This is a genomic window from Roseitalea sp. (genome assembly GCF_984466335.1).
Genome location: NZ_CFIFWG010000001.1, coordinates 1 through 40,411, shown reverse-complemented (window position 1 = coordinate 40,411; position 40,411 = coordinate 1). Strand labels below are relative to the sequence as shown.

The following is a 40,411-nucleotide window of genomic DNA, read 5'->3' as shown; positions in this document are numbered from 1 at the left end:
GGGCGAAGCCGGACACACGATCCGTCGTTCAGCCAGCGCCGCCCCTTGTTCGGTTGTTTCATTGGCACTTTCAGCCCCTCCCGCCGCCAAAGCCTTTCCACACGCTTGTCGTTGATCTGCCAGCCAGCATCTCTCAGCATGGCCGCGATCCGTCGATAACCGTATCGGCCATATTGCCGGGCCAGTTCAATCATGTCGGCGACCAATCGCTCCTCGTCTGGACGTCCAAGCGGGGCTTTGCGTTGTGTGGATCGGTGCTGTCTCAGAACACGACAAGCCCGCCGCTCCGAGTTCATTGCGAACACGGTCAATGCAAGCACGGCGACGGGCGAGGCTTAGAAGTTTCCCTTTGCAGCTTCGGCCAGGATCAGCTTGTCGAGCGTCAAATCGGACACGGCTTTGCGCAACCGTTCGTTCTCCTTCTGAAGACGCTTCAGTTCCTTCGATTGGTCTGTGCCCATTCCACCGTACTTCTTCTTCCCACTGCCCGGCAGATGATGCGCAGCATCATCGAAAGGAGGCGATGGAACGTCTGTTCAGTCACGCCAATCTGTCAGATCGCATCCAGGCGCGGCATTCCTTGACCCATCAGGACCTCAACCTGCCGCAATTTCGTGACAATCTCTTCTGGCTTCGGTCGCTTGTTGGACATGGGTTTCCTCCGTTTTCCTAAACATAGCGGAGGACCACTTCATTGGGGCAGGATCAATCGTCAAAATCCGGAACGGCTTTTCGTCGAACAGCCGATCCGACATGAAGCCATTGCCCAGATGTCGTTTATGCCATCAGCTTCGGACCTGCCGCATCGATACCGGCACACGCCGCGTGGTCAACGAAGCTGCAAGGCCCAACCCGTCTGCGATGATGAGCCCTGTTATAGCTGTACCCGTCGTCCTTGCTCGCGTGCTTCGCGCATCGCTGACAGGAATTGGGCGACTTCGCCAAGCGTGTTGTAGTGGCTGACGGAGACGCGGACGCACGATGTCAGGCCCAGCGGTGTGAGTATGTTGCCGCTATAGTGATCATCCTTGCGGATATGAGCGCGAATGCCGTTGGCGCGCAGATGTTCAACCAGATCCGCCGCTTCCACCCCATCCAGCGTCAGGGACACAACACCTTCGCGATGTGCGTTGTCGGCGCCGCCGATCACGGTCACACCTTCGATAGCGGCAAGGCCGGGCAGGTTACCCGTGCCGTGCATCACCGCCTGCATCAAGTCGTCTTCATAGGCGCAAAGCGCTTCGGCGCCCACAACGATCCTTGCGCGTCGATCGGTGTCGTCGGTGAAGTGGGCGCCCAGCCATTCCATATAGGCGACAACGTTGGAAAAGGTGGCATAGCTGCCGGTATCGCGGGTACCCAGCTCCCAATTGTCGGCGGGACCGCCGGCAAGGCTCTCCTTGGGCTGCGCGGTCAGGCGATCGGACGCCCAGCCGAGCCCGTAGCCATGGCGTGAAAACACCTTGTAGGGCGAGATCGCATAACCGTCGACGTCGTAGGCGGCCAGATCGATGTGGCCGTGACTGGCATGCTGAATGCCGTCGACGACGATGTAACAGTCCGGCGCGACCGCACGAATGGCGGCAGCGACCGCCGGCACATCGACCGCGATACCGGTCACCGGTGAGGTCTGGATAATCGTCGCAACGCGAACGTCGGGCGTCAGATGCTGCTTATAGGCCTCGGCATCGACGGTGCCGGCGGCGTCATCGTGAGGCACCAGAACATGCGGTCGGCCAGTGACTTCTGCCCAGCGGGCCATCGCGCTGCGCGAAGCGGGGTGTTCGAGCGTGCTGCCAAGCATCACGCCGCCCGGTTGCGCGCCAAACGCTGCGGTCCGGATCAGACGAAACAGGATCTCAGTGCCGCTTTCGCCGACAAAGACCTGGCCCCCCGGCGCATTGAGAAAGAGCCGCGCATCCGACTTGCCCTTGTCGATGGCCGCCATCAGCCCTTTTGATGCTGAATTGGCCCGGCCCTGATTGTCGGGATAGCCGGCATAGGTGGCCGAGGTTTCAACGACGGACTTGAGGGTCAAGGCACCGCCGGCGCTTTCAAAAAAGATGCGCGGACCTTCGAACGGGCACGTGTCGACATGGGCAAAGCGTGCGCGCACATCGTCGATAAGGCCCGGAACTTGGTTGAACATTGCAAACTTCCGTTAGAGTTGGATGGGGCAGCCGGCGTTGGCGGGGCCGGCCATCGGGATGATGGTTCTATGCGGTGGTCGCCACGTCGATACGGTCTCCGTCGCGCGCGGCAGACAAGGCGATCGCTTCCATCGCTGCAACGCCAGCGAGCGCTTCCGATGCGGTAACCGGATATGTCGTCAGCCCGCGAATATGGTCGGCAAAGGCGGTCAGTTCCATGGCCAGCGTGTTGGTCGGATCAAAGGCTTGTCTTTGAGGTTCACCTTCCAGACGCCTTGTTTCAAGCGTCTCCTGATCGGGCATCATCGACCAACCTGATGACCCGAACATGTGAAGCCGCCAATGGTCCGGTGTTGCCATGAGCGATGCGAGCGCGCCGGTGGTGCCGTTTCGGAACTCAAGCTGGACCGATGTTGTATCATCGATATTGGCTTCGAGCACGCGGCGCTTGCTGATCGTTGAGACCCGATGCACGGGACCACACAAGTGGATCATCGCGTCCAGCACGTGAATGCCCATCGCCGCCATGCCGCCGGCCGGGTTTTCGGCCGCCGAGCCGCGCCACATACCATCACTGTAGCCGTAGCCGAACGGACCGGAGAAGTTGCCCTCGACATGCAGTGCTGTGCCGAGCACACCCGATACCAACGCTCGCCCCATCGCCTGGTAAGCCGGCAGGAAGCGGCGGTTGAAACCCACGGCAAGCATGATCCCGTAACGCTCACTGGCCTCAACGGCGGCGCGTGCCTCCTGCAAGGTGAGCGTGAAGGGCTTTTCGACAAACACGTGCTTGCCAGAGGCTGCTGCTTGGCAGATTTGCGCACAATGCTGGCTGTGCGGCGTCGCCAGCACAACGGCCTCAATGTCAGGATCGGCGAGGATTGCGGCAAAGTCACTGGTAAGTGGTAATGCATGGTCGCGGCAGAAGTTGGCCGCTCTGGCGGGCGTTCGTGTCATGGCGCGAGTGAACCGCAGCGACGTGTCAGCGTCGTTGGAAACGGCGGTGACGAGTTTCTGGCCCCAGCGGCCCAGGCCGACGATCGCCGCATTGACCGATGTTGCGCTGCTCACAGTTTGGCTCCTCCATCGATCACGACGGCGCTCCCGGTCATGAAGGCCGACAGATCGCTTGCCAGATAGACAGCCAGCTCGGCGATCTCATCAGGCGTCGCCATCCGACCCACCGGCTGGCGCGAGGAGAACGCGGCCCGAGCGGCATCGGGGTCGTCCACCGCTTCGATGCGCGCCGTCATCGAAGGCGTTTCAACGCCCGATGGGCAAATCGCATTGCAGCGGATACCGTCGGCGGCGAAGTCTTTTGCAATCGATTTGGTCATGCCGATCACTGCGGCCTTGCTTGCGCCATAGGCGAAGCGGTCCGGCGCGCCACCGATCGAGGAGATCACCGACGCCATATTGATGATGGAGCCTGTGCGGGCCGCGCGCATATGGGGTAGGGTGCCCCGGCATGTGTGGAACAGCGCGGTGACATTGATATCGAGCGATCGCGCCCAATCCTCGTCGCTGCAGTCGACCAAGCTGCCGACGGCGACGATGCCGGCGCAATTGAAAAGAACGTCGATACGGTCTTGTTGGGCAAAGAAATCCTGCACCGCCGCCGCATCAGTCACATCGATCCGCTGCGTGCCGATGTCGGGACAGTCATGGGCGAGTTGGCTCAGCGCCGCCGCATCGTGGTCGAGCGCGATCACCTGTGCGCCCTCGCGATGGTAGGCGATGGCGGTGGCGTAGCCGATGCCGGCCCCGGCGCCGGTGACGATACAGGCCTTTGATTGCAGTCTTTTCATCGCATTAGTCGTACAGGACGCCCGGCAACCAAAGGGCGATTTCTGGGAAGATGGTCAGCAAGACTGCGCCTACGCACATCAGGATGAAGAATGGTGCGGCCGCCAGCGCCACGCGCATGATCGGCGATCCCGTCAGGCCCTGAATGATGAACAGGTTAAAGCCGACCGGCGGTGTGATTTGCGCCAGTTCCACCATCACCACCAGGAAAACGCCGAACCAGATTGGATCGAAGCCGGCTGCCACGGCCAGCGGAAGTGTGATCGGCAGGCTCATGACGGTGATGGAGATGCCTTCGAGGAACATGCCCAATATGATGTAGAAGACCGCCAAGATCGCGATCAGCGCATAGGGCGACAGATCGAGCGCGCTGATCGCGTTGGCAACGTCCTGCGGCACATGCAGGAAGGCCATGGCCGTCGACAGAAACGCCGCAGCAATCAGGATGACAGCGATCATGCAGCTTGTTTGCACAGCCGAGATCAGCGACCCAAAGAAGATCTTGGGATTGAGCTGCCGAGTTGCCAGGGCCATGAACAGCGTCGCAACCACGCCCACAGCGGCCGCTTCAGACGGCGTGGCGATGCCACTATAAATCGAGCCGAGCACAATGAAGATCAGAATCGCGATGGGGATCAGGTCGATCATCCCGCGCACCGCGTCTCGAAATCCGGGCTTATCGCGATCGGGCGGGGCGACCTCAGGGTTTATCATGCTGACGATCATGACATAGCCGGCATAGATCGATGCGATCATGATGCCGGGTAGAACGCCGGCCGCAAAAAGGCGTGAGATCGAGACCTCAGCCAGAACGCCATAGACGATCATCACGATCGAGGGCGGGATGAGAAGCCCTAAGCTGCCGGCGCCCGCCAGCGAGCCGTAGGTGAGCGATTTGCTGTAGCCGCGCGACTTCAACTCACCGATAGTGATCTTGCCGACGGTCGCCGTGGTGGCGGCGCTTGATCCACTGATCGCCGCAAAAAGCGCCGAGCCGGCAATGTTGGTGTGCAGCAGCCGCCCAGGCAGATGATAGGTCAGTGGTGACAGGCCACGGAACAGGCGGTCGGACATGTCAGTTCGCAACATGATCTCGCCCATCCATATGAACATCGGGATTGCCGCCACCTCCCAAGAGGTTGCGCTGCGGATCACCAGAGGGGCCATGATTGTGCCGATGCGATGCAGCGGCATATCGATCATGAAGACAAGGCCAGTCGTGCTGACAAGCAGGAGACCGGCAAACACCCAAACGCCAAGCCCCAGGAAGAACATGACGAGCAACAGGATGATGAAAGCGACGAACAGACTTTCCATCACTCGGCCTCGACGTCTTCCGCCACGCCCTCGGTGATCGCTAGATAGGCGCTCGCCAGAAGTTGCGACATAAACAAGACCAGACCGACGAAGATGGCCGTATCGATCCACCAGATCGGTGTTTCTGTAAGAGTCGGACTAACCGTCCCGCGCATGAAGTCCCGTTCCAGCGTTCGCCAGACATAGCGGGCCAGAAACAGCGTGATGGCAAAGGTGAATGCGATGCAGAGCAGTTCGACCGCGATGGCGACGCGCCCGCGCACGAACGATTTCAATATGCTGACCCGGATATGTTTGCGATGCCGAAACGTATGCGCCAGCGACAGGAAGGTCATCGAACCGATAGCGTAGCCAACGAACTCGTCCATCGAGAAGGTCGACGTCGAAAAAACGCCGCGCGCGATGATCTCGACCGAGATGTGGCAGACGATGTAGACCAGAAGGCCTGCCGATATCCAGGTCGCCAGGTTGCCGGCAAAGTCGTTCACCCTGAGCAGTGTTCTGGCCAACATTCTCGGTCCCCTAACCAGGCCATGTTGCGGGCACGAAACGCTCGTGCCCGCATGCCGTGCGTGTTGGTCAGTAGCCGCGCTTTGCGCGATAATCGTCAAGGATCTCCTGTCCAATTGGGCCGACCTTTTCCAGCCAATCATCGTAGACGGCAGTGCCGGCCTCCGACAGAGCGGTCAGGAATTCGGCCGGAATGTCATCGATCACGGTGATCCCGTTGGCTTCCATTTCGGCGAAGTTCTCGGCCACGCGTGTCGCCAGCGCGCCCCAGGCCGCTTCGCTTGCGGCATCGGCGGCGGTGTGAAGCGCTCGGCGCTGCTCATCGGTCAGCGCATCATAGGCGTCCTTGTTGAGGTGCGTCATGTTCAGCGACATCGAATAGTTGATCGCCGAAAAATGCGATAGATGCTCCCAGAACTTGGAGTTGGTGCCGCCCTCGGCCGAGGTCAGAACGCCATCGATGCCGCCCGCGGCAAGCTGTGGCACCACATCGGCCCAGCTCATCTGAATTGCGGCGGCGCCGGCATTGATCAGCGTGCTGGTGCCGCTTGCGTCCCAGGCACGGATCTTGACGCCCGCCAGTTCATCGGTCGAGGTGATCGGCTTTTTGGCCCACACACCTGCCGGCGGCCAGGGCGACGCATAGAGCAGCACCTGGTTGTTGCGCGCGAAAGCCTCTTCATAGGCCGGCCGGGCGGCTTCCCAGAGCTTTTGGGAATCCTCGGCCGATCCGACAAGGAACGGCATCGAGGACAAAAGGAAGATCGGCTCGATACCAGCGACCTGGCCCATCGAGGTGTTGGCGATGGGCAATGCGCCATCGGCGACCGCATCAAAATGCTCTTTCGACTTGTAACCGATCGAACCGCCGAAATGGTGGGTGATGACGATCGTGCCGCCGGAGGCCTCATTGGCGACTTCGCCGAACACCTTTTGGGCTTCGCCGTGAATGGATGTGTCGGCATATTCGTTGGCCATGTCCCATTTGACTTCCTGCGCCGATACGGCCCCGGTCGCCACCAAGGTCGCAAGCGCAACGGCGCTCGCCATAGATGCAAATCTCATTTCAGAACTCCCTAGTTTAGGACCCGCTTTTGCGCAGATCGGTTGAAGTCGAGTAATGCTGCTTCAGATATGCATCGGAAAATTTGCCCGACTGGCGATCCTGTTCAAGCGCCTCGGCCGATCGCAGGTTAGGTGAGCCATAGCCACCGGCGCCCGGAGTCTCGATGACTGCTGCGCTGTCGCGCATCAGTTGGACGCCGGTGGCTTTGGGAGGCAGGGGGATCTCGCCGCCATCGTCGCGACGGATAAAGAAACGGCCATGGGCGCCCAGCTCGCCACCATGCACGCCCCATGGCTTGTTGCGGAAGCGTTCGCCGACACCATTGAACTCGCAATCATGGCCAATCGGCCGGATGGTACGGCGAATGCCCATGCCGCCGCGATACTGGCCCGCACCGCCCGAATCCTCGACCAGCGCATACTCTTCGACGCGCAGCGGATACTCCATTTCGATGGCTTCAACCGGCAGGTTGGAGGTGTTTGTGATGTGCACCTGCACCCCATCCTTGCCGTCTTTCGTCGCTCGGGCGCCCATGCCGCCGCCTAGCGTTTCCAGATAGACATATTGCTTGCCCGTTGCTGGATCATTGCCGGCGAAAACGGCGCTGGTGTTGGCCCCGTTCGCAGCGCCCGTCACCTGTTGCGGCAGCGCATCGACCAAAGCCCCGATCACGATGTCAACGACCCGTTGGGACGTGTTGGCGCGCAGAGCCACTGCCGCCGGCGCAACGCAATTGACGACGGACCCGAGCGGCGCTTTGATTTCGATGGCATCAAAGATGCCCTGATTGTTTGGCACATCGGGGTCCAGCAGCGCCTTGAGGGCGAAACACACCGCCGATTGCGTTGCGTTGAGTGTCAGATTGAAGTTTCCTGGCACCTGGGCGTCTGACCCGTCAAAGTCGAATGTGATCCGGTCATCGTGCTTAGTGATGTTCAGATTGATCCGATAATCCCTAGTGCCAAGGCCATCATCGTCCATCACATCGCAGAAACTGTAGGTGCCATCTGGCAATTTCTGGATGGCGGCCTTCATCCGCCGGTTTGTGCGCACCACGATATCGTCAAAGACCGCCAGCAGATAGTTGGAACCATGGGCCTCGGCAAACTCCTCCAACCGCCGGCAGCCCAGCTTGGCTGCCGCGATCTGCGCGTTCAGATCGCCTTTGCGTTCTTCGGGCAGCCGCATGTTCAAAAGCAGCAGCCGCATCATGTCGTCGACCAGTTCTCCGCGCCGATAAAGCCGTACGATCGGAATGCGCAGACCTTCCTTGTAGATTTCGTCCAGCCCGCCCGACATGGAGCCCACCGCCGCGCCTCCCACATCGGCATGGTGCACGATATTGGCGACAAAGCCGACCAGCTGATCGCCGTGGAAGACGGGCATGGCCAGATTAATGTCTGGCAGGTGCGTGCCACCACCGACATGGGGATCGTTGCCGATGAAAATGTCGCCTGGGGCGATCGTGTCGCCATAGACATCCAGAATGTAACGCATCAGGCCCGACATCGAGGCTAGATGGATTGGCAGCGCGTTTTCGGCTTGCACGATCAGCCTGCCATCGGCGTCGGCAATGGCCGTTGAATGGTCGTGCCGTTCCTTGATGTTGGTCGAAAACGCGCTGCGCATGATTGTCAGAAAGCACTCATCGGCGATCGATTTGAGCCCGTTCCAACTGATCTCCAGCGCGATCGGATCGATTGTATGCGTGTCCGTCATCATCCGATCTCCACGGCGAGGTTGAGGGCGGTGTCGACCGTAGCGGTGGTCCCTGGCGGAATGACGGTGGTCGTATCGAACTGCGCGATGATCGCCGGCCCCTCGATCATGGTTCCGGCGGGCAGGCTGTCGCGCTCGTAAATGGGCGTCGAGACCTTTGCGTCTTCGGCAAACCAGACATCGTGCTTGCCAGTCATGACGGCCGGACCGGTGGGCATGGCCATGTTGCCGACGGTTTGACCCAGCGGGCTTTCAGTTTTCAGGCGCACATTCATGATCTCGATCGGTGCATCGCGATCGACATGGCCGTAGCTGCGCTGATGCTCGACGAAGAACATTTCCTTAAGCCCACCAGCGCCCGGCAAGTCCCGCGCTCCGTCACCGGTGTCGAGGCTGACCGGCAGTTCATAATTCTGGCCGATATAGCGCATGTCATAGGTGACCGACCGACGCACCGTTGCGCCGGCGTCCAGTTCGGCGGCGATCCAGGCATCTGCCTTGTCGTTGAGTGAACCAAGCGCCGCCTCGACCGCATCGAGCGGCCCGTCAAGCGGTATGCGGCAGGTGACGACGAAGTTCTCCTGAAGGTCCGAGACGATCAGACCGTCAGCACATAATATGCCGGGCGCGAGGGGAACGATGATCCTGGAGATGCCCAGCGAGTCGGCAACATCGGTGACATGCAGACCACCGGCTCCACCAAACGGCATCAAGGTGAAGGCGCGCGGGTCATGGCCTTTCTCGGTCGAGACCGCGCGGATCGCGCGGGTCATGTTCGAGTTGACGATGCCGACAATGCCGAGCGCTGCCTTGATAACCGAAATCCCCATTGGCTCGGCGATCCTGCGCACTGCTTCTTCCGCCTTGTCGCGGTTCAGCATCAGACCGCCGCCTGCAAGCGAGGTGGGCAGTCTGCCCAGGACAACATTCGCGTCCGATACGGTGGGTTCGGCGCCGCCCCTGTCATAGCAGGCCGGCCCCGGTACGGCTCCGGCGCTCTCGGGCCCTACCTTGAGCAGCCCGTCCGTGCCGATATGAGCGATCGATCCACCGCCCGCGCCGACCGTGTGAATGTCCACCATGGGCAAACGAATGCGAAAGCCTGCGATCTCGCGCACATTTGCGATCTCGGTCTTGCCGTCACGGATCAAGCAGACGTCTGTGCTGGTGCCGCCCATGTCAAGCGTGATGATTGAGCCGATGTCCGACAATGCGCCCGCGGCTGCCGCGCCAACCGCGCCGGCGGCCGGGCCGGAAAGTGCCGTGCGAACCGGAAAAGCCGATGCGCGGTCGGCTGACATGAGCCCGCCGCTTGATTGGAAGATGCCGAACTTGGCATGCGGCGCTACCGCCGCCGCCGCCGTCTTCAGGCGCCCGATATAACGGCCGACCTCCGGCTGAAGAAATGCATTGATCAGCGTGGTTGAGAACCGCTCATACTCGCGGAACTCGGGCTGCACATCGCTGGACACCGAAACGAAAAGGTCCGGCCGCGCCTTTTTGATTGCCTTGGCGATCTTTTGCTCATGGTCGGGATTGAGGAACGAGAACAGAAGACAGACGGCAATGCTCTCGACATCGTCGAGCGCTTGGAGTTCAGACACAAGCCTGTCGATGTCCTCGTCATCAAGTTCAGAAATGACCTCGCCGCGCGGGCCGATCCTCTCGTCGACTTCAAGCCGGCTTTCCCGCGCCGCCAGCGGCCGCGATGCATCGGCTTGCAGATCGTAGATCTTGGGGCGCACCTGACGCCCGATCTCGAGCAGATCACGGAACCCCTTGGTGGTGGCGACAGCCACCTTGCCGCCGCGCCGTTGCAACAGCGCATTGGTCGCAACGGTCGTTCCATGGGCCAACCGGGCGATCTCTACGCCGGCTATGCCGGCCTTTTGCGACAGCTCGCTCAGACCTTCCAGAATCGCTCGCGACGGATCGTTGGGCGTTGATGGGCGTTTGTGGATGTGAGCCTCGCCGGTTGCAGCATTACGCGCCGAGAAGTCGGTGAAAGTGCCGCCCACGTCGACGCCGATGATCCATTCGGCCATGTCATCTCCCCGCTGGTCGCTATTGCTCTGCAAGGGCAGGCTCATTCCAGCTTTGTAGTTCAGCATCCATTTTGTATACTGAAATTGCAAGCGAAAAATTTCGAATGCCAAAAGCGCTAGTTTCGCATAGAGAACAACTCAGCAAAGGCAGGGCTCGATGTGGTCGAAAGAGATGGTGTCAAGGTTGCGCGGCGGCTGCGGGATTCGATCCTGCGGCTGGAGTTGCGACCCAGTCAGATGCTTGATGAAGCCGAGCTGTCTGAAACGCTGGGTGTTTCCAGAACGCCGATACGCGAGGCCATCATTCAACTGATCGCCGATGGGCTTGTGGTGCGCGACGGGCGCAAGGCCAAGGTGGCGCCGTTCGATTTTGATGACATGCCGAAACTCTACGACGCGCTGCTGATCTCCAGTCGCATGATCCACCGATTGGCGGCGGAAAACCGGACGCGGGGTGATCTGGATGCGATCGAGCGCGACATGCTGCGTTTTGAGACGGCCACCGATTCAAGCAATGGTGTTGAGCGTTCCGAAGCAAATCTTGCGTTTCACAATGCCATCGCCGATGCGGCGCGCAACCGTTATTTTGCCGCCTTCTACAATCAGGCTCTGATCGGAACGATCCGGCTTGCGCGCGCCTGTTTTGCCAACACGCCGAACACCAGAGGCGATGACAGGCTCGCCAGCCATCTCAAGGAGACGATCCGTCAGCATCGGGCCATCTATGCGGCCATCGAGGCGCAGGATGTTGAAGCGGCCGACAGCCTGGCGACCTTGCATTATGAATTGACGAAGGCGCGCGTGCAGACCGTCCTGTTTTCCGAGCCGGCCGTGTTCAGCGGCGGGCTCAGCCTGTCACTTGGCGGTGACGCTCCCGAACTCTCCTGACAGCCAGTCTTTGAACAAGCGCACGGTGGCGGTTTCGCGCCGCTGCGGATTGGCGATCAGCGTGTGGACCAGCGACACGGGCTCATCGGGTGGCACGGGCGCAACCAGTCGACCATCGGTGATGAAGGCTGCGCAATGGCGCCGATAGGTGACAGCCAATCCACCCGAGCGGGACGCGATTTCGAGCGCGAGGCTGGCATTGTCCACCTTGATTGCCGCGACGGTTGGCGCCAGCACAATACCTTTGGCAGTGGCCCAGCGCTGCCAAAGCTGATGCTTGCCCTGAACATGGATCAGCTGGGACGTGTTGATCCACTCCGACAGATCGGTTGCGGCCAGACCGTCAGCCTCGCCGGTACGGCACACGAGTGTAATTTGGTCGGAGCCAAGCGGCACCATGGCCGAGCTGATCTGCGCCGCATCCATCACGACCACGCTGAGGTCGGCCAGATCAACATTGGGATCAGTCCAGATAGTGCTGTTGATGCGCACCTCAATGTCGGGGTGAAGGACCTGAAAAGCAGACAGCTTCGGCGCGACGCAGGCAGTGGCGAATGAGATCGGCGCCGACAGTGTGACGGTTTGGTTGGTCCGTGTGCCGATCAGCCCCTGGGTTGCAGCTTCGGCCATATCGAGCGCCTCGCTTATGCCGGGCAGATAGGCTTGGCCCAGTGGCGTCAGCTCCAGCCCGTTGCTGCGGCGCTCAAACAACGGGCGTGACAGGAATTGCTCCAACGCGCGGACACGCTGGCTGATCGCGGCCTGGGTGCAATTGAGTTCGGCGGCGGCCTTAGTGAAGCTGCGGTGGCGGGCGGCGGCCTCAAATGCCTGCAGATACACCAGGTGGGGCAGATGGCGCATTTCAACTCCAATTGCATTATGCGGACATAAGAGATTTTATGTCAGTGGGCCAGGATTGATTGCTTGCTCGCAAGGGCAAATAAGCGACGCTTGCCGGCAAGACCCACGTGAGCCCGCCATGCCGTTTTCTCTTCTCCAATACGGGTTGCGCTTAAAACACCGTCCCTTTGGCGATATCCCGCCGACATCGGACCTCAAGAAGAGCTACGATGTGGTCATCATCGGCGGCGGTGGCCACGGGCTGGCAGCGGCTTACTATCTGGCCAACACCCACAATATCACCGATGTCGCGGTTCTGGAAAAAGGCTATCTGGCCGGCGGCAATACGGCCCGCAACACGACGACCGTTCGCTCGAACTATCTGACGGCCGCCTCGATCCGGTTCTATCGCGAAGGTGTCTCGCTGTTTGAAACCATGTCGAACGATCTGGGTTTCAACGTCATGTTTTCGCAGCGCGGCCAACTCACGCTCGCCCACTCCGAGGCGACGCTGCGCAGCTTCCATCTGCGCGCTGCGATGGGGCAACACATGGGTGCGCGGATCGAGGTCGTTGATGTCAAGACGGTGCGCGAACTGTGTCCGCATCTGAACCTTGATATTGGCGGGCAGCATGAGGTTATAGGCGGTCTGTGGCATGCCGACGGCGGCACAGCACGCCATGATGCGGTGGCCTGGGGCTACGCCAAACGCGCCTCCGAAAAGGGCGTCGAAATCCATCAACGGACCGAGGTCCAGGCGATCGCGACCACGGGCGACCGCGTAACTCATATCGACACCAACCGTGGTCGCATCCACGCCGGGCAAGTGTTGCAGGCGGCCGGGGGGCTCAACGGCCAGATCGCCGCAATGGCGGGCATCAATCTGCCGATCCGTTGTTTTCCATTGCAGGCCATGGTCACCCAGCCTGTCAAACCGTTCCTGGATACACTGGTGTCCTCGGCGAACCTGCACACCTATCTGGTACAATCCTCACGTGGCGAGATCGTCATCGGTGGCGGCTCCGATCCCTATCAGCTTGCATCGACCCGCTCGACACTCGACCAGAAGGAGCATCTGGCCGAAGGTGCGATCCATCTGTTTCCGTTTTTGCACACCATCAAGGTGCTGCGCCAATGGGCCGGAATCACTGATATGACGCCCGATTACAGCCCGATCATTGGTGCGTCACCGCTGAACAATTATTGGCTCGATTGCGGTTGGGGCACCTGGGGGTTCAAGGCCACACCCGTCGCGGGAAAGCGCATGGCCGAGACCATCGCCACCGGTAAGGTGCCTGACATTCTGCACCCATTCGATCTGACCCGGTTCGAGAATTTCGCGCTGCTCAACGAGATGGGTGCCACCGCCGCAAGCCATTGAGGATCAACCAATGAAACTGCTGACATGCCCGGTCAATGGCGCGCGTAACATCACCGAGTTCGAATATCTCAGGCCGGTGCGCAACACCGATGACGGCGATCAAGAGCGCCTGATCGCGCATCTGTTTTTCGCGCCCAATCCGCTTGGCGTAATGCCCGAATGGTGGCGGCATACGCCGTCCAACACCGTGTTTGTCGCGGAGCGTCACACCCAAACCGATGCGATCATCAAGACCTATCTGCCCGGTGGCGGCGATGACTGAGGATGCCCAGATGACGATGCGGCTTGATGCGCCCTGGGGCACGCGGATCGACCGCGATCGGCCGGTCAGCTTCAGCTTTGAGGGCCGACTATACACCGGCTTTGCCGGCGACTGCATCGCCAGCGCGCTAGCCGCCAATGATCAATGGTTGTTGTCGCGTTCGTTCAAGTATCACCGGCCGCGTGGCGTGCTGACCATGGCTGGCCAGGACGCCAACACGCTCGTTCAGCTTGAAGATGAACCCAATGTGCGTGCCGATTTGCGGCCGATCGAACAGGGCATGGCCGTTACCGCGCAAAATGTGACCGGCAGCTTGGACAGGGATCGGTTCGCTTTGCTCGACAGGCTGGGCCGCTTTCTGCCGGTTGGCTTCTATTATCGCAGTTTCTTCGGTCCCGGTCACAAGAGCTGGTTGAAGCTGTGGGAACCGATCATCCGCAAGGCCGCCGGCCTTGGAACGATCTCGCTTGAGCCCAGGCCGGTCGCGTACCGAAAGGCCAACCTGCATTGCGATGTTCTGGTCGTTGGTGCCGGGGCGGCCGGCTTGTCGGCCGCGCTCATGGCATCGGAAGCCGGAGCAAGCGTTGTAATTGTAGAACAAGGCAAGGAGACCGGCGGCGCGCTCACCTATGCGCGCTTTGACGCTGAAGGCACAAGTCGCGCCGATCGACAGCTTGATACCCTGCGCGATGATCTGGACCAACGGGACACAGTCCATGTCATGACCGGTGCGACCTGCAATGGCTGGTTTGCCGACAATTGGCTGCCGGTTATCAAGGACGAGACGCTCTATCGGGTGCGTGCCCGCGAGGTCGTCATCGCCACCGGTTCGCATGAGCAGCCGCTGGTGTTCCGCAACAATGACCTGCCGGGCATCATGGTCAGTTCCGCCGCGCAGCGCCTGATGCGGCATTATGGCGTCCTGCCGGGGCGGCGCGCGGTGGTGTATGCAGGTCACGGCGACGGGGCGCTTGCCGCGCTTGATCTCATTGACGCCGGTGTCGCCGTCGAGGCGATTCTGGCGCCAGCGGGCCATCCTATGGACACGCCCCTGATCGATGCTGTCGCCGCTCGCGGCGTCCGTATCCTGACGGATGCGACGGTCATTGAAGCAACAGGTGGCGCCGGAAACCGGCATATCAGGTCCGTGCGTGTCTCTCATGCGGGCAGCGAGGCGATGCTGCCATGCGACCTTCTGGTGACGGCGGCCGGTTATACGCCCGGCTATCAGTTGCCGCTGCACGCCGGGGTCCGGCTGACCCATGATGAACGCACGCAAAGCTTCGCCCTGACCGAACTGCCCGCTCACATGCACCTGGCCGGCGCTGTCGGGGGGCATTTCGACCTTGATGCAGTGATGGCGAGCGGCCGGCTCGCCGGCGCGCGGGCTGCGAAAGGCGCAGGATATGCCGTCGACATGCCCGAAGAGGTTCCCGCAACGCCATTTGAAGCTGGTCCGCCCACACCCTTGGAGCCCCATCCCAAGGGGCGCGATTTCGTCGACTTCGATGAAGACTTGCAGGTCAAGGACATCCGCAACGCCATCGCCGATGGCTATCGCGAACTGGAACTGGTCAAGCGCTATTCGACCGTGGGCATGGGACCTTCGCAGGGACGTCACTCGGCGCTGCCGACCGCGCGCATCGTTGCCGGGCAAACCGGCCGCGCGGTGGCGGAGATCGGCATCACCACGGCACGGCCGCCGTTTGGGCCCGAAAGACTGGGCGTACTCGCCGGACCGGCCCACACGCACCATCGATACTCACCCATGCACCATCAGCATCGCCAGGTTGGCGCTCAGATGATGCCGGTGGGCGCCTGGTGGCGTCCGGCCTATTATGGCGATACTGCACGGCGCGACGATGCAATTGCGGCCGAGGTGGACATGGTGCGCCAGAGCGTCGGCATGCTCGACGTATCGACCTTGGGCAAATTGCTCATACGTGGCACCGATGCGGCCGCTTTTGTCGACCGCATCTACACCATGGCCCACGCCAAACAGCCGGTCGGGCGGGTGCGCTACTGTCTGATGCTCAGCGAGATGGGCTCGGTGATCGATGACGGGGTTGCGTTCAGGTTCTCCGACGATGAGTTCTACGTTACCGCGACGACGGCCGCAGTGGGTCGAGTCTTCTCCGAAATGGTACTGTTGAACGCGCAGTGGCGCATGGAAGTCGACATCCAGAACGTTACCGGCGCCTTTGCCGCCATCAATCTGACCGGTCCCAAGGCTCGCGCCGTGCTCGACGGCCTGACAAGCGACATCGATTTCGGCCGTGACGGTTTCGGTTTTCTAGAAGGACGAACCGGGCACGTTGCCGGTTGCCCGGTTCATGCCATGCGGATCGGCTTCACTGGCGAGTTGAGCTTTGAATTGCATACACCGCAATCCTATGGCGCAGCACTTTGGTCGGCGCTTGAAAAGGCCGGAAAGGCACTGAGATTGCGCCCTTACGGGGTGGAGGCATCGCGCATCCTGCGGCTGGAAAAGGGACACATTATCATCGGCCAGGACACTGACGCGCTGACGACGCCGCATGAACTGGGCATGGAGTGGGCGCTGTCGAAGAAAAAGCGCTACCATCTCGGCCGGACCTCCACGATGCGACGCAAGGAGCTTGGCCTCAAACGCAAGCTGTGTGGTTTCCAATTGCCCGCCGACCCCAGTGCCGAGATCGGCGAATCCTCCCTCGTACTACATGCAGGCGAACCGGTCGGTTTCGTCACCTCGATTGCGGTCTCGCCGACCTTGAACAAGACCATTGGCCTTGCCTATGCCCATCCCGATGACAGCACGCCAGGCTCGCAGATTCGATTGCGCGGCCGGTGTGGGGCGGACATCGACGCGCCGGTGGTCTCGCCGCATTTCTTCGATCCCGAAAACACCCGGCAGGATATCTGACATGCATGCCGATCAATCGCTGCGGTCGACGCCGCTGTCTTCGCGCCTGCCGATCGTCGTTCCGCCCGCTGCCGGTGAGGGAAACTGGATTGTCGACTGCTCGGCCGGCGATCGGTTTGGCCTGCGTGGCCCCGGCACGTGGCAATGGTTGGGGCGGCAGTCATTGGCTGTCCCGGACGATATCAACGCAGCGCTGTCCCTCGATTGTGGGACGATCGTTGTCCGGCTGGGCGGGGAAGAGGTGTTGATCCTCGATGATCCGATCGCACCCACCAAAACGATCAGCGCGCTCGAAAAGCTTTGGTTGGATGACATCAGCACATCGCGCAAAGGTTATAACGCATATCGTGACGAGTGCTGGGCGTGGTTTCACCTGTCGGGCCCCGCTGTGCATGACGCAATGCAAAGGCTGACCGCCATCGACACCCGCCCTGATCGTTTCGATCGATTGGCGGTTGCGCAAACCCGCTGTGCACATCTGGATGCCGTGCTGCTGCGTAGCGACCGTTTCGGCGCGCCGGGTTTCGATGTCTTCGTCGACATTGCCTCCTCGGACTTCGCGTTGGACGTTATCGCCGACGCCTTTGAGGGTGCGCAATGTGGCAGAATCACTTGAATACTATCAGACGGTAGTATCTGAAGAAACATGCCTTGATTGTGGCCGGGGTGGTTTTTTAAGGTCATGTTGACAAGCTGGATTCCCCAATCAGTTTCGATCTGCTTCAAGGTAGCTTTTGCGGAGGCTACCGTGGCGCGTTTGCTGATGGCAGACGCCGAGTGGGCGTTCTTTGAGCCCTTTCTGGTTGCTGTTCGTGGTCGCGGTGGCAGGCCTGGTTCCGATCATCGGCTTGTATTGGATGCGGTCTTCTGATCGCCCGAACCGGTTCACCTTGGCGCGATCTGCCGGAGGAGTTCGTCAAATGGTCATCGGTTTACCGGCAGTTCCGGCGCTGGACGTTGGCAGGCCTGTGGGAGCTGGTTGTGGATGCGCTCAATGACAGCGGGGCAAGTCCCGGCCAGGTCCAGATGATCGACGTCCAGATGATCGACAACACCATACATCCGTGCGCATCACTTGGCAGCCGGCGCAAAAGGGGGGCTCAGAAGGAAGGTTTTGGCCGCTCAAAGGGTGGCTTCACGACCAAGATCCACCTCATTGCCAACGCTCACGGATTGCCTGTCCGGGCGGAGATAAGCGGCGGCGAAGTCTCAGATTTCAAAGGCTTCGATGCGCTGGGCGACGACGATCTTCCCGAAGCCAAAGTGGTCATTGCCGACCGTGGCTACGACAGCGACCACATCCGCCGTGTCATCGAAAAGCGCGGCGGCACGCCCGTCATCCACGGCAAAGTCACCCGCAGGGAACCAATTCCCGTCAATGCCATCACATAGGCCCTGCGGAACCGGGGCGAGCGCTGCTTCAACAAACTCAAATGCTCCCGCCGGTTGGCGACACGCTACGACAAAACAGCCGCCAGCTATCTCGGCTTCATTCAAATCGCTGCGGCACGCCTATGGGCGCGCAGTTTGTCAACATGACCTAGATCGTCTATGAATGCCTCCTCGGAAACCTGCCCGTGCTTCTGAAGTCGGTGCAGGTCTTCGGGTTTGAGGTTGGTGTAGCGTCGGAGCATCTTCCAGTCGCGATGGCCAGTGACGAGGGCGACGCGTTCGATCGATAAGCCTGCTTCAAAAAGACGGCTGGTCGCCTCGTGCCGCAAGTCATGAAACTTGAGGTCATCGATATCCGGATGCTTACGGGCGCGCCGAAACGCGGTGCCGACGGATTGCGGGTGATAGGGAAAGCATCGACCTTTGCCGCCTGTCAGAAGCTTTTGCTCGAGTAGCAACCGCCAGGCGTCAAAACCTGTAAGGTTTAGGAGTGGCACCTTCTGATTGTTTCCGTCCTTGCGGCGTGGATCTTTCCTGTCACGGACCGTGACGATCCTCTTCGTCAAATCGACATCGCGCCACTCGATTTTGCATATTTCCTCCTGACGCATTGCGGTGGCGATCGCAAAGCGCACGATCCGGCCCATGGGGATGATCATGTTGGTCTTGGCATCGAAGTATTCGAGCAGGGCACCGATTTCGTCTTCGGTTGGTCGACGGTCGCGCTCCATGGATCGGCCGACCAGGCCAAGGCGGGCGAGGGCGGTTCTCGCAAGACGGACACTTTCTGTGTCCACGTTGATGCCGTGGACTGCTGCTGCATGGGTCAAGATCGTGTTGAGATAAGAGAGATCGACCGACAGGGTGACAGGTTCCGCGCCTTGTTTGGCGCGCTGCTTGCCGTATCGGATGATCCTGGCGCGATCGAACTGGCTCAGTCGCGTAGCGCCCAAATCGCATTTCAGCGCTCGCAACACTGCATGTTTCGACCGCCTTAGAGGCCGTCCCACTTCTTGAAGGTCGCTCACGTGGAGGTCGACAAGGTCTGCCACGGTTCTCGGCGTGCCTTGCCGCCGCTTCGAGGGCTCGCCGCCCAGGTCGATCAGTCTCTCCGTTTCGACAACCCACGCGTCGGCCAGCGTCTTGAGCTTGAAGGTCTGCGAAGCATATTTACCCTTGCGTCTGACTTGGGCCCGCCAGGTACCTTCCTTGGTCCTAATGATCGTTCCCATCGACCCGTGCAGTCCTTCCAATCCGTGCAAATAGCGTGCACTCAGCGATCAAACGGGGTACAAAAGCGTGCAATTTCGTCCATTTCTGTGCGCGCCGTTCACGAATTGATCTCATTGAAATGTATCATAAATTACTGAAAAACAAAGAGAAAACTCTGGCCATCGCGCCGATGATGGACTGGACGGACCGGCATTGCCGACTGTTTCACCGGCAGCTCACGCGCAATGGGCTGCTCTATACGGAGATGGTCGTCGCCGACGCGGTGATCCATGGCGACCGCGCACGGCTGCTGCGGTTCGATCCGGCCGAGCATCCGCTCGCCGTCCAGTTGGGCGGCAGCGACCCCGAAAAGCTGGCCGAGGCGGCCCGTGTCTGCACCGATCATGGCTTTGACGAGATCAACCTGAACGTTGGCTGCCCGTCAGACCGGGTGCAGTCGGGCACGTTCGGCGCCTGCCTGATGCGCGAGCCGGCGCTGGTCTCCCGCTGCGTCGAGGCGATGAAGCGGGCGGCGGGCGGCGTCCCGGTGACCGTGAAGTGCCGCATCGGCGTTGACGATCAGGAGCCGCGCCAGGCGCTCTGGGCGCTGGCCGAACAGGTGTTCGACGCCGGCGCCGATGCGCTGTGGGTGCATGCGCGCAAGGCCTGGCTGCGGGGCCTCAGCCCGAAGGAAAATCGCGACGTGCCGCCGCTCGACCATGCGCTCGTCCACGCGCTCAAGCGCGACGGCCCGAACCGTTTCATCGGAATCAATGGCGGCATCGAGACGCTCGACCAGGCCGTCGCCCATCTGGGCACCATGGACGGCGCCATGATCGGGCGCGCCGCCTACCGGACGCCGGCGCTGCTCGCAGATGTCGACCGGCGCATTTTCGGCCGGCGGGCGCCGACGCCCGATCCGGCCGGGACCGTCGAGACGATGGCCGCCCATGCCGACCGCCATGTCGCCGAGGGCGGGCGGGTCGGCCATGTCGCCCGCCACATGGTCGGCCTGTTCCACGGCCGGCCGGGCGCGCGCGCCTGGCGGCACCACCTGTCCGAGCATGCCCCGCGGCCCGGCGCGTCGGGAGACGTTCTGCGCGACGGGCTGCGGCTGGTGGCGGCCGAAGGGGCGCTTGCCGCCTAGGGCTTGTGGAGGTTCAGGTTTCGGGCCTGGCGCGGCCGGCGCGCGCCGAACCGATCCGCCCATTTTCGGGCTTGCCCGCGCGCCCGTTTGCGGCGATGAGCGAGTCGATCCGAAATCGTTTCCCGCATCGCCTTGACCGAACTTGCCGACATCCTCCCGCTGATCGCGTCGCTGGCCGCCGCCGGCGCCCTTGCGGGGTTTCTGGCGGGCATTTTCGGCATTGGCGGTGGCGCCGTCCTGGTGCCTGTCTTCTTCCAGATCTTCGGCTTTCTGGGGATCGACGATGCCGTGCGCATGCACCTGTCGGTGGGCACGTCGCTTGCGATCATCGTGCCGACATCCCTGCGCTCGTTCGCTTCGCACCGGGCGCGGGGCGCGGTCGACACGGATCTTTTGCGCAGCTATCTTATCGCCGTGCCGGCGGGCGTGGTGCTGGCGACGCTCGTCTTCGCGTCGATCTCAAGCGCGCAATTGCGGCTGATCTTCGCGGCGCTGACCCTGCTCGTCGGCCTCAAGCTGATCTTCGGCCGGGACGACTGGCGCCTCGCATCGACGCTTCCCGGCATTGCGGGCCGGTTCGCGGCCGGCACCGTGATCGGCTTTTTCTCCACGCTGATGGGCATTGGCGGGGGCATTCTCAACAACACGTTCATGACGCTGTTCGGGCGCCCGATCCATCAGGCCGTGGCAACGTCCTCGGGCGTAGGGGTTCTGATCTCGCTGCCCGGCGTCGTCGGCGCCATCTGGGCCGGGTGGGGCGCGGACGGGCTGCCGTTCCTGTCGTCCGGCTATGTCAACTGGATCGCCGTCGCGATCATAATTCCGGTCACGCTGGCCGCAGCGCCGCTTGGCGTTCGGGTCGCGCACCGGCTCGAAAAACGCCAGCTCGAACTGGGCTTCGGCCTGTTCATGCTGGTCGTGGCCGGCCGGTTCGCATGGAGCGTGTGGACCGGCTGACGGTCATTCGCGCAGGGTGAGCCTGTCGCCGGACACGTCGAACCCGCTCAGCGTGTCGAGGAAGTTCATGCCAAGAAGATTCTCGAACAATTGGCCCTCCTGGGCGACGAGCGCGGAAATGCCGGTGCGGGCGATCCCGCCCACGCGCATCTCCTCAAGGCGCACGGGCGCCGCGCGCGCCATGCCGTTGGCCGTCATCACGGGCACCACGTAACGCAGGTCGGCGGTGTCGAACCCGATCCGCTCTGCATCGGCACGGGTCAGCACCACCGAGGAGGCGCCGGTATCGACGATGAACCGCAGCGGCGTGCCGTTGACATCGGCACGGGTCGCGAAATGGCGCTGGTTGCGGGTGATGGTCACGGTCCGGCGCCCCGCATCGTCGGTCGCCGACACCGGCGCGCCGGGCACCACGCCGGACGTCACCCGGCTCGCCATCCGCTGAAGATCGAAGCGATACTCATAGCCGACGACGAGCACCAGGATGATGGCGCCCCAGATCGCCATCTGCCGCAGCAGGCTGCCCAGCCGCTGGCGGCCGGCCACGATGCTGGCGGCGAGCGTCGTGCCGATCAGCCCCAGAAAGACCAGGCGCGCGAACTGGTCGCCGCTCATGCCGGCAATGGCGGCCCCCTCGCCGGCCAGAAAGAGGATGGCCAGCGCGGCGGCGATGACGGTCAGCACGATGAAGAACATGGCGCGCTACCGTTCGCCCCCGGCCCTCTGCCGCGCCAGCCGCCGGCGCCTGGTCTGGCGGCGTGGCTTCTTCTCGATGGTGTCGAGCCGGGCGGGCAGCGTGTCCATGATCGTCCGGCGCTCGGTGGGCGAGAGCGCGGTCCATGCGCCGATTTCCTCGCGCGTGCGCCCGCACCCATGGCAATAGCCCGTTGCCATGTCGATCGAACAGATCAGGATGCAGGGCGATTCGATGGCGTCGGACATCACGGCACTCGGTTGCGTCAGGCTATGATCTGGGCGTTCAGACGGCCATTGCAAGGCCGATCAATATCACGGTCTCGCCCACCTGTTCGGACGCACCGATTGTGTCGCCGGTATGGCCGCCGACCATGCGGCGGCAAAGGCGGGCGAAGGCAAGGGCCGTTCCGGCGGCGAGAACGGCGGCCACGGCGCCCGCGAAAAGGCCCGCCGCCGGCAGCAGCGCGAGCACGAACGCCGCCGCCGCGCCCAGGAGCGCCGCTTTCACGGCCGCCGCCGCCGGCTGTCCGGCGGCGGCGGCCACGCCGTCCGGCCGGGCCTGGGGAAGGTGAGACCAGTGCCAGACCATCACCGCGCGGGCCAGCGCATGGGCGGCGACGAAGGCAAGGGCGGCCATTGTCGGCGATACCGCCTCGGCGAGGCCGGCGAGCGCGGCGGCGCGCAAAAGCAGTGCCCCGGCGACCGCGATGACGCCATAGGCGCCAACGGTCGAATCCTTCATGATCGCAAGGCGCCGTTCGGGGCTGGCGCCGCCGCCGAACCCGTCGGCCGTGTCGGCAAGGCCGTCCTCGTGCAGCGCGCCGGTCAGCGCCACGGTGGCCAGAACGGCGATCGAGGCGGCCAGCAGGGCCGATGCGCCGGACGCGGCGACCGCAACGAGCAAAATAGCTCCGGGCAGGGCGACGATGATGCCGGCGATCGGGTAGGCGCCCGCATCGGCGGACGCCGGCCGGTGCTCGTCACCGAAAAAGCGCGCGGGCACCGGTATGCGGCTCAAAAAGCCCAGCGCGCGCATGATCGCGGCCGGCTCGAAGGCGCGCATGCGCCCCAATGCGTCATCGTCGTTCATTTTCATCGCTTTACATGGCGCGCAGAGGCAGGCAAGTGCTGTGCGCCAGACATGGGAGACGCCATTGACCACCGCATTGCCGTTCGATGATTTTCGCACGCTGATCGCCGATCTGCCCGGACCCGACCCGAAGGCGGCAGAGGCAGTGCGCGCGCGCGAGGCGACACTGACCAAACCGGCCGGATCGCTGGGAAGGCTTGAGGAGATCGCCTGCTGGCTCGCGGCCTGGACCGGCCGCCCGCCGGCGGTCACGCGGCCGCTCGTTGCGGTCTTCGCCGGCAACCATGGCGTGACCGCCAGGGGCGTTTCGCCGTTTCCGCCCTCGGTCACGGCGCAGATGGTCGAGAACTTCGCGGCGGGCGGGGCGGCCATCAACCAGATATGCATCGCCAACGATCTTGGCCTCAAGGTCTTTGATCTGGCCCTCGACATGCCCACGGGCGACATCGCCGAGCAGGCCGCGCTCGACGAGCGGGCGTGCGCGGCGACCATGGCGTTCGGCATGGAGGCGATCGCCGGCGGCACGGACCTTTTGTGCGTCGGCGAGATGGGCATCGGCAACACGACGATCGCGGCGGCGATCTGCCATGGCCTTTACGGGGGCGAGGCGGCCGACTGGGTGGGGCCTGGCACCGGGGCGGACGCGGCCGGCATGGCGCGCAAGATCGCGGCCGTCGAGCGGGCGGTGACGCTGCACAAGGCGCATCTGGGCGATCCGCTGGAGGTGCTGCGCCGGCTCGGCGGCCGGGAGATCGCGGCGATGGCGGGCGCGATCCTGGCCGCGCGAATCGAGCGCATTCCGGTGATCGTGGACGGCTATGTGTCGACCAGCGCGGCGGCGATCCTGCACGCTGCCAATCCCGCCGCGCTCGATCATTGCCTGATCGGCCACGTTTCTGCCGAACCGGGCCACCGCGCGCTCGTCGACAAGCTCGGCAAGGCGCCGCTGCTCGATCTGGGCATGCGGCTGGGCGAGGGGACGGGCGCGGCGCTCGCCGCCGGCATCGTCAAGGCGGCCGCGCACTGCCATGCGGGCATGGCGACGTTCGAGCAGGCCGGCGTCAGCGGCAAGGACACAGGCTGACCGGCAGGCGCTACGCCGCCGCGCGCCGGCGCATCCTGCGTGCCGGCGGGGCGACCGGTTCGGCCGGCAGGGCCTCCATAACCCGCGCGGCGGGGAACATGGCGGTTGCCTCGGTGCCCTCGCGCAGCTTGGATTTGAGCGTGAACGAGCCGCCATGCATGGCCAGCAGCGCCTGAACGATGGGCAGGCCCAGGCCGGTGCCCTGTTCGGCGCTCTTGATCGCGATCGTCCCCTGGCCGAAGGCCGAAAGCACGATCGGGATTTCGTCCTCGGCTATTCCGGGCCCATCGTCCTTGACGGCGACATACTGGCCGCCCGAGGCGGTCCAGCCCACCTTCAGTTCGATCATCCCGCCATTGGGCGTGAACTTGATGGCGTTGGACAGCATGTTCAGCACGATCTGCCGCACGGCCTTTTCATCGGCGAACAGGCGCGGCAGGCCCTCCTGGAAGACGGGCGTGATCGCGATCGTCTTCTGGGCGGCGCGCATGCGCACGAGCGCCATGCAGTCCTCGGCGACATGGGTCAGGCGCAGCGGCTCTTCGCGCAACGCATACTTGCCGGCCTCGATCCGGCTCAGATCGAGGATTTCGTTGATCAGGTTGAGCAGGTGCTTGCCCGAGGCGTGGATGTCGCCGATATAGCCCTTGTAGCTTTCATTGCCGATCGGCCCCAGCATCTCGCCGATCATCGCCTCCGAAAAGCCCAGAATCGCGTTCAGCGGCGTGCGCAGTTCGTGGCTCATGGAGGCCAGAAAGCGCGATTTGGCGAGATTTGCGTCCTCGGCGCGGCGGCGCGCCTCGTCGGAGATCGACTTGGCCACCTCCAGTTCGGCGATCAGGGCCACGTTCTCGGCCCTGTAGGTGATCGAGGCGATCGATGACTTCAACAGCCGCTCGGCGACGAAGGCAAAGAACAGAAGCGCGCAGACGACCATGACGATCGCCAGCAGGGTGTTGGGCGCGGTGTCGAAATTGGCGGTGGCGAACAGGGCGACCGGGGCCGTGAAGGCGGCCAGGACCGAGTGGCGGATGCCGTAGCAGATCGTCGCCGTGGCGGCGATCGCGATCAGCAGCACGGATGCCTTGAAGAACAGGGCCGTGTCCGGCCCGCACGCGGCGCAGGGCGCGATCGCGAAATAGGTCCATGAAAAGCCGGCGATGCCATGGGCGAGCAGCATGCCGAGGCGCCATGATTTGGGGTCGGCGCGACCCTTGTTTCGCAGGAAGCGCTTGGACAGGATGCTCATCCCGACATAAAGGAGGCTGGCGATGAAGGCCCAGAAGATGATGTTGGCGTCGAAGCCCGCCGAAAAGCCGGCAAGGGCCGTCAGGATGATCAGCAGCGGCACCGCGGCGACAGACGCGATCAGCGCGCTTGCGTGCAGCGCAAGAAGTTCGAGCTCGAACTCGCGGTCGGGCCGGCCCATCTGGGCCAGCTTGTCGCGTGTCTTGCGGAGCGTGCGGCGCAATTCCTGGTTGTGGACGGATTTGCGACGGTCCACGATCGTTTTGTCCGGCCGTTCCTGTACCGCCATGAATTCGCTGGACTTTTCGTGCTTTTCTCGAAAAGGCGGCCAAGCCGCCCCTTTTGCCGGACAGCATACTTTCCAATTCCTTAAGACTCCCTTCACGATGCGCGGGCCGCACCCATGGCGAACGCTCGCCTTCGCGGCCCGCCGGGGAACGGGCCGATGAGACCGCGCGGGGCCATGGCGCGCGACGTGCTGGCGGCCGGCCTTCTGATACTGGTCGCGGCCCTCGCCGCCGCCGCATTGCAGGCCCGCCAGGGCAGGGCCCTTGCCGGGTCGGCGCGGATCATCGATGGCGATACGATCCGCCTCGATGGTGCCGTCGTGCGCCTGCGCGGGATCGACGCGCCCGAACTGCGCCAGACATGCACGGGCGCGGACGGTGCCGAACACGCATGCGGGCGGTTGTCGGCGCGCTATCTTGAAACGCTCGTCGGCGCGGCGGCGGTCGCCTGCGCCGGGCGCGGCACCGATCGCTACGGGCGGCTCCTCGGCGATTGCTCGGTCGGCTCGGGCGCGTCCGGCATTGCGCTCAACCGGACCATGGTCGAGGCCGGCTGGGCCGTCGCGTTCGGCGATCATGAGCGGGCCCAAGCCATGGCGCGCGCGGACAAGCGCGGCATGTGGGCGTGGGACTTCGAGCAGCCCGCCGACTGGCGGCGGCGCGTGGCAGCCGAGGCGGGCGCCGGCCGGCCGGCGATCGGGCCGGGCGCCCTGGTGCGCCGGGCGCGCGCGGCGGTCGGCTGGAGGGGGCACAATGAATGACATCGCGCTGAGCGCCCTGGCGCGCTCCATCGGCAACTGCCGAATCTGTCGCGATGAACCAAGGGGCAGGCCCCTGCCGCACGAGCCACGACCGGTGTGCGTCGTCTCGTCGACGGCGCGTATCGCGATCTGTGGCCAGGCGCCGGGCACGCGCGTGCACGCCTCCGGCCGGCCGTTCACCGATCCGTCCGGCGACCGCCTGCGCGCCTGGCTGGACATCGACGAGGCGACCTTCTACGACGCTGCGCGGATCGCGATCGTGCCGATGGGCTTCTGCTTTCCCGGCCATGACGCCAAGGGCGGCGATCTGCCGCCGCGTCGCGAGTGCGCGCGCACCTGGCATGGCGATCTGTTCGCCGCCATGGAGCAGATCGAACTGGTGGTCGCGGTCGGCCAGTACGCCCAAGCCTACCACCTTGGCGCCCGCCGCAAGAAGACGCTCACCGAGACGGTGGCCGCCTGGCGCGATTATCGGCACCTGCCGGACAGGCCGGTCGTCCCCACGCCGCACCCGTCCTGGCGCAACACGGCCTGGCTGAAGCGCAATCCCTGGTTCGAAGCGGACCTGCTGCCGGTGCTGCGGGCAAGGGTCCGTGACCTGCTCTGATGCGGTTGAAAGGATGAATTTTCCATCATATCTGTTCGTGAGTGCCGGAAGTTAGAAAGATATCCCAACCATGGACCGTCTCGACCGCAAGATCCTGCGCCTGTTGCAGGAGGATTCCACCATTGCCGTGGCCGATATCGCCAAGCGCGTGGGCCTTTCGACGACGCCGTGCTGGCGCCGCATCCAGAAGCTTGAAGAGGAGGGCGTGATCGAGCGGCGCGTTGCGATCCTGAACCCCGAAAAGGTCAATGCGCGCGTGACCGTGTTCGTGTCGATCCGCACCAATTCGCATTCGACCGAATGGCTCAGGCGCTTTTCGGAAGTGATCGCGCGGTTCCCCGAGGTGGTGGAGTTCTATCGCATGAGCGGCGATGTCGATTATCTTTTGCGCGTCGTCGTGCCGGACATTGCCGCCTATGACGCCTTCTACAAGCGTCTGATCGAGAAGATCGAAATCCGCGATGTCTCATCGGTGTTCGCGATGGAGCAGATCAAGTTCACGACGGAGATGCCGCTCGACTATCTGCCGGTCGCAAAGGGCTGAACGGCGCGTCAGCGGTCGCCGGTGATTTTCTCCAGACGCGCGAGCAGCGACGAGGTGTCCCAGCGATTGCCGCCCATGTTCTGGATGTCCTTGTAGAACTGGTCGACGAGCGCGGTCACGGGCAGGCCGGCGCCGTTGCGGTTCGCTTCGGCGAGCACGATCTCAAGGTCCTTGCGCATCCAGTCGACGGCGAAGCCATGGTCGTATTCGCCGGCATTCATCGTCCCGTGGCGGTTCTCCATCTGCCAGGAGCCGGCCGCGCCCCTGGAGATGACCCCGATCACCGCCTCGACATCGAGGCCGGCGCGCTTGGCGAAATGAATGCCCTCGGACAGGCCCTGAACGAGCCCGGCGATGCAGATCTGGTTGACCATTTTGGTGAGCTGGCCGGAACCGGCCGGTCCCATCAGGCCGACCATCCTGGCAAAGCTCTCGATGACCGGCCTGGCCTTGTCGAACGTCTTTTGATCGCCGCCGCACATGACGGTCAGCACGCCGTTGACCGCGCCCGCCTCGCCGCCGGAGACCGGCGCGTCGATGAAGCCCAGCCCGCGCTCGCCCGCCGCCGCGCCGAGCCTGCGGGCGATGTCGGCCGAGGCGGTGGTGTTGTCGATGAAGACCGCGCCCGGCTTCATCGCCGCGAAGGCGCCGTCCGTGCCCATCGTCACCTGCCACAGATCCGCGTCGCGGCCGACGCAGGCGAACACGAAGTCGGCGTCCCGGGCGGCTTCGGCGGGGGTCGGGGCCGCCGCCCCGCCATGCTCGGCGACCCATCTTTCGGCCTTGGCGGCGGTGCGGTTGTAGACGGTGACCGCGTGGCCGCCGCGGTTCTTCAGATGCGCGGCCATGTGATAGCCCATCACGCCCAGTCCGATAAATGCCGCCTTTGCCATGCCGTCGTCTCCCGCTCGTGCGTTTCGGGGCAGCCATAGCGCCTGGGCCCCCATCGGCAAAGCGCAAAAAAGCGATGCGCTCGGAATCGGCTGGCCGGATGGGTTCACATGCCGATTTGCGCGCTTGATACGATGATTCTAACGCTTCAAGTGCCGCGTCAGCCGCTTTTCGAGCCGCGCCCAGACGATGCGCAGCGTCTCCACGATCGCCAGATAGAAGATCGCCGCCCAGATATAGGTCTGGAAGTCGAACGTGCTGGAGAAGGCCCGGCGCGTGACGGCCATCAGGTCGAACACGGTGATCAGCGCGACCACGGCCGAGCCCTTGATCATCAGGATGATCTCGTTGCCATAGGGCCTGAGCGCGACGATCATCGCCTGGGGCAGGATGATCCCGCCGAAGGTCTGGAGCTTGTTGAGGCCGAGCGCGGCTGCGCCTTCCCACTGGCCCGGCTTCACGCTCTCGATCGCGCCGCGCAGGATCTCGACCTGATAGGCGGCGGTGTTGAGCGTGAAGGCGAACAGGGCGCAGTTCCACGCATCGCGGAAGAACCACCACAGGCCCACCGCCTCCAGTTCGGCGCGCAGGGAGCCGAAGCCGTAATAGATCAGGAAGAGCTGGGCGAGCAGCGGCGTGCCACGAAAGAAATAGACATAGCCATAGGCGATGCCGCTCAGCAGCCGGTTCGACGACATGCGCATGAAGGCGAGCGGGAACGACAGCAGCGCGCCCACCATGATCGAGATCGAGACCAGCGTCAGCGTCGTTGCCAGCCCGCTCAGATAGCGCGGCAGGTGGCGTTCGACGAAGCCGATGTCCCAGGCGCCGATCAGCCACCAGGCCATCGACAGGCCCGCCACGGCCCACAGGACCATCAGCGCGTGGCCGCAAATGCGGGCGCCGGTCCAGCGGCGGGCGGCGCCCGGCGGCGCGGGCTGCGGCGCCAGCAGCGTGTGCCGGATGACACTCACGGGTGCGCCTCGGCGCGCTTGGCCGCCCGCTCGATCCGGGCGAAGACGATGGAAGAGGCGATCGCCAGAAGAAGATAGAGGAGGCAGGCGATCGAGAAGAACACGAACGCCTCCTTGGTCACGCGCGCGGCGATGCCCGCCTGGCGCATGACGTCCGAAAGGCCGATCACCGAGATCAGCGCGGTGTCCTTCAAGAGGATGAGCCACAGATTGCCAAGGCCCGGCAGGGCGATGCGGACGAGTTGGGGCGCGACGATCGTGCGCATGGTCCGCCAGCGGTTCAGGCCAAGCGCATAGCCGGCCTCGTGCTGGCCGTCCGGAATGGCGCGGAACGCCGACACGAACACCTCGCTCGCATAGGACGAAAAGACCACCGCCAGCGCGATCATGCCGGCGATGAAGGCGCTGATTTCGAGGCCACCCTCAAAGCCGAGCGCCAGCGAGATCTGGCGGATGGCGATCTGAAGGCCGAAATAGACCATGAAGATGGTCAAAAGCTCGGGCAGGCCGCGAAAGATGGTGGTGTAGACGTCGGCGGCCATCTGTAGCGTTGGCTCGCCCGACCGTTTGGCGAGGGCCAGCAGGAAACCGGCGCCAAGGCCGACCGGGAGCGTGGCGATGGCAAGCGAGGCGGTGACGACAAGGCCGGTCGCGATCTCGTCGCCCCAGCCCGCATCCCCGAACGCCAGATAGCTCAGCGCTTGCATCGGCAATCAAACCATCGCGTCAGGTGCGAACATGAAAGCGGCGGAGACAGGCCGCCCCCGCCGCTTTCCTCATTCGGTCGGCGTCCGGCCGTCAGCCGCCATAGACGTCGAATTCGAAATATCCGTCGTTGATCTCTTGATAGACGCCGTTGGCGCGGATGGCCTTGATCGCCGCGTTGAAGGCTTCGCGCAGATCGTCCTCGCCCTTGCGGACGGCGATCCCGATGCCCTCGCCGTTGATCAGAGGATCGGGCGTCAGCGTGTCGAGAATCTTGCAGCAGGCGCCGTCCTCGCTCGCAAGCCATTTCGACAGCACGACCACATCGTCGATCACCGCCTCGATGCGGCCCGAGACGATGTCGAGCTTGTATTCGTCCGGCGTCGGATAGAGGCGAAGGTCGGCCGAGGACAGCTTCTGTTCGGCATAGTTGGAATGTGTCGTCGCCGACTGGGCGCCGATCGTGCGGCCGGCCAGGCCCGCATCGGTCGCCTCGGTGATGTCGGAATCCTTCGGCACCGCGATCGCCGGCGGGGTGTTGTAATATTTGTTGGTGAAGTCGACGATCTGCCTGCGTTCCTCGGTGATCGACATGGAGGCGATGATCGCGTCGAACTTGCCGGCCAGAAGCGCGGGTATGATGCCGTCCCAATCCTGGGTGACGAACGTGCATTCGGCGCCCATCTCCTCGCACAGAGCCTTGGCGATATCGATGTCGAAGCCGGTCAGTGAGCCGTCGGCCTGGAGCACGTTGAAAGGCGGGTAGGCGCCCTCGGTGCCGATCTTGATCTTCGTCCCCTCGGCCTGGGCGGCACCGAGCGACAGGGCAAGGGTCGCGGCCGTGGCCAGCAACGTCGTGGTCAAGCGCATGAAATCCCCTTTTCGCGCGTGGCTCGCATGCGGGCGAGCGGTTGTTCGCCTGCCTTGCGGGCGGGCTCTGGCCGCGATGTTCCCACGACTTTGAAGCGCTTTGCAACCGAAAATGACGGTTCGGCGCCCGCTGTCCGGCGCGATCAGCGCCCGCCGCGCACGGGCGTGAACGGGCGGCGGTTGATCGCGTGCAGGCCGAGCGCGGCATGAGCGCCGGCCAGGACCAGATGGACCGCGACCCCCGCGACAAGCATGGCCCCGGCCGCGCCGTGCAGGCGGCCGAGCCGGGCGGCCAGCTCCGCGTCCGCCGGCCAGGGCGCGGTGAGGAGCCGTTGCCCGAAAAGCGTGAGCGCGCCGTCGCCGGCGAGCGGCAGGGCAAGGCCCGAAAGGGCCAGCGCGATCGAGGCGATGAGCATGGCCAGCGCGAGGAGGCGGGCCATCAGGCAGAGCGCGGCGGGAAGGTCCGCCGGCCGGGCAAAGCCGCGCAACAGGCGCCATATGGCGCCGAACAGGACGATCGGCGCGGCGAGGATGGCCAGCGAGGCGTGCAGTTCGCCGCGGCCGGCCACAAGCGCCGCGAGCAGCATGGCGATCAGGGCGGCGCTCAGCCAGTGCAGCGCCAGCGAGAACGCATTATAGCCGCCGAAGCGGTCGGCGGGCAGGGGATGGAGCTCTTCGCTGTGCGGCGGTCCCGAGGGCCGCGCGTTTCGCGCCGTCGCCGGGTCCGTGCTCATCGCGCCGGCCCGAACCAGGCGGCAAGCCCGAGATCGCAGAAAGGAATGAAGCGCACCGGGTCGCCGGACGCGACCCCTGCGACATCCTCGTCCAGCTCGATCAGGCCGGTGGCGGCCTGAAGGCCCGAGATCAGACCCGAGCCGTCGCGGGGAAACCTGTGGGCCGCAAGGGCGCCGGTGCGGGGATCGGGCGCGGCCCAGCCGCGCAGGAACTCGCGGCGGCCGGTCTTCTTGCGCGCGATGTCGAAGGCCGCCGGAAGCGGGTAGCCGCGCGGACGGCGGGCGGGCGCGCCGCAAAGGTGGCCGATCACCGCGTTGGCATAGAGCGCAAAGCACACCAGCACGGCCACCGGATTGCCGGGCAGGCCGACCAGCACCGTGTCGCCGATCTGGCCGAACAGCATCGGCCGGCCCGGCTTGACGGCGATCTGCCACAGATGGCGCTTGCCGAGCGCATCGAGCACGGCGCGCATATGGTCCTCCTCGCCGCGCGAGGCGCCGCCCGAGGTGATGATCAGATCGTGGCGCGCGGCGGCCTCGGCGACGGTCCGTTCGAGCCGGTCCCGATCGTCGCCGACATGGCCCAGATCGGTCACGCGCGTCGCCGGCCTTTCGGCGAGCGCGCGCAGCATCGGCCTGTTGGCGTCGTAGACCTGCGCGCGGCCGGCCGGCGCGCCGGGCTGCACGATCTCGTCGCCGGTCGACAGGATCGCGATGCGCAGCCTGCGGCGCACGGCCACCTGCGCGTGCCCGTTCGCCGACAGGGCGGCGAGATCCTGCGGCCGCAGGACCCCGCCCGCCTCGACGATCGGGTCGCCGGGCCTGAAATCCTCCCCCGCGCGGCGGCGATTGGCGCCCGGCGCAAGGCCCGGCGGAACCGCGATCCGGCCGTCGGCCCCCGCCCGGCAATCCTCTTCCATGGCGACGGTGTCGGTGCCGTGCGGCATCGGCGCGCCGGTGAAGATGCGCACGCAGGCATCGTCCGGCACGGCGTCCGACGGGGCATCGCCCGCCGCGATCCGCCCGGCGACCCTCAGCCGGCCGCCATGGCCGAGATAGCGCGCATGGGCGAACGCATAGCCGTCGACGGCCGCGTTGTCGCTTTGCGGCACATGCATCGAGGCGGCCACGCCGGCCGCGGCGATACGCCCGGCCGCGCCGATGACGGGCACGCTCTTATGGCCCGTGACGGCGCAGAGCCGCTCCGCCAGCAGGTCCAGCACGTCGTCATGGCGCATGCGCCGGCCGTCATGGACGAAGCAGTCGTCGACCAGCCTGCGGGCCCGGCTCATCGCGCCGCCCCGCGATCGGGCATCGCCGACAGGCCGCAGACCGCTTCGACCAGTTGCGCGATCGCCCCGGTCTGGTCCCGCTGGAAGAGGGGCCGGCCGAAGCCGGCGGCGTCGGGGGGCACCTCGTCGAAGGCGAGCGCGACGATGGCCGGGTCGGTGGCGGCCAGGAGCGGGGCGCCGGCCCGCGTGCCGCGCCGCATCTCGATCTTCGGGTGGGGTGCCGCCTTGAACCCCTCGATCAGCACGATGTCGCAGGGCGACAGGCGGGCGATCATCTCGTCCAGCGCCGCTTCGGGCTCGTCTTCGGCGTTTTCGTGCATCAGCGCCCAGCGCCTCGGAGAGACGATCGCGACCTCGAACGCGCCGGCCGCGCGGTGGGCGTGGCTGTCCGTGCCTACCTGGTCGATGTCGAACGTCGCATGGGCGTGCTTGACGGTCGCCACGCGGCGGCCGCGCCGGGTCAGTTCCTGGACGAGCCTTGCGGTCATGGTCGTCTTGCCGGTGTCCTTCCAGCCGACGATGCCGAAGCGGGGCGGGGCCTGGCGCATTACCAGGTCCCCTGTTGAAAAAGCCCGTCGGCACGGGCCAGATCGTCGGGCGTGTTGATGTTGAAGAACGGGTCGGCGCCGCCGGCCCGCGGGGCGAACGCGACCGGGGCGAGGCGGTGGCGCCGGACGAACGCCATGACCTTGAGCGTGTCGGTTGAAGCCAGCCAGCCCTGAAGATCGTCGGCGAGCGCGAGCGGCCAGAGCGCGAAGACCGGATGCCGGTTGCCGTCCGAGGTCGCCATGGCGATCGTGTCCGGCGTTCCGGCGGCAGTGGCGAGCCGGGCGACCAGATCGGCCGGAAAGAAGGGCGTGTCCGTGGCGGCGGTGGCGACATGGGTGTGCGCTTCATCGGTTCGGCGCGCGAACCGCATGGCCGCGAGCACGCCGGCGAGCGGGCCTGCATGACCGGTGATCGTGTCGGCGAAGATCGGCAGGCCGAGCCCGGCGAAGCGCGCGCCGTCCCCGTTGGCGTTGATCGCGATGGCGCCCACCTGCGGCGCCAGGCGCTCGACGGCATGGGCGATCAGCGGCCGGCGGGCCAGCTCGATCAGCGCCTTGTCGGTCCCGCCCATGCGGCGCGACCGGCCGCCGGCCAGCACGGCCCCGAATATGCGCGCGCGCTGCGGCCCCGCCTCAGCCATCGCGCGCGCCCTTGCGCCGGTGCTCGGGCGCCTCGTCGGCCACCTTCGACCAGTCCATGTCCCTGACGATCCGCCCCTCGCCGGACAGGACCGTGAAGCGCTTGCCGCGCGCCCGGCCGATCAGCGTCAGGCCCGCCTGCCGGGCCAGCTCGACGCCCCAGGCGGTAAAGCCCGAGCGCGACACGAGCACGGGAATGCCCATCATGACGGTCTTGATGACCATCTCCGAGGTCAGCCGGCCGGTCGTGTAGAAGATCTTGTCGCCGCCGGTCACGCCGTTCAGCCGCATCCAGCCGGCGACCTTGTCGACCGCGTTGTGCCGGCCCACATCCTCCATATAGACGAGCGGCCGGTCCCGCTCGCACAGCACGCAGCCATGGATCGCGCCGGCGGCGAGATAAAGGCTCGGCATGGTGTTGATCGTCCGTGTCAGCGCATGCAGCCAGGAGGTGCGCAGCACGGCGTCGCCGGGCAGCGCCGCCTCGCCGAAGCCCTCCATCACATCGCCGAAGACGGTCCCCTGCGCGCAGCCCGAGGTGCGCACCTTCTTTTGCAGCACCGTCTCATAGTCGGTCTGGCGGGCCGTGCGGACCACCACGACATCGAGATCGTCGTCATGGTCGATGGCGGTGATCTCGTCGTCGGGTCCGAGCATGTTCTGGTTGACCAGATAGCCGACGGCGAGCAGGCCGGCATGGTCGCCGATCGTCATCATGGTGACGATCTCCTGCCGGTTCAGGTACAGCGTCAGGGGCCGTTCGGCGACCACGCGGGCGATGACCGGATTGCCGTCCTGGTCCTGGCCTGCGACCTGCGCCGAAAGGCCGGGCGCGTCCGGGTCGGGCGCGATGATGCAGCCTGGGTCTTCGGCCGGTCCGATGCGTGTTCTCATGGCACGACCATGCCCGAGCGCGCCTTGCGGCTCAATGCGAAAACGCTCACGATCCCTCGCCCGGCGAGCGGATGGCCACCAGCGCGACGGCGAACGCGACCGCGGCGAACCCGAACAGGAGCGCCGTCAGGCCGATCGGCGAGCCGCCGGTGCCGGCCGCAAGGGCGCCGGCGATGGAGGCGAGCGCTCCGACGCCGATCTGCATGGCGCCCATAAGGCCCGATGCGGCGCCGGATGCCTCCGCCCTGAGGCCGATGACCGCGGCGGTGGCGTTGGGCATGACCAGACCATTGCCCACACCGATCAGGCTGAGTGGCACGAACAGCGAGGCGGGGTGGTCGATGCCGACGGCGAACAACGCCAGCGCGGCGGCCGTGCCGGCCAGGGCGGCAATGGTGCCGTCACGCACCATGCGCTCGACGCCGCGGGCCTGCGACAGGCGCCCCGACAGGTAGTTGCCGGTCATGTAGCCGAACGCGCACAGCGAAAACCAAAGGCCGTAGTCAAATGGCGACTGCCCCAGATGGGCGCTCGAAACCGCCGGCCCGCCGCCAAGGAAGCCAAAGAACACCGCCGAGGACAGCGCCGAGGTCAGCGCGTAGAGCCAGAAGGGAGGCATTCGCGCCAGAACGCCCCAGGCGGCGAACTGGGCGCGGGCCGTCTGGCCCCGATTGGCGTTGGTTTCGGGCAGAAACGCCAAAACGGCCAGCAGGGCGACGAGGCCGAACACGGCCTGCATGACGAAAGGGGCGCGCCAGCCTGCGACCTCGTCCGCCAGGCCGCCGACCGCCGGGGCGATCATCGGGGCAACCGCCATGCCCATGACGATGTAGCCGATCATCGAGGCGGCCCTTTCGCGCGGATAGAGATCGCGCACGATGGTGCGCGACAGCACGAGCCCGGCCGCGCTGGCGGTCTGGACGATCCGGCCGGCGAGGAAGGTTTCGACGTTGGGCGCAAGGGCGCACACAAGCGAGCCGACGATGAAGATCGCCATGCCGGCGATCAGCACCGGCCGGCGGCCGATGCGATCGGACACGGGGCCCGCCACCAGTTGCAGAACGAACATGAAGCCCAGATAGAGCGACAGGCCCAGTTGCACCTTGGCATAGGGAACACCGAAATCGGCCGCGATCGACGGCATGGAGGGCATGAACATGTTGATGGCGAGCGGGCTTGTCGCCGCCAGCACGACGAGCGTCAGCAGGATGAGGCGCGCATTGGCCCGCCCGGCGGGAATGGCTTGAGACATGGAGCGATCCGGCGAGGAGGTTTGCTCCTGTCTACCGGGCTTCGGGCCGGCTGCCTACCCGCCAGATGGTGCCCGGATGACACCGGAGACAACATCCCCCCGCGCGCGGCGGGCCGCTCCCGTCTTTCAGCGCGTCGTGCCTTGCCGTCCACGCCATTTGAAAACCATGCGCATGAAGGCGCCGATGGCCCGCCGGCGCTCGCTGGCGGCAAGGCGCCGGATGCGATCATAGTCCGCCGCTGGCGGATCGCGATGATGATGATCGAGCCGTTTCGTCATGGCGTCGGTCCCTTCGGGCTGGCCAGGCGTGCCTTTCAAGCTATCGGCCGCCGAGGGGCGCAACAAACGCGAAATCCGAAAAGCTCGGATGAGGAAAATTGAAGCGCTGCCGGCCCGCCGCCGCTCAGTGCGCCGGCGCTTGGCGCGCGGCGCTCTGGCGCGCGCGCATGCGCTCCCGGTACAAGGCGTAGATGCCGGTGCCGATGATCATCGCCGAACCGATCAGCATGGGTGTGTCGGGCCGCTCTGCGAACAGCAAGGCGCCGAGGATCAGCGCGAACAGAAGACGCGTGTAGCGGAACGGCGCGATGACGGACAACTCGCCCATGCGTATCGAGACGGTGAGCGTGTAATAGCCGAGCATGCCGGCCACGGCGGCGGCGAGAACCAGGCCGAGCGTTGCCCGGTCGAGGGGCTGCCAGCCGCCCAGCGCGATCATCAGCACGATGCCCGGCGGGATGATCACCAGGCTTGCCAGGGTCGACAGCTGGAGCGTCGAAACCTCGCTCGCAACGCGCCTCGTGCCAAGATCGCGCATGGCCAGGCCGATGACGGCGACGACCGCCAGCAGGGCGGCCGGCGAAAAGCCCGCCATGCCCGGCCGCACGATGATCATGACGCCGGCAAAGCCGATCAGCACGGCCGTCCAGCGCCGCCAGCCCACCTTCTCGCCCAGGAACAGGGCCGCGCCGAGCGTGACCGCCAGCGGCTGCGCCTGCAAAATGGCCGAAGCGTTCGACAGCGGCATGGCGACGATGGCGCTGACGAAGCAGATGACGCCGATAACCTCGCCGACGTTTCGCGCGATGACCGGACGCTCAAGATAGGCCCGGCTCCACAGCGGCCGGCCCGACAGCCGTGTCAAAAGGCCGAACATGGTGGCCGAGATCACGCATTGCAGGGTGATGATCTGGCCGACATTGATGCTGGCCGAGGCGAGCTTGATGAAACTGTCGTCGAGCGCAAAAAGGCCCATGGCAGCGACCATGAACGCGATGGCGGGCAGGTTTCGGGTGAGGGGCGCTGCGGCGTTCATGGCGGGCGGGTCCGTCGGGGGGAGGGGGCCGACGACATGCCGGCGAAAGCCCCGATGCGCTATCACGGCTGCCGGACCCTGAACAGCCGCAGAAGAGCGCTTTGCCGTGCGGGATTTAATCGAGCGCTTCGAGCGCGCGATCATCGCCGCCCTGGCTTCAGCCGCCCGTCACGCTCATATGGCGGCCGACCGCGGGCGTCTTCGTCGTCCGGTCGATGACGAAATCATGGCCTCTTGGCTTGCGGCCGATGGCTTCGTCGATGGCGGCGGCGACCAGTTCGTTTCCCTCGGAACGGCGCAAGGGCGCGCGCAGGTCGGCGGCATCCTCCTGGCCAAGGCACATGTAAAGCGTTCCGGTGCATGTCAGCCGCACCCGGTTGCAGCTTTCGCAGAAATTGTGCGTCATCGGCGTGATGAAGCCGAGCCGGCCGCCGGTTTCGGCCACGCGCACATAGCGCGCCGGACCGCCCGTCCTGTAGGGGATGTCCTCCAGCGTGAACCGCTCGGAAAGGTCCGCGCGCACCCGCGAGAGCGGCAGGTACCGGTCGGTTCGGTCCTCGTCGATCTCGCCCATGGGCATGGTCTCGATCAGGGTGAAATCGAACCCTTCGCCATGCGCCCAGCGCATCATCGGCTCGATCTCGGTGTCGTTGAAGCCCTTGAGCGCGACCGCGTTGATCTTGATCCGGAGGCCGGCCTTCCTGGCCGCCTCCACTCCCCCGAGCACGCGGCCCAGATCGCCCCAGCGGGTGATCGCCTTGAACTTGTCCGGATCGAGCGTGTCGGCCGACACATTGATCCGGCGCACGCCGCAATCGGCCAGTTGACCGGCGAATCGCGACAGTTGCGAGCCGTTGGTGGTCAGCGTCAGCTCTTCGAGCGCGCCCGATTCAAGGTGCCGCGAAAGCTGCCCGATCAGATGCATGACGTTCTTGCGCACCAGCGGTTCGCCCCCGGTCAGGCGCAGCTTGCGGACGCCCTTTTCGATGAAGACGGTGCACAGCCGGTCCAGTTCCTCAAGCGTCAGAAGGTCCTTCCTGGGCAGGAAGGTCATCTGCTCGGACATGCAGTAGACGCAGCGGAAGTCGCACCGGTCGGTGACCGACACGCGCAGATAGGTGACCACGCGCCCGAACGGGTCGATCATCGAAGGGGTGTCGGCAAGCGGATCGGCGGACATGGGCAACTCGCGTTGAACGTCAATACACATTTTTCCGCTTTTGCTTGACCGTCAAGGGTGCAAGGCGCAATTGCGGACCGGTGATGGCGAGCTTTGCGAGGAACGATCGTCGATGAGCGGTGTCTGGCCGACCGAACTGCGCGTCTCGCGGGACCGCGCATGCCTGACCGTCACGTTCGAGGACGGCACGCGCCACGCCCTGCCGGCCGAAATGCTGCGCGTGATGTCACCGTCCGCCGAGGTGCAGGGCCACAGTTCCGAGCAGCGCAAGACCGTGGGCGGCAAGAAGAACGTGCAGATCATGCAGGTGGAGCCGGTCGGCAACTATGCGGTGCGCATCGTCTTCGATGACATGCACGCGACCGGCATCTTCACCTGGGCCTATCTGGACGAACTGGGCCGCGACAAGGACGCCAGATGGGCCGCCTATCTGGCCGAACTGGCTGAGAAAGGCTTGAGCCGATGAGCTATTATGCACCGGTCACCGAGGTCGCGATGCTCGAAGCGCTCTATGGCGCGCCCGGCCAAGCCTCGCTCGCCAAGGTGGCGGACCGCATCACGCCCGAATATCGCCGTCTTCTGGAAGCTTCGCCCTTCTTCACGCTGGCCAGCGTCGGCCCGGAAGGGCTGGACTGCTCGCCGCGCGGGGAACTGGGCGGCGCGTTCGTGGTCGCCGACGAGACCACGCTGATCGTCCCCGACTGGCGCGGCAACAACCGCATCGACACGCTGCGCAACATCGTGCGCGATCCGCGCGTCGCCTTCCTGTTCCTGATTCCGGGCTCTCACACGACCGTCCGGATGAACGGCACGGCGATCGTCACCACCGATGCCGATCTTCTCGCCTCGCTGGAACGCGACGGCAAACAGCCGCGCTCGGCCATTATCGTCACCGTCGGCGAAGTCTACACCCAGTGCGGCCGGGCGGTCATGCGCGCGGGGCTCTGGGATGCGGCCAACCATGTCGATCCGGCCGCCATCCCGACGCCGGGCGATGTGCTGGCGGCGCAGACGCAAGACCGAATCGACGGCGGCGCCTATGACGAGGCCTGGCCGGAACGCGCCGCCAGGACGATGTGGTGAGCCGGCCAATCGGCCGTCACCCCAGATTCAACGCCTTGAAGAAGTCGTTGCCCGTGTCGTCGATGACGATGAAGGCGGGGACGTCCTCGACCTCGATGCGCCAGATCGCCTCCATGCCGAGTT

At 64.7% G+C, this 40,411-nt stretch carries 42 protein-coding genes and 1 pseudogene; 15 read left to right on the top strand and 28 right to left on the bottom strand.

The features are described 5' to 3' along the window. The 9 genes and pseudogenes from AC5E6L_RS00215 to AC5E6L_RS00175 form a co-directional block, all read right to left on the bottom strand. A pseudogene (locus AC5E6L_RS00215) lies at positions 1 to 652 on the bottom strand (IS3 family transposase); the annotation flags it as partial. A 222-nt stretch (positions 653 to 874) separates the two neighbouring features. Beyond that, the gene (locus tag AC5E6L_RS00210) at positions 875 to 2,149 is read right to left on the bottom strand and encodes an aminotransferase class V-fold PLP-dependent enzyme (RefSeq protein WP_491770431.1); all 1,275 of its coding nucleotides are present in this window, start codon (positions 2,147 to 2,149) and stop codon (positions 875 to 877) included. A 67-nt stretch (positions 2,150 to 2,216) separates the two neighbouring features. Next, positions 2,217 to 3,221 (bottom strand): Gfo/Idh/MocA family protein, encoded by a 1,005-nt coding sequence (locus AC5E6L_RS00205; protein ID WP_491770429.1) that lies wholly within the window; start codon positions 3,219 to 3,221, stop codon positions 2,217 to 2,219. Beyond that, the gene (locus AC5E6L_RS00200) at positions 3,218 to 3,958 is read right to left on the bottom strand and encodes an SDR family oxidoreductase (protein WP_491770427.1); all 741 of its coding nucleotides are present in this window, start codon (positions 3,956 to 3,958) and stop codon (positions 3,218 to 3,220) included. The genes AC5E6L_RS00205 and AC5E6L_RS00200 overlap by 4 nt, the downstream gene beginning before the upstream one ends. A 4-nt stretch (positions 3,959 to 3,962) precedes the next feature. Beyond that, on the bottom strand, positions 3,963 to 5,273 hold the full coding sequence (locus AC5E6L_RS00195; protein WP_491770425.1) for a TRAP transporter large permease: 1,311 nt from the start codon (positions 5,271 to 5,273) through the stop codon (positions 3,963 to 3,965). Next, positions 5,273 to 5,785 (bottom strand): TRAP transporter small permease subunit, encoded by a 513-nt coding sequence (locus tag AC5E6L_RS00190; RefSeq protein ID WP_491770423.1) that lies wholly within the window; start codon positions 5,783 to 5,785, stop codon positions 5,273 to 5,275. Before AC5E6L_RS00190 ends, AC5E6L_RS00195 begins: the two co-directional genes overlap by 1 nt. A 67-nt stretch (positions 5,786 to 5,852) precedes the next feature. Beyond that, complete coding sequence (locus AC5E6L_RS00185; RefSeq protein WP_491770421.1) at positions 5,853 to 6,848, bottom strand: TRAP transporter substrate-binding protein; 996 nt, start codon at positions 6,846 to 6,848, stop codon at positions 5,853 to 5,855. A gap of 16 nt (positions 6,849 to 6,864) precedes the next feature. Next, on the bottom strand, positions 6,865 to 8,571 hold the full coding sequence (locus AC5E6L_RS00180) for a hydantoinase B/oxoprolinase family protein (protein ID WP_491770419.1): 1,707 nt from the start codon (positions 8,569 to 8,571) through the stop codon (positions 6,865 to 6,867). Next, positions 8,568 to 10,613: a hydantoinase/oxoprolinase family protein gene (locus tag AC5E6L_RS00175; RefSeq protein ID WP_491770417.1), complete on the bottom strand. Its 2,046-nt coding sequence runs from the start codon at positions 10,611 to 10,613 to the stop codon at positions 8,568 to 8,570. The genes AC5E6L_RS00180 and AC5E6L_RS00175 overlap by 4 nt, the downstream gene beginning before the upstream one ends. A 159-nt stretch (positions 10,614 to 10,772) precedes the next feature. On the opposite strand from AC5E6L_RS00175, the gene AC5E6L_RS00170 reads away from it, so the two are divergent. Next, on the top strand, positions 10,773 to 11,501 hold the full coding sequence (locus AC5E6L_RS00170; RefSeq protein WP_491770415.1) for a GntR family transcriptional regulator: 729 nt from the start codon (positions 10,773 to 10,775) through the stop codon (positions 11,499 to 11,501). On the opposite strand, the gene AC5E6L_RS00165 is transcribed toward AC5E6L_RS00170, so the two are convergent. Continuing rightward, on the bottom strand, positions 11,469 to 12,362 hold the full coding sequence (locus tag AC5E6L_RS00165; RefSeq protein WP_491770413.1) for a LysR family transcriptional regulator: 894 nt from the start codon (positions 12,360 to 12,362) through the stop codon (positions 11,469 to 11,471). The genes AC5E6L_RS00170 and AC5E6L_RS00165 overlap by 33 nt on opposite strands. Before the next feature lie 118 nt (positions 12,363 to 12,480). Between AC5E6L_RS00165 and AC5E6L_RS00160 the strand changes: the two genes are divergently transcribed. The 5 genes from AC5E6L_RS00160 to AC5E6L_RS00140 all read left to right on the top strand — a co-directional run bounded on the left by AC5E6L_RS00160 (position 12,481) and on the right by AC5E6L_RS00140 (position 18,278). Then, positions 12,481 to 13,722, top strand: a complete 1,242-nt coding sequence (locus tag AC5E6L_RS00160; RefSeq protein ID WP_491770411.1) for an FAD-dependent oxidoreductase — start codon at positions 12,481 to 12,483, stop codon at positions 13,720 to 13,722. 10 nt (positions 13,723 to 13,732) lie between these two features. Beyond that, positions 13,733 to 13,984: a sarcosine oxidase subunit delta gene (locus tag AC5E6L_RS00155; protein WP_491770409.1), complete on the top strand. Its 252-nt coding sequence runs from the start codon at positions 13,733 to 13,735 to the stop codon at positions 13,982 to 13,984. A gap of 10 nt (positions 13,985 to 13,994) precedes the next feature. Next, on the top strand, positions 13,995 to 16,886 hold the full coding sequence (locus AC5E6L_RS00150) for a 2Fe-2S iron-sulfur cluster-binding protein (protein ID WP_491770407.1): 2,892 nt from the start codon (positions 13,995 to 13,997) through the stop codon (positions 16,884 to 16,886). A 1-nt stretch (position 16,887) separates the two neighbouring features. Next, on the top strand, positions 16,888 to 17,502 hold the full coding sequence (locus AC5E6L_RS00145; RefSeq protein ID WP_491770405.1) for a hypothetical protein: 615 nt from the start codon (positions 16,888 to 16,890) through the stop codon (positions 17,500 to 17,502). A gap of 236 nt (positions 17,503 to 17,738) precedes the next feature. Next, on the top strand, positions 17,739 to 18,278 hold the full coding sequence (locus AC5E6L_RS00140) for an IS5 family transposase (RefSeq protein WP_491770467.1): 540 nt from the start codon (positions 17,739 to 17,741) through the stop codon (positions 18,276 to 18,278). A 101-nt stretch (positions 18,279 to 18,379) separates the two neighbouring features. Here AC5E6L_RS00140 and AC5E6L_RS00135 read toward each other — a convergent pair whose 3' ends face one another. Beyond that, the gene (locus AC5E6L_RS00135; RefSeq protein ID WP_491770403.1) at positions 18,380 to 19,510 is read right to left on the bottom strand and encodes a site-specific integrase; all 1,131 of its coding nucleotides are present in this window, start codon (positions 19,508 to 19,510) and stop codon (positions 18,380 to 18,382) included. A 119-nt stretch (positions 19,511 to 19,629) separates the two neighbouring features. On the opposite strand from AC5E6L_RS00135, the gene dusA reads away from it, so the two are divergent. Beyond that, complete coding sequence (dusA, locus tag AC5E6L_RS00130; protein WP_491770401.1) at positions 19,630 to 20,637, top strand: tRNA dihydrouridine(20/20a) synthase DusA; 1,008 nt, start codon at positions 19,630 to 19,632, stop codon at positions 20,635 to 20,637. Between the two features lie 132 nt (positions 20,638 to 20,769). Continuing rightward, positions 20,770 to 21,594, top strand: coding sequence for a sulfite exporter TauE/SafE family protein (locus AC5E6L_RS00125; protein ID WP_491229693.1), 825 nt, complete (start codon positions 20,770 to 20,772; stop codon positions 21,592 to 21,594). 3 nt (positions 21,595 to 21,597) lie between these two features. On the opposite strand, the gene AC5E6L_RS00120 is transcribed toward AC5E6L_RS00125, so the two are convergent. The 3 genes from AC5E6L_RS00120 to AC5E6L_RS00110 are packed head-to-tail and all read right to left on the bottom strand — an operon-like array spanning position 21,598 to position 23,380. Then, positions 21,598 to 22,290, bottom strand: a complete 693-nt coding sequence (locus AC5E6L_RS00120; protein WP_491229692.1) for a TIGR02281 family clan AA aspartic protease — start codon at positions 22,288 to 22,290, stop codon at positions 21,598 to 21,600. Between the two features lie 6 nt (positions 22,291 to 22,296). Further along, positions 22,297 to 22,524 (bottom strand): DUF1289 domain-containing protein, encoded by a 228-nt coding sequence (locus tag AC5E6L_RS00115; RefSeq protein ID WP_491229697.1) that lies wholly within the window; start codon positions 22,522 to 22,524, stop codon positions 22,297 to 22,299. A 49-nt stretch (positions 22,525 to 22,573) separates the two neighbouring features. Beyond that, a complete protein-coding gene (locus tag AC5E6L_RS00110; RefSeq protein WP_491229691.1) occupies positions 22,574 to 23,380 on the bottom strand; it encodes an adenosylcobinamide-GDP ribazoletransferase in 807 nt (268 codons plus the stop codon). A gap of 64 nt (positions 23,381 to 23,444) precedes the next feature. Here AC5E6L_RS00110 and cobT point away from each other — a divergent pair, with 64 nt between their 5' ends. Continuing rightward, positions 23,445 to 24,464, top strand: coding sequence for a nicotinate-nucleotide--dimethylbenzimidazole phosphoribosyltransferase (gene cobT / locus AC5E6L_RS00105; RefSeq protein ID WP_491229690.1), 1,020 nt, complete (start codon positions 23,445 to 23,447; stop codon positions 24,462 to 24,464). Positions 24,465 to 24,474: 10 nt separating this feature from the next. Here cobT and AC5E6L_RS00100 read toward each other — a convergent pair whose 3' ends face one another. Beyond that, positions 24,475 to 26,001, bottom strand: a complete 1,527-nt coding sequence (locus AC5E6L_RS00100) for a sensor histidine kinase (RefSeq protein WP_491770397.1) — start codon at positions 25,999 to 26,001, stop codon at positions 24,475 to 24,477. A 156-nt stretch (positions 26,002 to 26,157) separates the two neighbouring features. Between AC5E6L_RS00100 and AC5E6L_RS00095 the strand changes: the two genes are divergently transcribed. From AC5E6L_RS00095 to AC5E6L_RS00085, 3 genes are all read left to right on the top strand, one after another. Then, positions 26,158 to 26,760, top strand: a complete 603-nt coding sequence (locus tag AC5E6L_RS00095) for a thermonuclease family protein (protein WP_491770395.1) — start codon at positions 26,158 to 26,160, stop codon at positions 26,758 to 26,760. Beyond that, entirely contained in the window at positions 26,753 to 27,367 is a 615-nt protein-coding gene (locus tag AC5E6L_RS00090; protein ID WP_491770393.1) for a uracil-DNA glycosylase family protein, read from the top strand. Before AC5E6L_RS00095 ends, AC5E6L_RS00090 begins: the two co-directional genes overlap by 8 nt. Before the next feature lie 70 nt (positions 27,368 to 27,437). Further along, positions 27,438 to 27,911: an Lrp/AsnC family transcriptional regulator gene (locus tag AC5E6L_RS00085; RefSeq protein WP_491770391.1), complete on the top strand. Its 474-nt coding sequence runs from the start codon at positions 27,438 to 27,440 to the stop codon at positions 27,909 to 27,911. Between the two features lie 8 nt (positions 27,912 to 27,919). Here AC5E6L_RS00085 and AC5E6L_RS00080 read toward each other — a convergent pair whose 3' ends face one another. The 10 genes from AC5E6L_RS00080 to AC5E6L_RS00035 form a co-directional block, all read right to left on the bottom strand. Beyond that, complete coding sequence (locus AC5E6L_RS00080; protein WP_491770389.1) at positions 27,920 to 28,804, bottom strand: NAD(P)-dependent oxidoreductase; 885 nt, start codon at positions 28,802 to 28,804, stop codon at positions 27,920 to 27,922. 138 nt (positions 28,805 to 28,942) lie between these two features. After that, positions 28,943 to 29,776, bottom strand: a complete 834-nt coding sequence (locus AC5E6L_RS00075) for an ABC transporter permease (RefSeq protein WP_491230028.1) — start codon at positions 29,774 to 29,776, stop codon at positions 28,943 to 28,945. Continuing rightward, positions 29,773 to 30,483, bottom strand: a complete 711-nt coding sequence (locus tag AC5E6L_RS00070; RefSeq protein WP_491230027.1) for an ABC transporter permease — start codon at positions 30,481 to 30,483, stop codon at positions 29,773 to 29,775. Before AC5E6L_RS00070 ends, AC5E6L_RS00075 begins: the two co-directional genes overlap by 4 nt. A 91-nt stretch (positions 30,484 to 30,574) precedes the next feature. Further along, positions 30,575 to 31,351 carry an ABC transporter substrate-binding protein gene (locus tag AC5E6L_RS00065; protein WP_491770386.1) on the bottom strand — a complete coding sequence of 259 codons (777 nt, stop codon included), beginning with the start codon at positions 31,349 to 31,351 and terminating at the stop codon, positions 30,575 to 30,577. A 143-nt stretch (positions 31,352 to 31,494) separates the two neighbouring features. Then, complete coding sequence (locus AC5E6L_RS00060) at positions 31,495 to 32,085, bottom strand: cytochrome b/b6 domain-containing protein (RefSeq protein WP_491770384.1); 591 nt, start codon at positions 32,083 to 32,085, stop codon at positions 31,495 to 31,497. Further along, positions 32,082 to 33,377, bottom strand: a complete 1,296-nt coding sequence (locus AC5E6L_RS00055) for a molybdopterin molybdotransferase MoeA (RefSeq protein ID WP_491230024.1) — start codon at positions 33,375 to 33,377, stop codon at positions 32,082 to 32,084. Before AC5E6L_RS00055 ends, AC5E6L_RS00060 begins: the two co-directional genes overlap by 4 nt. Continuing rightward, positions 33,374 to 33,925, bottom strand: a complete 552-nt coding sequence (mobB, locus tag AC5E6L_RS00050) for a molybdopterin-guanine dinucleotide biosynthesis protein B (protein ID WP_491230023.1) — start codon at positions 33,923 to 33,925, stop codon at positions 33,374 to 33,376. Before mobB ends, AC5E6L_RS00055 begins: the two co-directional genes overlap by 4 nt. Beyond that, positions 33,925 to 34,566 carry a molybdenum cofactor guanylyltransferase MobA gene (gene mobA, locus AC5E6L_RS00045; RefSeq protein WP_491770381.1) on the bottom strand — a complete coding sequence of 214 codons (642 nt, stop codon included), beginning with the start codon at positions 34,564 to 34,566 and terminating at the stop codon, positions 33,925 to 33,927. Before mobA ends, mobB begins: the two co-directional genes overlap by 1 nt. Continuing rightward, positions 34,559 to 35,458, bottom strand: a complete 900-nt coding sequence (gene fdhD / locus AC5E6L_RS00040) for a formate dehydrogenase accessory sulfurtransferase FdhD (RefSeq protein ID WP_491770379.1) — start codon at positions 35,456 to 35,458, stop codon at positions 34,559 to 34,561. The genes mobA and fdhD overlap by 8 nt, the downstream gene beginning before the upstream one ends. A 46-nt stretch (positions 35,459 to 35,504) precedes the next feature. After that, on the bottom strand, positions 35,505 to 36,710 hold the full coding sequence (locus AC5E6L_RS00035) for a multidrug effflux MFS transporter (protein ID WP_491770377.1): 1,206 nt from the start codon (positions 36,708 to 36,710) through the stop codon (positions 35,505 to 35,507). Between the two features lie 141 nt (positions 36,711 to 36,851). Between AC5E6L_RS00035 and AC5E6L_RS00030 the strand changes: the two genes are divergently transcribed. Beyond that, positions 36,852 to 37,091, top strand: coding sequence for a hypothetical protein (locus AC5E6L_RS00030; protein ID WP_491229741.1), 240 nt, complete (start codon positions 36,852 to 36,854; stop codon positions 37,089 to 37,091). A 22-nt stretch (positions 37,092 to 37,113) separates the two neighbouring features. On the opposite strand, the gene AC5E6L_RS00025 is transcribed toward AC5E6L_RS00030, so the two are convergent. Then, the gene (locus tag AC5E6L_RS00025) at positions 37,114 to 38,025 is read right to left on the bottom strand and encodes a DMT family transporter (protein WP_491770375.1); all 912 of its coding nucleotides are present in this window, start codon (positions 38,023 to 38,025) and stop codon (positions 37,114 to 37,116) included. Between the two features lie 157 nt (positions 38,026 to 38,182). Beyond that, positions 38,183 to 39,205 (bottom strand): GTP 3',8-cyclase MoaA, encoded by a 1,023-nt coding sequence (moaA, locus tag AC5E6L_RS00020; RefSeq protein ID WP_491770374.1) that lies wholly within the window; start codon positions 39,203 to 39,205, stop codon positions 38,183 to 38,185. 112 nt (positions 39,206 to 39,317) lie between these two features. On the opposite strand from moaA, the gene AC5E6L_RS00015 reads away from it, so the two are divergent. Both AC5E6L_RS00015 and AC5E6L_RS00010 read left to right on the top strand, forming a co-directional pair. After that, positions 39,318 to 39,671 carry a gamma-butyrobetaine hydroxylase family protein gene (locus AC5E6L_RS00015; RefSeq protein WP_491229744.1) on the top strand — a complete coding sequence of 118 codons (354 nt, stop codon included), beginning with the start codon at positions 39,318 to 39,320 and terminating at the stop codon, positions 39,669 to 39,671. Then, positions 39,668 to 40,288: a pyridoxamine 5'-phosphate oxidase family protein gene (locus tag AC5E6L_RS00010; protein ID WP_491770371.1), complete on the top strand. Its 621-nt coding sequence runs from the start codon at positions 39,668 to 39,670 to the stop codon at positions 40,286 to 40,288. The genes AC5E6L_RS00015 and AC5E6L_RS00010 overlap by 4 nt, the downstream gene beginning before the upstream one ends. A gap of 16 nt (positions 40,289 to 40,304) precedes the next feature. On the opposite strand, the gene AC5E6L_RS00005 is transcribed toward AC5E6L_RS00010, so the two are convergent. Beyond that, the coding region (locus AC5E6L_RS00005; RefSeq protein WP_491770465.1) for a fumarate hydratase C-terminal domain-containing protein at positions 40,305 to 40,411 on the bottom strand (107 nt) is incomplete at its 5' end.

Bases quoted from the DNA above. Each gene is read 5' to 3' on its own strand.
- AC5E6L_RS00210 (WP_491770431.1), bottom strand. From the start codon at position 2,149: ATGTTCAACCAAGTTCCGGGCCTTATCGACGATGTGCGCGCACGCTTT.
- AC5E6L_RS00200 (WP_491770427.1), bottom strand. From the start codon at position 3,958: ATGAAAAGACTGCAATCAAAGGCCTGTATCGTCACCGGCGCCGGGGCC.
- AC5E6L_RS00195 (WP_491770425.1), bottom strand. From the start codon at position 5,273: ATGGAAAGTCTGTTCGTCGCTTTCATCATCCTGTTGCTCGTCATGTTC.
- AC5E6L_RS00190 (WP_491770423.1), bottom strand. From the start codon at position 5,785: ATGTTGGCCAGAACACTGCTCAGGGTGAACGACTTTGCCGGCAACCTG.
- AC5E6L_RS00185 (WP_491770421.1), bottom strand. From the start codon at position 6,848: ATGAGATTTGCATCTATGGCGAGCGCCGTTGCGCTTGCGACCTTGGTG.
- AC5E6L_RS00180 (WP_491770419.1), bottom strand. From the start codon at position 8,571: ATGATGACGGACACGCATACAATCGATCCGATCGCGCTGGAGATCAGT.
- AC5E6L_RS00175 (WP_491770417.1), bottom strand. From the start codon at position 10,613: ATGGCCGAATGGATCATCGGCGTCGACGTGGGCGGCACTTTCACCGAC.
- AC5E6L_RS00165 (WP_491770413.1), bottom strand. From the start codon at position 12,362: ATGCGCCATCTGCCCCACCTGGTGTATCTGCAGGCATTTGAGGCCGCC.
- AC5E6L_RS00160 (WP_491770411.1), top strand. From the start codon at position 12,481: ATGCCGTTTTCTCTTCTCCAATACGGGTTGCGCTTAAAACACCGTCCC.
- AC5E6L_RS00155 (WP_491770409.1), top strand. From the start codon at position 13,733: ATGAAACTGCTGACATGCCCGGTCAATGGCGCGCGTAACATCACCGAG.
- AC5E6L_RS00150 (WP_491770407.1), top strand. From the start codon at position 13,995: ATGACGATGCGGCTTGATGCGCCCTGGGGCACGCGGATCGACCGCGAT.
- AC5E6L_RS00145 (WP_491770405.1), top strand. From the start codon at position 16,888: ATGCATGCCGATCAATCGCTGCGGTCGACGCCGCTGTCTTCGCGCCTG.
- AC5E6L_RS00135 (WP_491770403.1), bottom strand. From the start codon at position 19,510: ATGGGAACGATCATTAGGACCAAGGAAGGTACCTGGCGGGCCCAAGTC.
- dusA (WP_491770401.1), top strand. From the start codon at position 19,630: ATGTATCATAAATTACTGAAAAACAAAGAGAAAACTCTGGCCATCGCG.
- AC5E6L_RS00120 (WP_491229692.1), bottom strand. From the start codon at position 22,290: ATGTTCTTCATCGTGCTGACCGTCATCGCCGCCGCGCTGGCCATCCTC.
- AC5E6L_RS00110 (WP_491229691.1), bottom strand. From the start codon at position 23,380: ATGAACGACGATGACGCATTGGGGCGCATGCGCGCCTTCGAGCCGGCC.
- AC5E6L_RS00100 (WP_491770397.1), bottom strand. From the start codon at position 26,001: ATGGCGGTACAGGAACGGCCGGACAAAACGATCGTGGACCGTCGCAAA.
- AC5E6L_RS00095 (WP_491770395.1), top strand. From the start codon at position 26,158: ATGAGACCGCGCGGGGCCATGGCGCGCGACGTGCTGGCGGCCGGCCTT.
- AC5E6L_RS00090 (WP_491770393.1), top strand. From the start codon at position 26,753: ATGAATGACATCGCGCTGAGCGCCCTGGCGCGCTCCATCGGCAACTGC.
- AC5E6L_RS00085 (WP_491770391.1), top strand. From the start codon at position 27,438: ATGGACCGTCTCGACCGCAAGATCCTGCGCCTGTTGCAGGAGGATTCC.
- AC5E6L_RS00080 (WP_491770389.1), bottom strand. From the start codon at position 28,804: ATGGCAAAGGCGGCATTTATCGGACTGGGCGTGATGGGCTATCACATG.
- AC5E6L_RS00070 (WP_491230027.1), bottom strand. From the start codon at position 30,483: ATGCAAGCGCTGAGCTATCTGGCGTTCGGGGATGCGGGCTGGGGCGAC.
- AC5E6L_RS00065 (WP_491770386.1), bottom strand. From the start codon at position 31,351: ATGCGCTTGACCACGACGTTGCTGGCCACGGCCGCGACCCTTGCCCTG.
- AC5E6L_RS00060 (WP_491770384.1), bottom strand. From the start codon at position 32,085: ATGAGCACGGACCCGGCGACGGCGCGAAACGCGCGGCCCTCGGGACCG.
- AC5E6L_RS00055 (WP_491230024.1), bottom strand. From the start codon at position 33,377: ATGAGCCGGGCCCGCAGGCTGGTCGACGACTGCTTCGTCCATGACGGC.
- mobB (WP_491230023.1), bottom strand. From the start codon at position 33,925: ATGCGCCAGGCCCCGCCCCGCTTCGGCATCGTCGGCTGGAAGGACACC.
- mobA (WP_491770381.1), bottom strand. From the start codon at position 34,566: ATGGCTGAGGCGGGGCCGCAGCGCGCGCGCATATTCGGGGCCGTGCTG.
- fdhD (WP_491770379.1), bottom strand. From the start codon at position 35,458: ATGAGAACACGCATCGGACCGGCCGAAGACCCAGGCTGCATCATCGCG.
- AC5E6L_RS00035 (WP_491770377.1), bottom strand. From the start codon at position 36,710: ATGTCTCAAGCCATTCCCGCCGGGCGGGCCAATGCGCGCCTCATCCTG.
- AC5E6L_RS00025 (WP_491770375.1), bottom strand. From the start codon at position 38,025: ATGAACGCCGCAGCGCCCCTCACCCGAAACCTGCCCGCCATCGCGTTC.
- moaA (WP_491770374.1), bottom strand. From the start codon at position 39,205: ATGTCCGCCGATCCGCTTGCCGACACCCCTTCGATGATCGACCCGTTC.
- AC5E6L_RS00015 (WP_491229744.1), top strand. From the start codon at position 39,318: ATGAGCGGTGTCTGGCCGACCGAACTGCGCGTCTCGCGGGACCGCGCA.
- AC5E6L_RS00010 (WP_491770371.1), top strand. From the start codon at position 39,668: ATGAGCTATTATGCACCGGTCACCGAGGTCGCGATGCTCGAAGCGCTC.